56 protein-coding genes (1 of these 56 cut by a window edge) are annotated in these 56,407 nt (G+C 68.2%); 29 read left to right on the top strand and 27 right to left on the bottom strand.

The genetic code is table 11. The annotated features are described in order from the left end of the window. Nucleotides 1–909: glycerate kinase type-2 family protein (locus C475_RS20915; protein ID WP_006885907.1), on the top strand; the 909-nt coding region annotated here is incomplete at its 5' end. A 57-nt stretch (nt 910–966) separates the two neighbouring features. On the opposite strand, the gene C475_RS20920 is transcribed toward C475_RS20915, so the two are convergent. Together C475_RS20920 and C475_RS20925 are read right to left on the bottom strand one after the other, a co-directional pair. Further along, nucleotides 967–2,019: a mannonate dehydratase gene (locus C475_RS20920; RefSeq protein ID WP_049931126.1), complete on the bottom strand. Its 1,053-nt coding sequence runs from the start codon at nt 2,017–2,019 to the stop codon at nt 967–969. A gap of 121 nt (nt 2,020–2,140) precedes the next feature. Continuing rightward, complete coding sequence (locus C475_RS20925) at nt 2,141–2,986, bottom strand: fumarylacetoacetate hydrolase family protein (protein ID WP_006885910.1); 846 nt, start codon at nt 2,984–2,986, stop codon at nt 2,141–2,143. A gap of 123 nt (nt 2,987–3,109) precedes the next feature. Between C475_RS20925 and C475_RS20930 the strand changes: the two genes are divergently transcribed. Then, nucleotides 3,110–4,468, top strand: a complete 1,359-nt coding sequence (locus C475_RS20930) for a hypothetical protein (protein WP_006885911.1) — start codon at nt 3,110–3,112, stop codon at nt 4,466–4,468. Between the two features lie 27 nt (nt 4,469–4,495). Here the strand turns inward: C475_RS20930 and C475_RS20935 are convergent, their stop codons facing one another. Beyond that, entirely contained in the window at nt 4,496–5,644 is a 1,149-nt protein-coding gene (locus C475_RS20935) for a Gfo/Idh/MocA family protein (protein ID WP_006885912.1), read from the bottom strand. A 159-nt stretch (nt 5,645–5,803) separates the two neighbouring features. Here C475_RS20935 and C475_RS20940 point away from each other — a divergent pair, with 159 nt between their 5' ends. The 5 genes from C475_RS20940 (at nt 5,804) to C475_RS20960 (ending at nt 11,918) form a co-directional block, all read left to right on the top strand. Then, nucleotides 5,804–6,910 (top strand): Gfo/Idh/MocA family protein, encoded by a 1,107-nt coding sequence (locus C475_RS20940; protein WP_006885913.1) that lies wholly within the window; start codon nt 5,804–5,806, stop codon nt 6,908–6,910. Nucleotides 6,911–7,753: 843 nt separating this feature from the next. Beyond that, nucleotides 7,754–8,134: a universal stress protein gene (locus C475_RS20945; protein ID WP_338034242.1), complete on the top strand. Its 381-nt coding sequence runs from the start codon at nt 7,754–7,756 to the stop codon at nt 8,132–8,134. Between the two features lie 209 nt (nt 8,135–8,343). Beyond that, complete coding sequence (locus C475_RS20950) at nt 8,344–9,825, top strand: alpha-N-arabinofuranosidase (protein ID WP_006885915.1); 1,482 nt, start codon at nt 8,344–8,346, stop codon at nt 9,823–9,825. Nucleotides 9,826–10,012: 187 nt separating this feature from the next. Next, complete coding sequence (locus tag C475_RS20955; RefSeq protein WP_006885916.1) at nt 10,013–11,539, top strand: aldehyde dehydrogenase family protein; 1,527 nt, start codon at nt 10,013–10,015, stop codon at nt 11,537–11,539. 1 nt (nt 11,540) lies between these two features. Then, nucleotides 11,541–11,918, top strand: a complete 378-nt coding sequence (locus tag C475_RS20960) for a hypothetical protein (RefSeq protein WP_006885917.1) — start codon at nt 11,541–11,543, stop codon at nt 11,916–11,918. A gap of 159 nt (nt 11,919–12,077) precedes the next feature. On the opposite strand, the gene C475_RS24115 is transcribed toward C475_RS20960, so the two are convergent. Both C475_RS24115 and C475_RS20965 read right to left on the bottom strand, forming a co-directional pair. Then, nucleotides 12,078–12,215 carry a hypothetical protein gene (locus tag C475_RS24115; protein ID WP_161625236.1) on the bottom strand — a complete coding sequence of 46 codons (138 nt, stop codon included), beginning with the start codon at nt 12,213–12,215 and terminating at the stop codon, nt 12,078–12,080. Nucleotides 12,216–12,630: 415 nt separating this feature from the next. Next, the gene (locus C475_RS20965; RefSeq protein ID WP_006885918.1) at nt 12,631–12,993 is read right to left on the bottom strand and encodes an ArsR/SmtB family transcription factor; all 363 of its coding nucleotides are present in this window, start codon (nt 12,991–12,993) and stop codon (nt 12,631–12,633) included. A gap of 100 nt (nt 12,994–13,093) precedes the next feature. Here C475_RS20965 and C475_RS20970 point away from each other — a divergent pair, with 100 nt between their 5' ends. Further along, nucleotides 13,094–13,783, top strand: a complete 690-nt coding sequence (locus tag C475_RS20970; RefSeq protein ID WP_006885919.1) for a DUF7509 family protein — start codon at nt 13,094–13,096, stop codon at nt 13,781–13,783. A 184-nt stretch (nt 13,784–13,967) separates the two neighbouring features. Here the strand turns inward: C475_RS20970 and C475_RS20975 are convergent, their stop codons facing one another. Continuing rightward, nucleotides 13,968–17,312, bottom strand: a complete 3,345-nt coding sequence (locus C475_RS20975) for a family 78 glycoside hydrolase catalytic domain (RefSeq protein ID WP_006885920.1) — start codon at nt 17,310–17,312, stop codon at nt 13,968–13,970. A gap of 139 nt (nt 17,313–17,451) precedes the next feature. Here C475_RS20975 and C475_RS20980 point away from each other — a divergent pair, with 139 nt between their 5' ends. Then, complete coding sequence (locus C475_RS20980; protein WP_006885921.1) at nt 17,452–17,724, top strand: hypothetical protein; 273 nt, start codon at nt 17,452–17,454, stop codon at nt 17,722–17,724. Between the two features lie 463 nt (nt 17,725–18,187). On the opposite strand, the gene C475_RS20985 is transcribed toward C475_RS20980, so the two are convergent. Continuing rightward, on the bottom strand, nt 18,188–19,435 hold the full coding sequence (locus C475_RS20985) for a saccharopine dehydrogenase family protein (protein ID WP_082223391.1): 1,248 nt from the start codon (nt 19,433–19,435) through the stop codon (nt 18,188–18,190). A gap of 124 nt (nt 19,436–19,559) precedes the next feature. Between C475_RS20985 and C475_RS20990 the strand changes: the two genes are divergently transcribed. Continuing rightward, a complete protein-coding gene (locus C475_RS20990) occupies nt 19,560–19,970 on the top strand; it encodes an EamA family transporter (protein WP_082223392.1) in 411 nt (136 codons plus the stop codon). Nucleotides 19,971–20,018: 48 nt separating this feature from the next. Beyond that, nucleotides 20,019–20,447 carry a universal stress protein gene (locus C475_RS20995; protein WP_006885924.1) on the top strand — a complete coding sequence of 143 codons (429 nt, stop codon included), beginning with the start codon at nt 20,019–20,021 and terminating at the stop codon, nt 20,445–20,447. Between the two features lie 241 nt (nt 20,448–20,688). Here the strand turns inward: C475_RS20995 and C475_RS21000 are convergent, their stop codons facing one another. From C475_RS21000 to C475_RS21010, 3 genes are read right to left on the bottom strand one after another with little or no spacing between them, the layout of a single operon-like run. Next, entirely contained in the window at nt 20,689–22,329 is a 1,641-nt protein-coding gene (locus C475_RS21000; RefSeq protein WP_006885925.1) for a BCCT family transporter, read from the bottom strand. Further along, nucleotides 22,326–22,853 carry a Rieske (2Fe-2S) protein gene (locus C475_RS21005; RefSeq protein WP_006885926.1) on the bottom strand — a complete coding sequence of 176 codons (528 nt, stop codon included), beginning with the start codon at nt 22,851–22,853 and terminating at the stop codon, nt 22,326–22,328. The genes C475_RS21000 and C475_RS21005 overlap by 4 nt, the downstream gene beginning before the upstream one ends. Nucleotides 22,854–22,858: 5 nt before the next feature. After that, on the bottom strand, nt 22,859–23,971 hold the full coding sequence (locus tag C475_RS21010) for an amidohydrolase family protein (protein ID WP_006885927.1): 1,113 nt from the start codon (nt 23,969–23,971) through the stop codon (nt 22,859–22,861). A gap of 279 nt (nt 23,972–24,250) precedes the next feature. Between C475_RS21010 and C475_RS21015 the strand changes: the two genes are divergently transcribed. The 3 genes from C475_RS21015 to C475_RS21025 all read left to right on the top strand — a co-directional run bounded on the left by C475_RS21015 (nt 24,251) and on the right by C475_RS21025 (nt 27,296). Then, entirely contained in the window at nt 24,251–25,021 is a 771-nt protein-coding gene (locus tag C475_RS21015; protein ID WP_006885928.1) for an IclR family transcriptional regulator, read from the top strand. 381 nt (nt 25,022–25,402) lie between these two features. Next, the gene (locus C475_RS21020; RefSeq protein ID WP_006885929.1) at nt 25,403–26,164 is read left to right on the top strand and encodes an IclR family transcriptional regulator; all 762 of its coding nucleotides are present in this window, start codon (nt 25,403–25,405) and stop codon (nt 26,162–26,164) included. A gap of 628 nt (nt 26,165–26,792) precedes the next feature. Next, a complete protein-coding gene (locus C475_RS21025) occupies nt 26,793–27,296 on the top strand; it encodes a CinA family protein (RefSeq protein ID WP_006885930.1) in 504 nt (167 codons plus the stop codon). Here the strand turns inward: C475_RS21025 and C475_RS21030 are convergent, their stop codons facing one another. The 4 genes from C475_RS21030 to C475_RS21040 all read right to left on the bottom strand — a co-directional run bounded on the left by C475_RS21030 (nt 27,297) and on the right by C475_RS21040 (nt 30,881). After that, entirely contained in the window at nt 27,297–28,457 is a 1,161-nt protein-coding gene (locus tag C475_RS21030; RefSeq protein ID WP_049931129.1) for an oligopeptide/dipeptide ABC transporter ATP-binding protein, read from the bottom strand. Further along, entirely contained in the window at nt 28,382–28,666 is a 285-nt protein-coding gene (locus C475_RS25385) for an ATP-binding cassette domain-containing protein (protein ID WP_394295284.1), read from the bottom strand. The genes C475_RS21030 and C475_RS25385 overlap by 76 nt, the downstream gene beginning before the upstream one ends. Continuing rightward, nucleotides 28,659–29,669 carry an ABC transporter ATP-binding protein gene (locus tag C475_RS21035; protein ID WP_006885931.1) on the bottom strand — a complete coding sequence of 337 codons (1,011 nt, stop codon included), beginning with the start codon at nt 29,667–29,669 and terminating at the stop codon, nt 28,659–28,661. Before C475_RS21035 ends, C475_RS25385 begins: the two co-directional genes overlap by 8 nt. Further along, the gene (locus tag C475_RS21040) at nt 29,670–30,881 is read right to left on the bottom strand and encodes an ABC transporter permease (protein WP_006885932.1); all 1,212 of its coding nucleotides are present in this window, start codon (nt 30,879–30,881) and stop codon (nt 29,670–29,672) included. Nucleotides 30,882–31,121: 240 nt separating this feature from the next. Between C475_RS21040 and C475_RS21045 the strand changes: the two genes are divergently transcribed. After that, on the top strand, nt 31,122–32,066 hold the full coding sequence (locus C475_RS21045; protein WP_006885933.1) for an ABC transporter permease: 945 nt from the start codon (nt 31,122–31,124) through the stop codon (nt 32,064–32,066). 57 nt (nt 32,067–32,123) lie between these two features. On the opposite strand, the gene C475_RS21050 is transcribed toward C475_RS21045, so the two are convergent. From C475_RS21050 to C475_RS21065, 3 genes are all read right to left on the bottom strand, one after another. Continuing rightward, the gene (locus C475_RS21050; protein WP_006885934.1) at nt 32,124–32,474 is read right to left on the bottom strand and encodes a TRAM domain-containing protein; all 351 of its coding nucleotides are present in this window, start codon (nt 32,472–32,474) and stop codon (nt 32,124–32,126) included. Between the two features lie 1,377 nt (nt 32,475–33,851). Then, a complete protein-coding gene (locus C475_RS21060; protein WP_006885936.1) occupies nt 33,852–35,054 on the bottom strand; it encodes a Cdc6/Cdc18 family protein in 1,203 nt (400 codons plus the stop codon). A gap of 1,043 nt (nt 35,055–36,097) precedes the next feature. Beyond that, nucleotides 36,098–36,433, bottom strand: coding sequence for a DUF6788 family protein (locus C475_RS21065; protein WP_006885937.1), 336 nt, complete (start codon nt 36,431–36,433; stop codon nt 36,098–36,100). Between the two features lie 349 nt (nt 36,434–36,782). Here C475_RS21065 and C475_RS21070 point away from each other — a divergent pair, with 349 nt between their 5' ends. Further along, complete coding sequence (locus C475_RS21070; protein WP_152436569.1) at nt 36,783–37,352, top strand: hypothetical protein; 570 nt, start codon at nt 36,783–36,785, stop codon at nt 37,350–37,352. Nucleotides 37,353–37,377: 25 nt separating this feature from the next. Here C475_RS21070 and C475_RS21075 read toward each other — a convergent pair whose 3' ends face one another. Continuing rightward, nucleotides 37,378–37,950, bottom strand: a complete 573-nt coding sequence (locus tag C475_RS21075) for a hypothetical protein (protein WP_006885939.1) — start codon at nt 37,948–37,950, stop codon at nt 37,378–37,380. 302 nt (nt 37,951–38,252) lie between these two features. Here C475_RS21075 and C475_RS21080 point away from each other — a divergent pair, with 302 nt between their 5' ends. Continuing rightward, the gene (locus C475_RS21080; protein ID WP_006885940.1) at nt 38,253–38,720 is read left to right on the top strand and encodes an SPW repeat protein; all 468 of its coding nucleotides are present in this window, start codon (nt 38,253–38,255) and stop codon (nt 38,718–38,720) included. Nucleotides 38,721–38,840: 120 nt separating this feature from the next. On the opposite strand, the gene C475_RS21085 is transcribed toward C475_RS21080, so the two are convergent. Continuing rightward, nucleotides 38,841–40,508, bottom strand: a complete 1,668-nt coding sequence (locus C475_RS21085) for an FAD-dependent oxidoreductase (protein ID WP_006885941.1) — start codon at nt 40,506–40,508, stop codon at nt 38,841–38,843. A gap of 190 nt (nt 40,509–40,698) precedes the next feature. Between C475_RS21085 and C475_RS21090 the strand changes: the two genes are divergently transcribed. The 4 genes from C475_RS21090 (at nt 40,699) to C475_RS21105 (ending at nt 44,998) form a co-directional block, all read left to right on the top strand. Then, nucleotides 40,699–41,244 (top strand): iron transporter, encoded by a 546-nt coding sequence (locus tag C475_RS21090; RefSeq protein ID WP_006885942.1) that lies wholly within the window; start codon nt 40,699–40,701, stop codon nt 41,242–41,244. A 179-nt stretch (nt 41,245–41,423) separates the two neighbouring features. Continuing rightward, nucleotides 41,424–42,248: a YihY/virulence factor BrkB family protein gene (locus C475_RS21095; protein WP_161625237.1), complete on the top strand. Its 825-nt coding sequence runs from the start codon at nt 41,424–41,426 to the stop codon at nt 42,246–42,248. A 71-nt stretch (nt 42,249–42,319) separates the two neighbouring features. Next, complete coding sequence (locus C475_RS21100) at nt 42,320–43,570, top strand: hypothetical protein (protein ID WP_006885944.1); 1,251 nt, start codon at nt 42,320–42,322, stop codon at nt 43,568–43,570. Between the two features lie 75 nt (nt 43,571–43,645). After that, nucleotides 43,646–44,998, top strand: a complete 1,353-nt coding sequence (locus tag C475_RS21105) for a cation:proton antiporter (protein WP_006885945.1) — start codon at nt 43,646–43,648, stop codon at nt 44,996–44,998. 184 nt (nt 44,999–45,182) lie between these two features. On the opposite strand, the gene C475_RS21110 is transcribed toward C475_RS21105, so the two are convergent. Beyond that, nucleotides 45,183–45,422, bottom strand: coding sequence for a hypothetical protein (locus C475_RS21110; RefSeq protein ID WP_006885946.1), 240 nt, complete (start codon nt 45,420–45,422; stop codon nt 45,183–45,185). Between the two features lie 107 nt (nt 45,423–45,529). On the opposite strand from C475_RS21110, the gene C475_RS21115 reads away from it, so the two are divergent. Then, the gene (locus C475_RS21115; protein ID WP_006885947.1) at nt 45,530–46,282 is read left to right on the top strand and encodes a hypothetical protein; all 753 of its coding nucleotides are present in this window, start codon (nt 45,530–45,532) and stop codon (nt 46,280–46,282) included. 70 nt (nt 46,283–46,352) lie between these two features. On the opposite strand, the gene C475_RS21120 is transcribed toward C475_RS21115, so the two are convergent. Beyond that, nucleotides 46,353–46,685, bottom strand: coding sequence for a DUF7344 domain-containing protein (locus tag C475_RS21120; protein WP_006885948.1), 333 nt, complete (start codon nt 46,683–46,685; stop codon nt 46,353–46,355). A gap of 143 nt (nt 46,686–46,828) precedes the next feature. On the opposite strand from C475_RS21120, the gene C475_RS21125 reads away from it, so the two are divergent. Continuing rightward, on the top strand, nt 46,829–47,170 hold the full coding sequence (locus C475_RS21125; RefSeq protein WP_006885949.1) for a DUF7553 family protein: 342 nt from the start codon (nt 46,829–46,831) through the stop codon (nt 47,168–47,170). A 46-nt stretch (nt 47,171–47,216) separates the two neighbouring features. Here the strand turns inward: C475_RS21125 and C475_RS21130 are convergent, their stop codons facing one another. After that, nucleotides 47,217–47,951 carry a hypothetical protein gene (locus tag C475_RS21130; protein ID WP_006885950.1) on the bottom strand — a complete coding sequence of 245 codons (735 nt, stop codon included), beginning with the start codon at nt 47,949–47,951 and terminating at the stop codon, nt 47,217–47,219. A gap of 82 nt (nt 47,952–48,033) precedes the next feature. Beyond that, on the bottom strand, nt 48,034–48,852 hold the full coding sequence (locus C475_RS21135) for a mechanosensitive ion channel family protein (protein ID WP_049931133.1): 819 nt from the start codon (nt 48,850–48,852) through the stop codon (nt 48,034–48,036). 158 nt (nt 48,853–49,010) lie between these two features. On the opposite strand from C475_RS21135, the gene C475_RS25060 reads away from it, so the two are divergent. Next, nucleotides 49,011–50,363 carry a hypothetical protein gene (locus C475_RS25060; protein ID WP_006885953.1) on the top strand — a complete coding sequence of 451 codons (1,353 nt, stop codon included), beginning with the start codon at nt 49,011–49,013 and terminating at the stop codon, nt 50,361–50,363. Between the two features lie 46 nt (nt 50,364–50,409). Here the strand turns inward: C475_RS25060 and C475_RS21145 are convergent, their stop codons facing one another. The 3 genes from C475_RS21145 to C475_RS21155 all read right to left on the bottom strand — a co-directional run bounded on the left by C475_RS21145 (nt 50,410) and on the right by C475_RS21155 (nt 52,065). Next, nucleotides 50,410–50,868 carry a hypothetical protein gene (locus C475_RS21145; RefSeq protein WP_006885954.1) on the bottom strand — a complete coding sequence of 153 codons (459 nt, stop codon included), beginning with the start codon at nt 50,866–50,868 and terminating at the stop codon, nt 50,410–50,412. Further along, nucleotides 50,865–51,686 carry a DUF2391 family protein gene (locus C475_RS21150; RefSeq protein ID WP_006885955.1) on the bottom strand — a complete coding sequence of 274 codons (822 nt, stop codon included), beginning with the start codon at nt 51,684–51,686 and terminating at the stop codon, nt 50,865–50,867. The genes C475_RS21145 and C475_RS21150 overlap by 4 nt, the downstream gene beginning before the upstream one ends. A gap of 106 nt (nt 51,687–51,792) precedes the next feature. After that, on the bottom strand, nt 51,793–52,065 hold the full coding sequence (locus C475_RS21155) for a hypothetical protein (protein ID WP_006885956.1): 273 nt from the start codon (nt 52,063–52,065) through the stop codon (nt 51,793–51,795). Between the two features lie 80 nt (nt 52,066–52,145). Between C475_RS21155 and C475_RS21160 the strand changes: the two genes are divergently transcribed. The 3 genes from C475_RS21160 to C475_RS21170 all read left to right on the top strand — a co-directional run bounded on the left by C475_RS21160 (nt 52,146) and on the right by C475_RS21170 (nt 54,657). Next, a complete protein-coding gene (locus C475_RS21160) occupies nt 52,146–52,895 on the top strand; it encodes a GNAT family N-acetyltransferase (RefSeq protein ID WP_006885957.1) in 750 nt (249 codons plus the stop codon). 247 nt (nt 52,896–53,142) lie between these two features. Further along, nucleotides 53,143–53,790: a hypothetical protein gene (locus tag C475_RS21165; RefSeq protein ID WP_006885958.1), complete on the top strand. Its 648-nt coding sequence runs from the start codon at nt 53,143–53,145 to the stop codon at nt 53,788–53,790. Nucleotides 53,791–54,012: 222 nt separating this feature from the next. Continuing rightward, a complete protein-coding gene (locus tag C475_RS21170; protein WP_006885959.1) occupies nt 54,013–54,657 on the top strand; it encodes a helix-turn-helix domain-containing protein in 645 nt (214 codons plus the stop codon). A gap of 36 nt (nt 54,658–54,693) precedes the next feature. On the opposite strand, the gene C475_RS21175 is transcribed toward C475_RS21170, so the two are convergent. Beyond that, on the bottom strand, nt 54,694–55,110 hold the full coding sequence (locus C475_RS21175; protein WP_006885960.1) for a hypothetical protein: 417 nt from the start codon (nt 55,108–55,110) through the stop codon (nt 54,694–54,696). A 384-nt stretch (nt 55,111–55,494) separates the two neighbouring features. On the opposite strand from C475_RS21175, the gene C475_RS21180 reads away from it, so the two are divergent. After that, on the top strand, nt 55,495–55,863 hold the full coding sequence (locus C475_RS21180) for a HalOD1 output domain-containing protein (RefSeq protein ID WP_006885961.1): 369 nt from the start codon (nt 55,495–55,497) through the stop codon (nt 55,861–55,863). A gap of 289 nt (nt 55,864–56,152) precedes the next feature. Next, on the top strand, nt 56,153–56,407 hold the 5' end (the start) of the coding sequence (locus C475_RS21185) for a hypothetical protein (protein WP_006885962.1). 783 nt of this gene lie beyond the right edge of the window; the window shows 255 of its 1,038 coding nt (coding positions 1–255); its start codon is at nt 56,153–56,155; its stop codon lies beyond the right edge, outside the window.

Consider the following 56,407-nt stretch of genomic DNA (forward strand, 5'->3'; position numbering starts at 1 on the left):
GGCGCGAGCGCGCTGCTGGCCGCGCCGGCGGGGTCGCTGACGGTCACGGACTTGCAGGAGACGACGGATGCGCTCCTTTCCAGCGGCGTCCCGATCGGCGGGATCAACGCCGTCCGCAAGCATCTCTCGGCGGTCAAGGGCGGCCGGCTGGCCCGCGAGGCGGCGCCGGCGACCGTCTGCGGGCTCGTCCTCTCGGACGTGGTCGGAAACGATCTGTCGACGATCGGCAGCGGTCCGACCGTGCCCGACGAGACGACGTTCGCCGACGCGCTCGGCGTCCTCGACCGGTACGACGTGGCCGTCCCCGAAGCCGTCCGCGAGCATCTGGACGCCGAGACCGGCGGTGAGACGCCCGACGCCTCCGACCCGGCGTTCGACCGGGTCGACCACCACCTGATCGCCGACAACATGACCGCGCTGGAGGGGGCGGCCGACGCGGCCGAAGCGGCGGGGTACGAACCCCTCGTCCTCACCTCGCGGCTGCGCGGCGAGGCGAGCGAGGTCGGGACGACACTCGTCTCGATGGGCGCGGAGGCCGCGGCGACTGGGACTCCCGTCGAGCCGCCGGCGGTGTTGCTGGCCGGCGGGGAGTGTACGGTCTCGATCGACGGCGCGGGCGGCAGCGGCGGGCCGAACCAGGAACTGGCGCTCTCGGCGGCCCTGGAGGGAGAACCGATCGTCCTCGCGGCGGTCGACACCGACGGCGAGGACGGGAGTTCCGACGCCGCCGGCGCCATCGTCGACGGCTCGACGGTGAGCGACGGCGACCGCGAGCGGGCCGCGGACCGTCTGAGCGCCAACGACACCGGGACCTACCTCGCCGAGGTCGGCGCGACGGTCGAGACGGGACCGACGGGGACGAACGTCAACGACGTGGTCGTCATGGTCGTCGGCGAGCGGTCGTCGTGAGCGGCGTCCGCGACGCTCGTAGTTCGCGACGCCCGAGATCGGACGGGACCGGACCGGTCAGCGGTTCTCGGTCGCGACCGTGTCGACGACGCCCCGCAGGTAGCCGACGGTGAACCCGCGGGCGCGGTGGCGCCAGTCCGTGTCGTCGACCATCTCGGGGACGTGGTCGGGGATGACCACGCCGTCGAACCCCACGTCGACGAGCGCGCGGACCGCGTCGGCCGTGACGAAGTTGCCCTCGTCGACGAACGTCTCGTGGAACCGCGGCATCGAGCCGACCACGTCCCGAAAGTGGACGAACACGATGTCGTCGCGCTCGCCGAAGCGACGGATCACCGCGGGAACGTCCTCGCCCATCTGCGAGAAACAGCCCAGACAGAGCTTCAGTCCGTGGTTGTCGCTGGGGACGAGATCCATCGCCTGCTCGAAGTTCTCGACGTTGCGGAACAGCCGGGGGATGCCGCCGAGCGACTCCAGCACGGGCGGGTCGACCGGGTGCAGCGCCAGGTCGACGCCGGCCTCTTCGGCGACCGGGAGGACCCGTTCGAGAAAGCGCTCGTAGTTGTCCCAGAACTCCGCCTCGGTGTACTCGCGGTCGATGCCGGGGGCCAATCCGTCGGGGTCGTCGATCTCCGAGAGGTCGAACGCCGTCCCCGTCGCGCCGCCGCGCAGTTCGACCGGCTCGGTGCGCATCGGCACGACGCCGCGGGGGTTCCACTGGTAGCCCAGGATCGGGATGTCTGCCTCGCCCAGGTTGCGGACCAGCGTCGTGATCGAATCGAGCGCCTCGTCGGCCCCCTCGCGGTCGAACATGATGTCACCGTACAGCGAGTACGGCAGCGACTGGATACCGGCCAGGCGCAGACCCGCGTCCTCGACGCGTTCGCGGGCCGCTTCGAGTTCGGCGACCGACGGGATCTGCCCGGGTCCGACCGCGATGGTCTCGGTCTCGGCGGCCTCGCGGTCGTTGAACTCGTCGGGCTCCTCCTCGGTGTCGGCGTGGTCGACGAACACGTCCGTCGCACCCAGCTGACGGAGATATCGCAGTCGCTTCTCGGAGAGATTCCGGGTCCGCACCCCGACTCGCGGCATCGCAGGACCGTCGTTCATACCGATGAGGTCGCGCTACTGGCTCAAAAGCCCACTCACTGCGGTTCGTTCGTCCGCAACTGGATGAGTGGTCGCCCGGAACCGTCAGCGGCGAGCAGAGCGCAGTGGCCCGAGAGTGCTCTTACTCCCCGACGACGGGGTTTTCGAGCGTTCCGATGCCCTCGATCTCGGCCTCGCAGGTGTCGCCGGGCTTCAGGAGTTCGGGCGGCTCGCGGAAAATGCCGACGCCGCCGGGCGTCCCCGTCGTGACCACGTCGCCGGGTTCGAGCGTCACGTCCGCGCTGATGTAGGCGATCAGTTCGTGCATGTCGAAGATGAACTGCTCGGTGTTCGAGGACTGCTTGGTCTCGCCGTTGACACGCAGTTCGACATCGACGGCGTTGGGGTCGAAGTCCTCGCCGGCGACGAGCGTCGGGCCGAGCGGGGCGAAGGTGTCGTAGCTCTTCCCGCGGAAGAACTGCCCGTCGGACATCTGCGCGTCGCGGCCGCTCACGTCGTTGAGGACCGTGTAACCGGCGACGTAGTCGTCGACCTCGTCCTCGTCGACGTCGGTCGCGCGGCGACCGATCACGGCGGCGAGCTCGACCTCGTAGTCGACCTGCTCGTCGCCGCCGGGGTGGACGATGGGGCTGCCGGGGTTCGTGACGGCGGTCGACGCCTTCGAGAACAGCATGGGGACCTCGGGGACCTCCTCGTCCTGCTCCTCGGCGTGGTCGTGGTAGTTGAGGCCCGCACAGACGATCTTGCCGGGCCTGGCCACCGGAGCCAGGCGGTCGACCGCGTCGGCGTCGACGACCGGGAGCGCCCCCTCGTCGACAGCGCGTTCCAAGCGGTCGAGGTATCGCTGGTTCGTCAGGTCCTGATACGACGGCTCGCCGGCCGGATCCGCGGCGAGCGCGTGGATACCTGTGTCCGTCTGGACGCCCCAGGCGGGACCGCTACCGTCGCTGTATCGAACGAATTGCATCGATCGGGAGAGGGACGCACTCTCACTTAAATTGGCCGGTCGGAGCGGCGGGGGCCGCGATGCGAGCGCCGGGCGAGGGATCGCAAGGACATCTTTAAGATCCGAGCCGCACACGGTGATAGTATGGATTCGGACTTATCGAGAGACTCGCTCGCGGTCCCGGAAGCGGCGATCCGCGAGGCCTGCGGTGAGACGCCCCTGCCGGAGTTGGGCGTTATCGAGCAGGCCTGGGAGACCGACCCGATACCGACCGACGAGGTCGCCGAGCGCGCCGGCGAGGCGTTCGCGTCGCTGCCGCTGGAGGAGGTGCCCGACGGCGGCGAGATCGCCGTCGGCGCCGGCAGCCGCGGCATCGCGAACCTCGCCGAGATCGTCGGCGGCGTCGTCGCCGAGGCACAGGATCAGGGGTACGAGCCGTTCGTCTTCCCGGCAATGGGCAGCCACGGCGGGGCGAGCGCCGAGGGCCAGCGGGAGATGCTGGCCGAGTTGGGCGTCGACGAGGCGACTGTCGGCTGCGAGATCCGCTCCAGCATGGAGACCGTCGAAGTCGGTCGGACGGAAGACCGTGACGTGCCCGTCGTCGCCGACGCCAACGCGGTCGAAGCGGACGCCATCGTGCCGATCAACCGCGTCAAGCCCCACACCGACTTCGACGGGACCGTCGAGAGCGGGCTGTCGAAGATGCTCGTCATCGGGATGGGCAAACAGCGCGGCGCCAAGACCGCCCACGACTGGGCCGTCGACTGGTCGCTGCGCAACATGATCCCCGAGATCACCGAGCGCCTGCTCGACGAACTCCCCGTCGTCGGCGGCGTCGCGATCCTCGAAGACCAGCGCGACGACACCGCGCTGCTGGAGGGCGTCCCCCCGGCGGGCTTCCTCGACCGCGAGGCCGAATTGCTGGAGCGGGCCTACGACGAGATGCCGACGCTGCCGTTCGACGACATCGACGTGCTCGTCCTCGACCGCCAGGGCAAGGACGTCAGCGGCCAGGGGATGGACACCAACGTCATCGGCCGCCGCCCGTTCGCCATCCAGGAGCCCGAGCCCGACAGGCCGGATATCAAGCGGATCTACACCCGGGGGCTGACGGAGACGACCCACGGTAACGCGATGGGGATGGGGTCGGCCGACTTCGTCCACGCCGACCTGCTCGCGGAGATCGAGATGCCGACGACGCTGATCAACGCGCTGACCGCGAGTACGACCCGGGGCGTTCGGCTGCCGCCCGCGGTCGAGACGGACCGGGCGGGCATGACCGCGGCGCTGTCGACCATCGGTATCGTCGACCCCGAGACCGTGCGGGTCGTCCGCGCGCCAGACACGATGCACCTCCAGCACCTCTACGTCTCGCCGGCGCTGGTCGACGAGGCCCGCGAGCGCGAGGACCTCCGCGTCGTCGAAGAGCCGACGCCCATCGAGTTCGCGGACGGCGAGTTCGCCGCGCCGCCGGCGCACGAGGCGCTCGCCGACGGTGAGTGAAAGCGGAAAAAGCGGTTCTCCGTCGACTCAGTCGTCGAGTTCGGCCATCTCGACGCGGCGGCCTTCCTCGTGCGAGAGATGGGCGGCTTCGGTGAGCTGGACGCCGCGGGCGCCGGCGGTGAAGTCCCACGGGAACGGCTCGTCGGCGACGACGTGGCGGACGAACGCCTCCCACTGGGTCTTGAACGCGTTCTCGAACTCGCGGTTGTTCGGCACGTCCGCCCAGTCCTCGGTGAAGTCGTGTTCCTTCGGCGTGTCGGGGTTCCACTCGGGCTTGGGCGTGTTGGCGTGACCCTGAGTCTTGCAGTCGCGCAGGCCGGCGACGGCGCTGCCGTCGGTCCCGTCGACCTGGATCTCCAGCAAGTCGTCGCGATTGACCCGGACGGTCCACGAGGAGTTGAGTTGTGCGACGATGTCGTCTTCCAGTTCCATGATGGCGTAGGCCGCGTCGTCGGCGGTCGCCTCGTAGGGCTCGCCGTCTTCGTCGACGCGCTCGTGGACGTGTGTCGTCTCGTGGCTGCGGACGGTCTGGACCTCCCCGAAGAGATTTTCGAGGACGTAGCTCCAGTGGGAGTACATGTCGTCGACGATGCCGCCGCCGTCCTCGGCGCGGTAGTTCCAGGAGGGGCGCTGGGCGGGCTGGCCGTGGCCGGTGAACACCCAGTAGCCGAACTCGACGCGCACGGAGAGGATGTCGCCGAAAAAGCCCTGGTCGATGAGCCGCTGGAGCTTCATGACGCCCGGCAGCCAGAGCTTGTCCTGGACGATGCCGTGTTTCGAATCGCTGGCTTCGGCCGTCGCCGCGACTTCCCGGGCCGTCTCCAGGTCGCCGGCGAGAGGCTTCTCGCAGTAGACGTCCTTGCCGGCCTCGATAGCCTTCGTGACGGCGTCCGCTCGACGGGAAGTGATCTGCGAGTCGAAGTAGAGCTCGTCGTCGCCGTCCAGCACCGTCTCCAGGTCGGGGTCCGCGGCGTAGCGGTCAACGTCGTGTTCCTCGCTCAGTCGCTCTAGCTTGCGTTCGTTGCGGCCGACCAGGATCGGGTCGGGCAGCACCCGCTCGCCGCTGGGGAGTTCGACGCCGCCCTCGTCGCGGATCGCACAGATCGACCGGATGAGGTGTTGGTTCGTCCCCATGCGACCGGTCACGCCGTTCATGATGATACCGATCTCTTGCATCGTTGTATCGTCACACACTGCTAAGTAGAATCATAATAGCGTTTCGATCACACCGGGTGATCCGGACGCTCGGTCGGCGGGTGGCGCTGACCGCCTCCCAAGTCCCGGACGGTCTCCGGTACCGGTACTTTGATGTATCGTCTTAGAGCAATTCCGACCATGTCCACGAAGATCGGTTACGTGGGTGTAGACCACCACCACCGAGACCCGTACTTCACGGTCGCCAGCGGCCTCGGTCTGGACGTGACGGCCGTCTGCGAGCCCGGCCGCGAGGTCGACCTCGACAGTCTCACCGCGATGGGCGACCGTCCAGACGAGATCACCACCGAAGGCGGCGACGTGGCGGACCTCGTCGCCGACGCGACGGTGTACGAGGACCCCCATCGACTGGCCGCCGAGGCCGATATCGACGTGGTCTGGATCACCTACCGGAGCGACGAGACGCCCGCGATCATCGACACCGCCGTCGAGAACGGCGTCCACGCCGTCAGCGAGAAACCCATCGCCCGCACCGCCGCCGACCTCGAAGGGGTCGCCCAGAAGGCCAACGACGCGGGCGTTACGGTGTCGCCGACGCTGTACTACCGGACGAACCCCGTCGCGATGGACATCCGGGACCGGGTCGAAGCGGGGTTCTTCGGCGACGTCTGGACCGTCCAGGGCCGGTTCAACGCGAGCCAGCTCTCCTTCCGGGACACCGACCACTACATCTACGACGAGGCGGTGAGCCGCGGCGGCGCGCTCCAGTGGATCGGCCCCCACTGGCTCGACGCGATGCCGTGGATGCTCGACGACCCGATCGCCCGAGTGAACGCGAGCTTCCACGACGCCGAGGAGGCAGACGTCGACGCCGGTGCCGTCCTGCAGTTCGAGACCGAGAGCGGCACGCTGGGAACGTACCACACGGGCTACTACCTGAGCGACCGCGGCAAGGACACCCACTTCGGGCTCTACGGCACCGACGCCCAGGCCCAGACGCCGCTGCACCACGACTCGCTGCAACACGAGCCGACGATCCCCCTCGAGATCACCTCCGAGGACCCGGAGTGGTCGGCCGCGCCCAAGCGGACCGTGCAGTACGAGTGTACCTACGACCGATTCCCCGCCTGGGGCGACTTCGTCTACGACTACTTCGAGGCGTTCTTCGACGGCTACGAGACCGGCGACGTGCCCGCCAGCGTCGACGACGCCGTCCAGCTGCTGCGAGTCCTCGACGCCGCCTACGACTCGGCCGACCGGGACGGCTGGGTCAGCGTCAGCGACTGAGGCCACGAGGCGAGTCGTCCTTTCTCGACTCGCGGGCGAGTGTGGAACCGGCGCGAACCGAACAGCCCCAGCGACTGCTCGGAACGGGACGGCTCCGATCGGCGACCGGCTCTCCCGACTCGGCACTGACCGTCAGTGTAACTACCCATCAAATTATTGGTCCCACCGATGATAAAATATCTTAAATTATCGTCGTGAGTTATATCGAGGGATCGGCGGAGCGCGGACGAGCCCGTGACACCGGCGTAGATATCGACACTGGGACTTCCCCGGACGACCTTCGGGGAAGCACGCGATCTCGAGCGGTAGTTTCGAACTGACAGCGAGTGGCGGAACCGAGGAACGACTGTCCGAGGAATGCACCGTCTGTCCGACCAGAGAGACGGATCCGGCTCGACAGACCGGGACCAGCGACGGGCGGGAGACCGGTGAGCCAAGCGGACGCTACAGTGTGTCGTATCGGCAGTATAGCGCGATTCACGGCCCTAACTGGCCCTCGGAACCTACTCCACAACGCACGGTCGAGTCGCGACTCCGCGCGACGCGGTCGGAGATGGCTCCTCGCTGAGGCCACCGACACCGCCGAGCGGGCAGACCGAGTCAGATCGGAGACGCCACCGAGAGCGCCCGATATACTCAAATATATGTAATACATGTAGAAATGTAATGATTGCGCGCAGTTGTCGTCGCAATGCCACCGCTCGGATCGGCCGGGGGTGCGCCAGCGAAGAGTGATGACCGAGCGTGCCGTAATGAACGGTAGAGGGGATACAATGTACGACCGGATCCTGTTTCCGACAGACGGGAGCGGAACCGGACGACGTACTCGACCACGCGCTCGAACTGGCCGAGGCGACCGACGCCACACTCCACGCGCTCTCCGTCGTCGGTTCCGGGGGCGTCTACAGAGATATCGACCGGGCAGGCGTCGAGTGGGGGCCGCTGTTACAGGCGGTTCGAACGGGGGGCGAAGCCGCGATTCGCGATATCGAGCGGCGCGCCGACGACGCGGGGGTCGAGTTCGTCGGCGAAATCCGCGACGGCGACGCCGTCTACCGCGAAATCGACGACTACGCGGCGGAGAACGACGTCGACCTGATCGTGATGGGGACCCACGGCCGCCGGGGCCTCGACAAGTGGCTGCTCGGGAGCGTCACCGAACGCGTCGTCCGAACGGCCGAGATCCCGGTCCTCACGGTTCGAACAGATGGGTTTCCGGAGTGAGACCGACCGAACCACAGCAGCCGACGCCGTTCACGTTCGCCGGTCCGGGACCGGTGCAGACTCGGCTCCGGAGACTCAGCGGCTGAGCTAAGCCGCGTAGCTTAGCCGATGTGCGTAGCTGAGCGCAGTGGACCCGTAGCCGGGAGAGCCGATTCCCGCCGCTTCACGAACCTATTTATCGCTCACGGAGGTCACGACGGATATCGTCCATGACGCCCGATACTGTTCGCGTCCGACGGAACGAGGAGATCGATCGAGTCAATCCCGAGATCCACGGCCACTTCGCGGAACACCTCGGGCGGTGCGTCTACGGCGGGATCTGGGTCGGCGACGACGACCGGGTCCCGACCACCGACGGGATCCGCGAGGACACCGTGGAACTGCTCTCGGATCTGGGGGTCCACCAACTTCGGTGGCCCGGCGGCTGTTTCGCGGACGCGTACCACTGGCGCGACGGCGTCGGTCCGCGCGAGGAGCGGCCGCGTCGCACGAACGACTTCTGGGCGCAGGGCCGCGAAGAGGCGTTCGTCGAGTCCAACGCCTTCGGGACCGAGGAGTTCGTGCGCCTCTGCGAGCTGGTGGACGCCGAGCCGTTCCTGGCCGCGAACGTCGGCTCGGGCGACCCCCGAGAGGCCAGCGACTGGGTCGAGTACTGCAACCGCGACGACGACACGACGCTGGCCCGGGAGCGGGCCGAGAACGGCTCGGAGGAGCCCCACGACGTGACCTACTGGGGCGTCGGCAACGAGAACTGGGGCTGTGGCGGGCAGTTCGACCCCGAGACGTACGCCGACGAGTTCCGCCGGTTCGCCCACTTCATGCGCCTGCGCGGCGCCGAGGAGACGATCGCCTGCGGCCACATCGACGAGGACTGGAACCGGCGCTTTCTCGCCGAACTCACCGAGCCGGACCTGATGGACCACCTCTCGATCCACCGTTACTTCGGCCGCTGGGACGGCGACTGCGGGAGCGCGACGGAGTTCGACGAGGAGCAGTACTACCTGCTGTTCGCCGAGTCGCTGAAGGTCGGCCGCCAGATCGACAGCGCCGCGGCCGCGATCGACACCTACGCCTCAACCGACGACGTGGGCATCGCGGTCGACGAGTGGGGCGCCTGGCACCCGGAGGCGGCGAGCGAGAACGGCCTCGAACAGGAGAACAGCGTGCGTGACGCCGTGGCCGCCGCCGGCGTCCTCGACGACTTCACTCACCGCGCGGACCTCGTGTCGATGGCCAACCTCGCCCAGACCGTGAACGTCCTGCAGTGTGTCGTCCAGACCGACGAGGAGGCCGCGTGGCCGACTCCGACCTACCGGGTGCTGGACCTCTACAGCCCCCACGTCGGCGCTACGGCGGTCCGGACGGCGGTCGAGACCGACGAGATCGAGACCGACCTGTGGGACGTTCCGCTCGTCAGCGCGTCGGCCACCCACGACGAGGAGGGCACGTACGTCACTCTCAGCAACCGCTCGCTCGACGAGGAACGGTCGGTCGCCGTCGCCGTCGAGGGGGAAGTCGGCGGCGCGACCGGCGAGGTCCTCTTCGCCGACAGCGACCCCGCGGACTACTCCACCCGTGAGAACGCCGCCGAGTTCGCATCGACCGACCTCGACGTATCGACCGAGGACGGGACCCCGGTCGTCGACCTCCCGGCCAACAGCGTCGCGGGCCTGTCCGTCGAATCGGCCTGACACGGCCGGCGGCGACGGCGAGTTGTCCGCACCGGCGGGTCCGTATTCCCCGAGAGGACGTTCGCCCCGCGCGAGCGAGTCGCCCGTCTCGGGCCGGATGGGTCAGCAGTGGATCGTTCCTGGATAAAGACTGTGAAGTATTCGACACGAACTCACTAATCCAGGGTAGTTCATAATAGATGATGCGATGTCTACAGAGACCGAACCGCAGGATCCGGCGGAGCGAAAGTCAGCGATCAGGACGCGCCACGAGCAGGCGGCGAGCGAGGTACTCCCGGACCACCGGGAGCTGTTCATCGGCGGCGAGTGGGTGTCGAGCGCCTCCGGGGAGACCTTCGAGACGACCGACCCGACGACCGGGGAGACGCTCGCCGAGGTAGCGGCCGGTAACGCCGAGGACATCGACCGGGCCGTCGCGGCCGCGTGGGAGGCCTACGACGAGACGTACGCCGGGATGTCGACGGCCGAGCGCCAGGCGATGCTCGAATCCATCGCCGACGCCGTCGAGGAACACAGCGAGGAGTTCGCGCGCCTCGAGAGCCTGGACAACGGCAAACCGATCACCGAGGCCCGCATCGACATGGGCCTCGTCGTCGACCACTTCCGATACTTCGCCGGCATCGCCCGCGCCCACGAGGGGACGACCGTCGAGACCGACGACAGCAGGCACGTCCAGACGCTCCGCGAACCGTACGGCGTCGTCGGCCAGATCATCCCGTGGAACTTCCCGCTGCTGATGGCGGCTTGGAAGCTCGGCCCCGCGCTGGCGGCCGGCAACGCGGTCGTCCTCAAACCCGCCGAGGAGACCCCGATGACGATCCTGAAACTGATGGAGCTCACCGAGGACGTGATCCCGGACGGCGTCGTGAACGTCGTCACCGGATTCGGCACGGAGGCGGGCGCACCCCTCGCCGAACACCCGGACATCCGCAAACTCGCGTTCACCGGGTCGACCGAGATCGGCCGGGAGGTGATGGAAAGCGCCGCCGACAGCATCACCGACCTCACGCTGGAGCTGGGCGGGAAGAGCCCGCTGGTCGTCTTCCCCGACGCGGACCTCGAACGGGCCGTCGAAACGGCGATCACGGCCATCTTTTTCAACACCGGGGAGTGTTGCTGCGCCGGGTCGCGACTGTTCGTCCACGAGGACACGAAAGACGAGTTCCTCGACGAGCTGGCGGCCAGGGCGGAGGAACTGACCGTCGACGACCCGCTGCTGGAGTCGACGGATCTGGGCCCGAAGGTGACCGCCGAGCAGGTCGAGCGGACCATGGGCTACATCCAGGAGGCCGAACAGGCGGGCGCGGCGTTCGTCACCGGCGGGAGCCAGCCCGACGACGAGGCCCTCTCGGACGGCTGTTTCGTCGCGCCGACGCTCATCGACGACATCGACCACGACAACAGGGCCGTCCAGGAGGAGATCTTCGGGCCGGTCCAGGAGGTGTTCACCTGGAGCGACTACGACGAGATGATCGATCTGGCCAACGACGTGGACTACGGGCTCGCGGCGGGCGTCATCACCGAGGACCTGACGAAGGCCCACCGCGCCGTCAGGGACATCGAGGCCGGCAACATCTGGGTCAACACCTACAACGACTTCCCGGCCGGCCAGCCCTTCGGCGGCTACAAGCAGTCCGGGATGGGCCGAGAGACCGCCCAGGAGGCCGTCGAACACTACACGCAGACGAAGACTGCCAACATCTCGCTACGGTAGCGTGACCGTCCCCTTCCCGGAGCTGTCCGCGGGTCGGATCCGGGCCGGGAACGTCTCGGTGGCGCCCGACGGGACGGCCTACGTCGTCCCGTCAGGGATGCACGAGCGACTGCGGGGCGCAGTCCTGTCGGAGGACGACCAGCGAGCGCCGGACCCGAAGGTCGACCTCGCGCTGGCCGGCTGGGCCTCGCTGCAGACCGACGGGATGACCGACCGAGTGAACGTCGACGCCCCCGACGGCTTCGCGAACGCGACCGTCGTCAGGCGGTTCGCTCGCTCGCACGACGCCGGGTCGGTCGTCGTGGCGCACCATCCCAGCGGCGAGGTGAGCCGGTGGACCGACCCCGCCGCCGTCACGCTGCCCGAGCCGTCGGAGTAACTCTCTCAGAGTCCCGGATCCGGGTTCGGCTGACGCACCGATACCCGTCGGAGTCCCTTCGAGCGATACCGCCGAGCGGACAGTACGCTCGGACGTCCCACCGACCTACGCAGTGGCACGGACGGGAGCGGGGATCCGCGACTGGCCCCAGTCTCGGCGTTACGCCGTCGGCGACCCGAACGACTCGTAGCCGGCGGTGGCGGTCAGCGACCGGGAACCGCACTCGCGACACTCCGGGGCTTCGAGGTCGGTGACCTGCTGTACGTGCTGACAGTCCTCGCAGACGACTTCTTGCATGGCTACATCACTGTCTCAGGCCCCCTTGAAGGGGGAGCGACGTTGTTCGGATTTCGGATATTTCGGACGTTCCCGGCGCCGAGTGGGGGGCGCATAATCGAAGGGGAGACGGGTCCAGACGTTCGATCCGCGACCCTCTCGAGATCGTGTTTTACAGCGTCTCTGCACGGTGTTGACGATGGGTAAGTGGCGATTTCCGAGAGTAGCACCCGGTTTCGGCGCGTCCGGTCGGACCCGTGATACGTCGCTCGCCGACTCGTGGTATCAGTCCAACGATTCCCCGGGCGAGCGGGAGTAAGGACCGATTGCGCCGCGGGAAAGGGTGACGGTTCACCGGAAACGAGGTGTCGGCGGAGGGGCGGCGCGGCCGACAGGGCAGCGATGGGGGGCGCGTCGTCGAGCGCTGGGTCCGGGGTTAGCCGTCGGCACGTGCGCCGATGGCGTCGAAAAGCGCCGTGACCGTCCCCTCGCCGAGCGGGGACAGCTCGTAGATCCGACTGCCGCCGTCGCGGAACTTCCCGACCAGCCCGGCCTCCTCGAGCACGTTGAGGTGGTGATAGAGGTCGTTCTGGCGCCGGTCGAGGGCGTCGGCGAGGTCGCCGCTCGCGACGGTCCCCTCCTGAGCGAGGAGATAGAGGATCGCGAACCGGGTCTCGTCGCCCATCGCGTCGATCCGCTCGACCTCCCGCTCGAAGTCGAGCGAGTCGCCCAGCAACTCCCGCTCGACGCGGTCGTACGCGGCCGGGCTTGTCTCGTCGCCGATCTCTCGTTCGCTCATGCCCGCACCTACCGGCCGCGCCCACTTAGGCTTAACGAGAATTAAGACAGATAGGATATATTGCGGTATAAGTAGTCGCCGCGTGGCGATACCGATAGGAATGGACACGCTCGACGTGTATCGAGGGGACCCGATCCGGGAACGGATCCACGAGTCGCTCCCGTACGGCGATCCGTCGGACCCGCTCGTGTTTCTGATGGGGCCGTATCGGCTGCTCGACCCGGACTACCTCTACGACGAGGGCGGCTACTCGCTCCCGCCGGACCCGCTCGCTCCGGACGGTGGTGACGTCGAACCGGACCTGATCGAGTCCACGCTCCGAACCGTCGCGGAGCGGGTCTCGGCGGAGACGGGAGCGACCGCGTTCATCGCGAGCGACGTGGACATCCCGACCCGGACGGAGGTGGAACGGGACGGACTGTCCGATCCGGGACTGTCCGTGATCGATCAGTCGGTCGCGTTCGCGAAGGCGAGTGCCGGGAACGCGTTCGTGTTCACGAAGGCCGGGCTCACGACCGGCGTCGGCGCCGAGACGGGCGCAATCCCGGAGTACTTCCGGTTGCGCGACGAAACCGGGCGGAGTCGCGACCCTCGAACGTTCAAGATTTTCTCCGAAGCGGAGCCGTCCGAGGACGACAGCCGGACCTACGATCCGACGTTCAGCAGCGCGTCGATCAACGAGATGGACGACGCCTACGACATCCGGTTCGGCTACTTCACCTCCCGGGAACACCTCGTCGAGACGTTGATCGCCTTCGTCGAGTCGTACGTCGAGCCGCTGGCCGACTGACGCGCCCCGCCGAGCTGACAGTCAGCCGTTCTTATGTAACAGGACGGCCGCATTCCGGCTATTCTGTTACATAAGAGTGGGACACGAACAGCGTATCGGCGACGAACAGGAACGACGGATAGCGAGGACGCGAGGATCGGGACCGGTAGCGATCAGGGGCGTCCGGAACCCCCGTCGACGGCGGTCAGGCCACGGTGAACTCGTAGGTCCCGGCGCCGACCTCGACGACGAGGTCGCCGCCCTCGTCGTCGACGGACGCGACGCCGTCGACCGCCGACTCGCTCGGATCGGTTCCGGACTCACGGACGGTCGCTTCGGCGGCGTCGGGGAGGCGGACGGTCGCCGTCGCGTTCCAGGGAACGGTCACGGACAGCTCGTAGCCCTCGTCGGCGCGCTCCCAGGCGCTCGCGAGTTCGCCGTTGGGCGTCTCGACGGTCGCCTCGGCCCAGTCGAGGTCGTCGACGAGCGCCGGCGCGACCTCGACGTGGTCGGTCACCGGGTCGTCGCCGATGCGGAGCCCCGCGAGCACCTCGTAGAAGAACTCCGAGACGTGGGTAAAGGGGGAGTGGTTCAGCGAGTTCATCCCGGAGCCGACGCTGTCGTCGGAGTCCCAGCGCTCCCACATCGTCGTCGCGCCCTGCTGGGCCATGTACACCCAGCCGGGCCGCTCGGGCTGGCTGACGACCTCGTAGGCCAGTTCCGGGTAGCCGTGCGCGGCGAGGGTGTGGATCAGCGGCCGCGTTCCGAGAAAGCCCGTCTTCAGTTTCGCCCCATCGGAGCGCACCTTCTCGACGAGGTTCGCGACGACGCGGTCGACCTCGCCGTCGGGGACGAGACCGAGGAACAGTGGGACGGCAAAGGAGGACTGCGTGCCGGGGCCGAACTCGCCGGCGTCGGCGTCGAAGAAGGCCTCCCGGAAGGCCTCGGCCACGTCCTCGGCGCGGCCGCGATAGCGCTCGGCGTCGGCGCCGTTGTCGAGGGCGGCCGCGACCTTCGCGAACGTCTCGGTCACCTGGAAGAGGAAGGCGGTGTTGTACAGGTCGTGTGGCAGGCCGCGCCGGGGCTCCTCGGGGTCGGTGTTCTCGAAGGCGAGCCAGTCGCCGTACTTGCCGTACTCGCCGGGAAGGATCCCGTCGTCGGCGACAGAGAGCCAGTAGTCGACGTAGTCGCGCATGCCCTCGTAGTGCTCGCGCAGGATCCCGAGATCGCCGTCGTGGCGGTAGCAGTGCCACGGGAGCAGCACGCGGGTCACCGACCACGTCGGGTCGGCGGGGTTCTCCGGCGACTTATCGGGGATCACGTCGGGGACGTACCCCATCTCGGAGGCGGCGTCGGCGTGGTCCCGTTGCCACTTCTCCTCGAAGCGGACGGCGTCGAAGTTAAACAGGAGCGCGCGGGTCGAGATCTGGGCGTCGCCCGTCCAGCCGAACCGCTCGTCGCGCTGGGGGCAGTCCTCGGGGATCCCGTGAGTGTTGCCCCGTAGCCCCCAGACGGCGTTGTGCTGGACCCGCGAGAGGTCGTCGTTCGAGCAGTCGAAGCTCCCCCGGCGGTCCATGGCCGTGTGGACGACCTTCGCGGTCACGTCCGCCGGATCGAGCCCGGCCGTCCCGTCCTCGCCCTCGCCGGGATACCCCGACACCTGCGCGTAGCGGAAGCCGTGGTAGGTGAACCGGGGTTCGTAGGTCTCGTGGTCGTCGCCGCGGGCGACGTAGGTGTCGGTGGCGTCGGCGCTCCGGAGGTCCGTCGTCGAGAGGTCACCCGCGTCGGTCAGCGCCTCGGCGTGGCGGAGGGTGATCTCGTCGCCCGCCGCGGCGCCCTCGACGGCGAGTTCGACGTGGCCGGTGAGGTTCTGACCGAAGTCGAGGATCGGTCCGTCGGGGTGATCGCGGACGCTCTCGGGTTCGAACGTCTCGACGACCGCCATGGGTTCGACCCGCTGGGGGCGGAGTGCCCCGCCGGGCGCGTCGACGACGCTGGCGGGGTCCCAGTCGGCGTCGTCGAACCCCGGGGCAGCCGTCTCCGACGCGGGCGCGGCCCAGCCCGGCCGTTCCCGTCGAGCGTCGTAGGTCTCCCCGTCGTAGATGTCGTTCGCGGTGATGGGGCTCGCGCTCGCCTGCCAGTCCGGACCGGTGGCGATCCGGCGAGTGCGGCCGTCTTCGAACTCGACGGTGAGGACGGCGCGGGCGCGGGGCGACCCGTCGGCGAGCCAGTGGGCGCTGCGCTTGCCGAACCAGCCCCGGCCGAGCCAGATCCCGAGGGCGTTCTCGCCCGTCGTCAGGCGGTCGGTCACGTCGTGCGTCGCGTAGGGGACTCGGGACTCGTAGTCGGTCCAGACGGGGTCGAGCCGTCGGTCCCCGACGCGCTCGCCGTTGCAGTACAGCTCGCCGTAGCCGACGGCGGCGACGTGGACCCGCGCCGACGCGACCACGCCCTCGAGCGCGAACTCGTGGCGAAGCAGCGGCGCGGTGGCGGCCATCCGCGACTCAGTGACGCCGTCGACGAGGTGGGCGCGGCCCCAGGCCTCGGTCTCGACGGTCGAGGATGCCGTCACGTCGCCGCCGCGGGCGAAGTCGATCCCGTCGCCGTCTTCGACGGTGAGCCCGGCGAGGGCGAAACACGCCCACTCGTCGTGGGATTCGACGAGCCGGTCGGCTTCGCCGGCCGGCGAGGGGTCGCCCGACGCGGGCGTCACCGAGGGGAGGTCGGTCGCTGTGACGCGGACGTATCGACCCCGAGCGTCGCCGGCGTCGTGTGTGCGAGCGGTCGCCACCGTCTCTGACTGGCCGGCCAACTCGTCGTCGTCGGTCGGCGCGACCACGTCGGATCCCGAGTCGTCGACCACATCGGCGACCGTCGTCGCCGTCTCGAACTCGGGGTCGTCGGAGAGTTCGACGCGGTACGCGTCGGGAAAGCCGAACTCCACGAGCGGGTCGTCGCGCCAGGAGGTCGCGACCGCGTAGTCGTCGGGCGTCCGCACGACGGTGACCGGGTCAGCGGGATGCAGTTCGATCGCCGCGAGCTCGCGTTCGGCGCCGAGGTCGACCTGCACCCAGGGCCCCTCGCCGTCGCCTACCGCGTCCGGGTCGCGCCACCGACTCCGCCAGCCGTTCGTGTCGCCCGCACCCGGCTGGTGGGCGATCCACTCGCCGCGCCAGTCCTCGGGCGAAAGCGCCGTCGCGAACTCGGCCGGGTCGGCCCACGGGGTAGCCCCGCCGTCGGTCCACAGTTTCACCGACCAGTAGTACGTCGCGTCGGCGGCGAGACCGGGTCCCTCGTAGACGACGCTCGTCGCCCGGTCGGACTCGACGCGCCCGGAGTCCCACAGGTCGCCCCGACCGCCGGCCACTCGCTCGCGGTCGCGCCCGACGACGACCCGGTAGGCGGTCTGGCGCGCGCCGCGGCGGCCGGTCGGGGCTCGCCAGCCGAACCGCGGTGGGTCGGTCGGGTCGACGTTACCCGGCGCGCGCTCGTACTCGACGGTCAGGTCCGTCGGCGCCGACGAGGTCCGTTCGTCCGGTGACGTGTTCATGGCCGTATCGCGGAGAGCAGCCACCTAAAGCGTCGGGACGCGGCACCTGTCTCCGGGTGCTCCCCGCGGCGGTCGCGAAGCGGCCCGTCGCCGTTGGACCATCGAGGGATTGAACCGCTGTGGGTCCGTAGGCGGGGCAATGGTAGAGCGCACGTACCGGTGTTCGAACTGCCTCGACAACACCGTCAGCCGGGGCTTCGACGTGTCGCACCTCTCGGTGACCTGCGGGGACTGCGGCGAGTTCGCCCGGTTCGTCAACGACGACGTGTTCGAGCAGTACCGCGCATTCGAGGAGGCACCGCCGGACCACCTCGAGTGGGACCGACTCGACCGCGCCGAGAAGTTCATGATCAGCGATCAGGTCGTCCGCGAGGGGCGGTCGATCGAGGACTTCGAGATCACGGAAGCCTAGCCCCCTCGCCGGCGACCCCTACGCTTCGTATCCGTTCGAGAATTTGTTTTCAGATAGTAACAATATCTTATATATTTGGTGCGGTCGAACAACCTCAGACGGTCGAAGCGACGACACAGCGGGCGTCGTCGCTCTCCCCCGCCTTCGAGACGGTCTATCGGCCGGAAAAGGCAGTTCGATAGGTCCATCCGACGGTCCTCGGATCCGGGTGCCGTCCGAACCGATCCGCCCCGGCCCGTGCCTCGCGACGCTCGTGGGATCGGGGCGACCGTTCGGTGTCCGGGACGCTCCCGACTCTTCTGGCGGAATCGCGTCTTCTGCCCACACTGGCGAGCGTCGGCGCTACCGATACCGTCTCCCCCGTCGATGGTACGAGACGGCGAACGTGTCGTCTCTCAATACATGATCGCCGACCGATGGTTGTCCGAATCGAGCGGGGGCACCGGTGCCGCGGGGCGCGCGGTCAGTCCTGCGCGGGTACGGTCTGGTCGGGCGTCTGTTCGGCGACGAGGTCGAAGCCGCGGGCCTCCATCTCCTCGAAGTAGCGGTCGGCGTCGAGGCCGCTGGTCTCGGTGATGAAGATGCCGTCCTCGTCGACGGCTCCCTCGGCCATCAGCTGGAGCGTCACGGACAGCGGGACGCCGACGTAGCAGCCGTACTCCCGCATCATCGTGATGTCGTTGCCGTCGAAGAAGGGGAACGGCTGCTCGAAGTGGAAGACGGCGCGGTCGTCGCTGCCGGCCGCGCTGCCCGTCACCTCCGCCGAGAGGATCGTCTGGGGCGTCCACTCCGTCTCGGGCGACAGCTCCTCGGGCGGCTTCCACTCGGACTCGCGGGCCAGCCCCTCGGCCTTGATCTGGTCCTGCATCACCTCGACCGGGTCGACCTCCTGACCGTCGACCTCGACGCCGTCGGTCTCGAAGGCGTTGGCGGCGTGGAGCGTCCGCTCGTAGTCCTTCCACTCGTCGTGCCAGGCGCCGCGCGTGATGATGCGGTCGACGTTCTTCTCCTGTGCGACCGGCGCCTCCGGGAACGTGATCGGTTCGGGGTGAGAGATGACGTACGTGTTCTCCCGCCCGATGGGCTCGGGGAACTCGAACTCGCGTGCCTCGCTGAACGCCGGCAGGTCGTCGATCACGTCGCCGTTTTCCCACTTGGCCCGCTCGTCGACGTTCGGGTCGTGCTCGTAGGTGACCGTGTCGGTCAGTCCCGGCGTCGTCTGGGTGAGCAGTCGCCACATGCCCCAGTAGAAGTTCACGTCCGCCACGTCGTCGAACTCCTCGCAGGCGACCATCCCGAGCGCGATCGTACTCACGAGCCCGCCGTTGGCGAACCACAGCGAGTTGCCCGCCTCTGCGAACGCCTCCGAGCGGCCGAGCACCTCGTCGAAGTCGAAGGCGTTCAGGTCGACGCCCGTGAGGTCGCCGACCCGTTCCATCGCGTCGAGGACGTTCTCCTCGAACTGGTAGGGCAGCCCGTTGACCACGTAGTCGGCGCCCTCGAGGACGCGTTCGATGTCGTCCGCGTCCGTCGCGTCGACCGGTTCGAACCGGAACCGGTCGTCGTCGAGCGTGTCGACGAGTCGGCGCGCGTTCTCCTCGTCCGCGTCGGCCACGACGACCTCGTCGAAATCGCTGGTCTGGGAGAGGTCGTAGACGCAGCCCGACGTCATCGCTCCGGAACCACCTAGTACGACAGTCTTGCTGCTCATGAATCGTTTTATGCGTGTTCGTCAATCGTACTTAAAATTAATGAAGTTGGTCGAGGTTCGGACGGTCGTGAGGGGAGGCGCTGCGCAAAGGCTATCACGGAGGACCGAGCACGACGAGACGCCGATGGAAAAGACAGTCACCTTTGCGGTCGGAGCCATGGCGCTGTACACCGGCTGGGCGTTCCTGGCGAAGCTGGCGACCAACGGGATTCCCGCCGAACAGGCCGTCGTCTACACCTACGCCGCGGGGATCGGCGTCGCCCTGACCTACGTGATCGCGAGCGGCGACGCAGTCGTCCGGGCACCGGGGAGTATCGGTATCGCGCTCGCGGCCGGCCTCTTTCTCGGTGCGGGAACGATCTCCTACTACCTCGCACTCGGGTCCGGCTCGGCCGCCATCGGGACGGCGATAAGCGGCATGTACATCCTCGGGACGGCGGTGCTGGCGGTCGTCTTCCTCGACGAGTCGCTGACCGCGAGCCAGCTGGCCGGCCTGGGGTTCGCGGTCGTCGCCGTCGTCCTCCTGTCGCGGTGACGGGGCGCCCGCCGGAACTTCTTTGAGCCCCGATCGTGTGTTCGACGTATGGCGATCGTAGCAGCGGTCGACGACTCGGACAGAGCCCCAGCCGTCCTCGCCGAAGCCGAGACGCTCGCGAGCGAGTTCGACGAGGAGCTACACGCGCTGCACGTCCTCGAACGCGCGGAGCTGGTCGAGCTCCTCGAGAAAGAGATCGAGGGGCAGGACCCGACGGACAACTACGAGGTCCGGCGACACGCGGAGGGCATCGTCTCACGGGCGCTCCCCGACACGGCGCGGGCCGAGCCGACCGTCGAGGTCCGGGTCGGCGATCCGGGCGCGGAGATCGTCGGCTACGCCGCCGAGCAGGACGCCCGCTACGTCGTCGTCGGCGGCCGACAGCGCACGCCGACGGGGAAGGCGCTGTTCGGGAGCGTCACCCAGGCCGTGATGCTGGAGTCGCCCGTCTCCGTCGTCAACGTCGTCCTGGAGTAGCGACCGGTCGCGTCCGTCCCGACGCGGTCGAAGGCGGACGTGACGGGAGTCGCGGCTCGTTCTGACGGTCGAAAGGGAGCCGAACAGCGACGCCGACGGTCGACACCGAAACGCGAACCGGTCGATTCACGGCCGGGAGCGGTCGGAACCGCGTGAGAACGGGTACGGAACCGCGTGAGAACGGGTACGGAACTGCGCGACAGCGTTCGACCGGCGCGGCACGGCGGGCGAGGACAGACGGTCAGTCGTCGGCGCTACCCATCCAGCCCGGGCGACGGTCCGAGAGGTAGCCGGCGACCGTCTGCCGGTCGGCGTCGTCGTCCCGACCCTCGTAGCGCTCGGTCAGCAGGACGGGGTCGAGCTGTTCGAACTCGGTGACGAGGCCGACGACGCACAGCCCGAGCACGAACGCGATCGGGAACCCGAGCAGAACGACGAGGTCCTTGAGCGCGGGCAAGCCGCCGCTGACGAGCAGCAGCGAGGTGAGCAGGCCGACGAGCGCGCCCCAGGTGACGCGGTTGATCGTCGAGGGGTTCTCGCTCCCGTCGGTGGTGAACATCGCGAGGCTCAGCGTCGTCGAGTCGACCGTGGTGATGAGGAAGGTCAGTACCAGCAGCAGGTAGGCCGCCGAGAAGACGCCGCCGAAGGGAATGAGCGTCTGGAACAGCGGGAACCCGGCGACGGCCCGACCCTGCTCGAAGACGATCGAGAGGATGTCGAGCGTGCCGCTGGTCTGGACCCACAGCGACGAGCCGCCCATGACGACGAACCAGGGGAACGTCGCGGCGGTCGTGCCGACGAGACCCGCGAAGACGACCTGGCGGATGGTGCGCCCGCGGCAGATCCGCGTGATGAAGATGCCGATCATCGGGGCGAACGAGAACCACCATGCCCAGTAGAAGACGGTCCAACCGCCGACCCACTCGACGCCGCCGGCGGCGTTCATGTAGAGGCTCATGCCGACGAACTCGTCGACGTAGCCGCCGAGCGCCTCGGTCCCGGTCGTGAGCAGGTACGACGTGGGCCCGAAGACGAACGCGACGGCCAGCAGCCCCAGGAACAGGACCATGTTGAACGTCGAGACGCGGCGGATCCCGCGTTTGACGCCCAGCGCCGCCGAGACGGTGAACCCGACCGTCAGTCCGACGGTCACCAGTATCGTGCCCAGGTCGCCGACCTCGACGCCGTAGTTGTAGGACATGCCGGCGAGGAACTGCGTCACGACGAACCCGAGCGAGACGGCGACGCCGCCGACGGAGATGACGACCATCAGCAGATCGAGCGGTTTGACCCACTTCTTGTCGAGGTTCTCGACGCCGATGAACGGCGCGAAAACGGTCGAGGGCTTGATCGGCGCGCCCTTGCGGTGGACGTAGTAGGCGATGGTCACGCCGACCAGCAGGTACGCCGCCCACGGGGAGATGCCCCAGTGCAGCATCGTGTACTGCACGGCGTCCGGCGCGATGGCGGCGGACTCCGGTGCCGAGTCGAAGAAGGGCATGCCCGAGGAGAAGTGATACAGCGCCTCGGCCGGCCCGTAGAAGACCAGCCCGGTGGACAGGCCCGCGGAGAACAGCATCGCGAGGAACGAGAAATACGAGAACTCCGGGTCCTCGTCGGGGCCACCGAGCTTGATCGATCCCCAGGGACCGACCAGCAGCCACAGGCAGAAGACGACCGCGAGGAACATCGCCCAGAGGAAGACCCAGCCGAATTCGCTCCAGAGGAAGTTGTTCGCGTTCGTCAGGGCCGTCGCCGCCTGGTCCGGGCGAGCGGCGATCAGGGCGATGGCGATCACCGTGATGATCGCACCGCCGACGAAGACGAACGGGTCGATCTTCTCCCGGAAGGACGCGCCGGTGCCGCTCGACTCCGTACTCACAGGTACACCACCACCGTTCCCTCCTCGACGTCGACCTCGTACGTCTCGACGGGGGGCTCGTCCCCGTCGAGGTCGACGCTACAGCCCTCACAGCCGCCGTCAGTGGCGGGCCGCTCGGCGTCGGTGGCTCGCTGGTCGCGCTCGATGACATCCACCTCGCCGTCGGGCGTCCGCGAGTCGTCCTCGCCGGGCTCGACGCCCGCCTCGAAGGTCTTCGCTTTCACTTTGTGAGGATTGAACACCGACTCGCCCGAGGTGACGTCGAACTCCCAGCCGTGCCACGGGCAGCGGACGACCTGGCCCGGCTTGACCCAGTCGTACTCGCCGGGCGTGTCCGACTCGGTCGTCCCGCCGAGCTTGCCCTCACAGAGCGGCGCGCGCTGGTGCGGACAGTCGTTTTTCATCGCGTGGTACTCCCCGTCGACGTTGAAGATCCCGACCGAAAACCCGTCGAGGTCGGCGATCCGACGCTCGCCGGGTTCGAACTCCGCGGCCGGACAGATCTCGAATCGTTTCGTTGTCATCGGAATCACTCGAGGTCGCTTCCGTCCGTGGGCAGGTCCCACAGCTCCGCCGCGTTCTCGTGTCTGACCGCCCGTTCCATCTCCTCGTCCATCTGGGGGAGCCCCCAGGTCGGGTCGTCGCCGTCCCAGTGGGGGTAGTCCGACGCGTAGATCAGGGTCTCGTCGGCGTGCATCATCTCGAGGATCTGGTCGTGGTGCTCCGGACGCTCCGGTTCCTCGACCGGCTGGCTCGCGAACCAGACGTTCTCCCTGATGTAGTGGCTCGGCTTCTCCTCCAGCCACGGCACCTGCGACCGGAGGCCTTTCCAGTTCTTGTCGAGGCGCCACATGAAGTGGGGGAGCCAGCCGTAGCCGCCCTCGATGAACGCCCAGCGGAGGTCCGGGTACTCCACGAGGACGCCCTCGGTGACGATAGAGGCGAGCTGGCCCATGTAGTAGGCGCCCAGCAGCGTGTGCCACTCGATGTAGTTGTTCGGGTGCCCCGCGCCGGTCGGCGGGTTGCTCGTCCCGTGGCCCTCCGAGAACGGGTGGACGGCCATCGCGAGGTTCTGCTCCTCGGCGGCCTCGTACATCGGCCAGTACTGGGGCCGGCCGTAGGGCACTTCGGCGCCGCCGGGCAACAGCACCTGCCGAATTTGCGGGTGATCGCCGTACTCGCGGATGAGGTCGGCCGCTTTCTCGGGGGCCTTCGGCGCGACGTACAGCGACCCGATGAAGCGGTCGTCCATGGGGAGCACGTCGTTGACCAGCCACTCGTTGTACGCGCGAGCCAGTTCGTTGGCGTAGTCGCGGTTCGGGAGCGCGGCGAGGTTGAACCACGAGTTGCCGGTCAACATCGCGTAGTCGATGTCGTGCTCGTCCAGGTGCTCGTCGGCGATCTTCCCGATATCCGAGCCCGGCTTGTTGCCGTCCTCGGTCCGTTCGTCCTGGCGGAGGAACTCACCGGGGTTCCGATACAGGAGCTCCGGGAGCACCAGCCCGTCGTCCCTGTACCGCTCGGGGAGATACTGTACGATCGCTTCGTCGTCCGCCCACCGCTGGTGGATGTCTGCGTCGACTAGCGTGAGCTCCGACTCGGAGCGACTGTCGGGTGTCGCCCCCTGGGCATCCTGTGACATGAGTCCGTATACTCATACGCACACAACCCCAGTTAAAGATTATTATACTCATTTGACTATATAGGCGACAGAGCGTTTGAATCCGGGAAATTCGGGCGAATTGGTGATTCGGTCGAACTTAAACGAAGGGTAAAACATTCGCGATAGTCGAACTCGTTGTCGTGGTTTCGACACAGAGATGGGTGGCTGACCGGGGCCGGGCGGGTGTGATCTCGTCACAAGGGGCAGATTATTCGACAGTTCCGAACGACTATGTGAGGCCGGCGCCTGAGGCACGTCATGGACGGAGATGCGAATCGGCCGATCAAGGCGTTGCTGACGATGGACGACATCGTGTCCGCGCTCGAACGCGAGGGGGCGACGAGCGTCACGGACCTGAGCGACACCATCGACAGGCCCCAGAGCGTCGTGCACGACTACCTGAGCACGCTCCAGCAGTTGGGATACGTGATCCAGACCGACGGGGGAGCCTACGCCCTCAGCCTCAGATATCTGGAGCTGGGCGGACGTGTCCGAGACGACGTGTCGCTGTACGGGGTTGCGAAACCGGAGGTCAATCGCCTGGCCGAGAGTTCGAGCAGCGAGCTCGTCACGCTATCGGTCGAACAGAACGGGCTGTGCGTCGCTCTCGATGTCGTCCAGAGCGAGCGAAACGTCGCCTACGACTTCTCCGAGGGAACGCACTTCCACATGCACTCCTCGGGCGTCGGCAAGGCGATGCTCGCCCAGTACGACGACGAACGGGTGACGGCGATCCTCGATCGGCACGGCATGCCCGCACGCACGGAAAACTCGATCACCGACCGCGACCGGCTCGACGCCGAACTCGAACGGATCCGCGAGGCGGGCGTCGCCTTCGACCGCGAGGAGTACAGGACGGGCATGACGACCATCTCGACGACCATCGAGGACGCCGCGGGCGTCGTGCTTGGCGGCCTGAGCGTCACCGGCCCGGCACACCGACTCGCCGAGTCCGACGTGCAGGAGGAACTCCGAAGCGAACTCCTCTCGACGGTCAACATCATCGAACTCAACTACAGCGCGCGGTGAACGCGCGCCGAACTCCGTCCGACCCCGCGCGGCGTAGCAGCGACCCGCGATCGAACCCGGTCGCAGCCCCTCCCACGAGAGCGAGACTGTTCTGTCGGACAGAACAGGCGATATTCGACCGATTCTCCAGAATCGAGCGACAAGCAGCCATCTCGCGTACGGTACGAGAGTATATCTACCAGAACAGGACTCGCCCCCTCCGACCGCTCCAGCCGATTTCGATTACATCCATACGATTGTAATAAGCGAGTGAACAGCTCCCTCGACCGGCGCCGAGCGGTGGTACGGTGGGAAACCCGGAGCATATCGACCCTGCTTGTTCTTCCTGACAGAACGGGGCGTGGGAACAGCTACAAGTAACGGAGGCGTCTCACTGCGGGCATGGACCGAGAGAACACACCCGTCGCGTCGGTCCAGACAGTGCTCTCTATCGTGGAGTATCTCGAAGCGGCCGGGTCGGCCGGCGTGACCGAGATCGCCGACGGCGTCGGCAGTTCCAAGAGCACGGTTCACAACCACCTCACGACGCTTCGGGACGACGGATACGTCATCAACGAAGACGGGCAGTATCGACTCGGGCTCAGATTTCTCGGACTGGGCGAGTCGACGCGCCTGCAGACGGACCTCTACGAACTCGCGCGGCCACAGGTCGAACAACTGGTCGACGGGACCGACCTCGTCGGCAATCTCGCCGTCGAGGAACAGGGGAGTGGGTACTACCTGTATCGCTCGCGCGGGAGCGACGACGTTCGGTTCTCGACGCGCGCGGGGGAGACACACGACTTGCACTGTTCCGCCACCGGGAAGTCACTGCTCGCGCATCTCCCGCCCGAGCGCCTGGAGTCCGTCGTCGATTCGCTCGACCTGCAGCGATACACGGACCACACGATAACAGACAGCGCGGAGCTACTGACGGAACTCGAGCGCGTCCGTGACCGCGGTGTCGCCTTCGACGAGGAGGAGTACGGCCGCGGTCTCCGGTGCGTCGGCGTCCCGATATTCGGCGTCGACGACGAGGTCGTCGGTGCGATCAGTCTCTCCGGCCCCGCCGCCGAGATGACCGGCGAGTGGTACCGGGAGACGCTCCCGGAGCGACTGCGGACCGCGACGAACCGGATCGAGGTCAACCTCCGCGACTACTGATCGCCCGGTCGACAACCGTAGCGGTCCGTACTACGAACACAGATAGTTCGAGAGATATACCATATCCACTACCTGTTTGCACCGACCGTTCGGTCCCGATGCAACGGACTCGGATCGTGGCGAGATGAGTCGGGCACACTGACGCCAGATAACCGGTATCGACACGTTTTCCCGGGCTATTCGGCCGTTGCGCACAGAACTTCTCCGGTCCCCAGACCGCACCTCCGCGCGGAGACCCCTGTCGGGGTCGTCAATCGAACGCGAGCCGAGCCACCGGAGGCCAGATCGCCGTTTCGAGTTCGCAGGCCGGTTCTCGTCGCCTCGGCGACGGCGAGCGAGACTGTACCGCCTCCGTTCCGGAGTCGACGGGAGCGGACTCGCGACAGATCGATCGGCTCGATTCCGGATCCCACACTTGTAAGATACCGATTATAGTATCACATCTTGGAAGCCTGCGATCGGGTCGCGGGCTACCGCTCGGACGGTTCGGGAGAGAGTCGCTCCCGCGTCCGATTCTTAGGTAACATCAGATGGTGGTTCCCGTATCTGTTACATAAGACGGCGGCGACGGTGCAGACGGTCCGAGCGAGGGGGAGCGCTTTCGTCCCGGGAGGTCGTACCCGCGAGTATGAACGACGACCGACCGGCCGTCCGTCTCGGCGAAGCGCTGGGCGAGCCCGGCGAGACGCTGGCCGTCGCCGAGTCCTGTACCGGCGGGCTCCTCGGGTCGACGATCACTGGCGTCGCCGGGTCGAGCGGCTACTTCGTCGGCGGCGTCATCTCCTACACCGAGCGGACCAAGCGACAGTTGCTCGCGGTCTCCCGGGAGAGCCTGGAGCGCCACGGGGCGGTCAGCGAGACGGTCGCGAGCGCGATGGCGCGCCACATCCGCGACGAGACCGGCGCCGACTGGGGCGTCTCGACGACGGGCTACGCCGGCCCGACGAGCGGCGACCCCGACACCCCGGTCGGCACCGTCTACATCGGCATCGCCTACGCCGGTAGCGACGACCGCGACCCCTACGCCACCGTCGAACACCACCGCTTCGAGGGCGACCGCACGGCGGTCAAGGAGCGCATCGTCGAGCAGGCGCTCCGGTCGGCGCTGGGGGAGATCGAGTCCGTGGGGTAGTCACCGCTCGACCGACTTGCCGGTCCGCAGACACGCCGCCGGACGCTCCCCGTCGCCGTTCCCGCCACCGCTAGTCCCGCCTCCAGCACCGTCGGCGTCACCCTCGACCGGTTCGAGCGCGGGGTCGTCGCGCTCGCAGACGCTCTCGAAGGCAGCGAGTCGGTCGGCCGCGTCGTCGATCCGACCGGCCGCGACCGCCTCGACCGCCGCGGCGAATACGCGCTCGGCCTCGTCGTCACCGAGGCGGTCGGGCACGCCGAACTCGTCGCGGACGGCGGCGGGGTCGTCGTACTCGTCGACGGCCACGTCGCCGCGTTCGACTGCGATGCGAACGTCGAGCACCGATCGGAAGACCCCATCGGCGAAATCGAACGCTTCGGGTGCGATAACCCGGTGACAGCGAGGGTGGAACGAACAGCCGGTAGGCGGGTTCGACGGGTCAGGCACGTCACCGGTCAGTTCGACCGCGTCGTCGGGGGCGTCGGGGTCGGGCTCGGGGATGGCCGACAGGAGCGCCTCCGTGTAGGGGTGGCGCGGGTCGTCGAACAGCGCTTCGGCGGGCCCGCGCTCGACGACCTCGCCGAGGTACATGACGCAGACGCGGTCGCAGACCTGGCGGACGACGCCCAGGTCGTGGCTGACGAGCACCATCGCGAGACCCAGCTCGTCGCGCAGGTCGGAGAGCAGCGAGAGGATCTCCGCCTGGACGCTCACGTCGAGCGCCGAGACGGGTTCGTCGACGACCAGCAGGTCCGGGTCGAGCACGAGCGCGCGGGCCAGCGCGACCCGCTGTTTCTGCCCGCCGGAGAACTCCCGCGGGTAGCGCTCGGCGTCGGCCGCAGAGAGTCCGACGCGTTCGAGCGTGTCGACGACGATCTCTCGGCGGCGCTCGGCGTCGGCCAGCCCGTGGATCGCGAGCGGTTCGGCGACCGACTCGCCGACGGTCAGTCTGGGATCGAACGCGGAGTTGGGGTCCTGGAAGACGATCTGCGCCCTGCGGCGGAAGCGGTCGCGGTCGTCGCCGGCGAGGTTGGCGACCGGCTCGCCGTCGAAGCGCACCTCGCCGCCGGTCGGGTCTTCGAGGCCTAACAGCGTCGTCGCGGTCGTGGACTTGCCACAGCCGGACTCGCCGACGAGCCCGACCGTCTCCCCCTCGCGCACGTCGAAGGTCNGAGGCCTAACAGCGTCGTCGCGGTCGTGGACTTGCCACAGCCGGACTCGCCGACGAGCCCGACCGTCTCCCCCTCGCGCACGTCGAAGGTCACCCCGTCGACGGCCTCGACGTGGCCGGTCACCCGCCGGAGCAGCCCCGACCGGACGGGGTAGTGCTTCTCGAGGACACGAACTTCGAGGAGCGGCGCGTCAGTCATCGGCCACCTCCAGCTCCCGCGGGAGCGCGTGGTCGTCGTCGTAGAGCAGACAGGCGACCTCGTGGTCAGTTCCGGAAACCGAGCCGGCCGACCGGGGCATCGGGTGGTCGCCGGTCTCGCAGTCCTCGACCGCGTGCGGACAGCGCGGGTGGAACCGGCAGCCCTCGGGCGGGTCCGTGGGGTCCGGGAGCGATCCGCCGATCGTCTCGAAGGGGTCGCCGCGACCGGGGAGACAGGCCAGTAACGCCCGGGTGTAGGGGTGTGCGGGGTCGTCGAACAGCGCGCGGACGCCGGCCGTCTCCATCACTTCGCCGGCGTACATGACGACGACGCGGTCGGCGATCTCGGCGACGACGCCCAGGTCGTGGGTGACGAACAGCAGCGCCATCCCGCGCTCGGCACCCAGGTCCGCGAGGAGATCCAGCACCTGGCGCTGGATGGTCACGTCCAGCGCGGTCGTCGGTTCGTCGGCGATCAGCAGGTCGGGATCGGGCGCCAGCGCAATCGCGACGACGACCCGCTGTTTCATCCCACCGGAGAACTGGTGGGGATAGTCGTCGAAGCGCGCCTCGGCCTCCCCGATCCCGACGCGGTCGAGCAGGGCGACGGCCTCCTCGCGAGCGGTCGCCTTCGACACGTCGCGGTGGATGCGGATCGCCTCGACGACCTGCTCGCCCACGGTGTACACCGGGTCGAGGGCGTCCTGGGGGTTCTGGAAGACGTGGCCGATCCGCCCGCCGCGGTAGGATTCGAGGTCCGACGCGGAGCAGTCGGTGAGGTCGGTCCCGTCGAAGCGGATCTCGCCGTCGACCGCGGCGGAGTCGGGGAGCAGCCGCGTGATCGACTCGCAGGCGACGGTCTTGCCCGACCCCGACTCGCCGACGAGACAGACCGTCTCCCCTTCGGCCACGTCGAAGTCGACGCCGTCGACCGCGCGGACGACGCCGTCGTCGGTCTCGAAGCGGACGCGCAGGTCGCGGACCGACAGCAGCGGGTCGCTCATCTACCGCACCTCCTCCCGCGGGTCGAGCACGTCGCGGACCGTGTCGCCGAAGACGTTGCACGCGACGACGAGTCCCACGAGCAGGGCGACCGCGGGCAGCGAGGTCCACCACTGGGCGTACCACGGCATGTGTCGACCCGCCAGGCTGACCCCGAGGAGTTCGCCGAACGAGGCCGGCCGCGTCGAGTTGAGGGCGAGATACGCGAGGCCGACCTGCGCGAGCACCAGCAGCGGGACCCGGCGCGTGAGCGCGGTGACGATCGTGGCCGTCGAGTTCGGGACGACGTGGCGACGGATCACGCGCAGGTCGCTCGCGCCGGCGGCCTTCGCGGCGCGGACGTAGCCCGCGCTGCGCCGCTGGATCGCCTCGCCGCGAACCAGTCGCGCGATCCCGCCCCAGTCGAGCAGGCCGAACACGAGGACGAACGCCAGCGTCCCGCCGTCGGAGACGCCCTCGACGTCGCCGAGAAACAGCGTCGCGATGACGATGTAGACGACGATCGCTGGGATCGTCTGCTGGACGTCGACGTAGCGCATCAGCAGATCGTCGACCCGGCCGCCGTAGTAGCCGGCGACCGTCCCGACCGTCGTCGCGACGGCCGCCATCACGACCGCCGTCGCGACGCCGACCTTGACCGCGACGTGCATCCCGCCGATCAGCCCCTCGACGACGTTCTCGCCGATGTAGTTGGTCCCGAGCGGGTACTGCCAGGTCCCCCGGCAGACGCCGTCGACGACCGGGCCGACACAGGAGTAGCCGTCGCTGGCGCTCGCGTCCACACCTGCGAACACCGGGGGCTGGAGACGGGCGTCGAGCTTCGCGTACGTGAACTCGAACAGTTCCGGCCCGAACACGCCGAGCAGGCCGAACAGGACGAGATAGCCGAGCGCGAGGACGCCCGCGGGACGGTCGAGGAACGCCTCGACGTGGCGGGCGGTCCGGTCGCGGTCGGCGGCCAGCGGCACGATGACGTACCGCGCGAGGACGACCAGCGCGACGATCACCAGCCAGCCCGACCGGTTCACGTCCCAGTCGAGGACGGGGATCGTCTCCTCGGGCGCAACCACCAGATCGTACGCGAACAGGCCTGCAACCGCGAGCAACGCGACTGCGAACCCGGGCGTCCGCGCGGACGGCCGACGCCGACCGGACGACGCCTCGTCCCAGTCGACCCGTGCGAACTCGGGCGGATCGGAATCGCTGGAGGGCATGCCCACCCATGGTACAGCCGTCCAAATCAAATTTTATACCGTGCGATGACAAAACACGGCACGATCGATGGTCACGCCGACGCCCACCCGCGACGGTTCGCCCCCGTCAGCCCGCTCCACCGACCGCGACGGTTCGCCCCCGTTAACCCGCTCCACCGGCCGTGACGGTCCGTTCCCGTCTTCCCGTAGTACCGACTGCATCGCCCCTGCCGGGGCTCGCACGACGGAGATGCGGTCGCGATGAGCTACGTCCGATATCTCCTTCGGCGGGCCGCTTTCGCCGTGCTATCGGCGTATCTCGTGGTGACGCTCACGTTCTTCGTCATCGCGAGCACGGTCAGGCTACGGCTGCAACAGCGGCTCGCGCTCGCGTCGTGGGGCGGCGCGAGCGAGGAGCAACTCGAATCGATCCGGGAGGGGTTCGTCGCCGCGCGAAACCTCGACACGCCGATCCACGAGCGCTACGTCGGCTGGCTGGTCGACGTGACGACGCTCGACTGGGGCTACTCCTTCGCCTACCGCCGGCCGGTGATCGCCGTCCTCGACGGCCGCGTCCAGGCGACGCTCGGGTACGTCGTCCCGGGTGTCGTCGTGGCCGTGCTGGCGGGCGTGCTCCTGGGGCTGTTCGCCGCGCTCGCGAAGGACGGCGCCTTCGACTGGTCGGTCCGCCTGACCGCCTACGCGCTGTTCGGCGTCCCGGTGTTCGTGTTCGTGGTCTACCTCCGGTATCTCTCCGCGGAGGGCGTCGTGCCCCTCTCGTTGGGCCGCTGGGCACTCGCGACGACCGCCGTCGCCGCGAGTCTCCTGGCCGGCCAGGTCAGGTTCGCCCGCGCCTCGGCGCTCGAACAGACCGGCCGGTCGTTCGTCAAGATGCTCCGGGCGAAAGGCGCCGACCGCCTCCGGCTCGCGCGACACGTCCTCCGGAACGCCGCTATCCCGATCGTCTCGCTGTCGGTGACCGAGCTGCTGGCCGTCCTCGTGTTGAACATCTATATCGTCGAAGAAGTGGTCGGGATCCCCGGCTTAGCTGGCGCGAGCCTTCGGGCCATCCGCGAGAGCGACACCGCCCTGGTCATCTGGACGACGCTGGTCGTCGTCTTCATCGGGATCACCGGCAACTTCCTCCAGGACGTGCTCTACGGCTCGCTCGACCCGCGAGTCCGCTCTGAGAACGAACGTCGGTGAGGCGATAGCGCCCCGAGTTCCCCGGCCGGATCGACCGGTCGCGGCTCGGGCGGGTCTTCAGGCGCGCTCGGCGAAGACGGCGTCGGCCGAGGTGTGCTCTCGATTGAACGACACCACCTTGGCGCGGACGGCGTCGCCGACCGAGACCGACCCGGGGACGTCGTCGACGAACAGGACGAACCCCTCCACCTTGCCGACCGCGATCCGGTCGCCCGAGTGGTGGTCCGTGAACTCCGTTACGCCGACGGTGTACGACTCCCCGATCTCGACGGGCGGTTCACGCTCCTGTGCCGCCTCGTGGGCTCGCTCGGACGCTCGACGCTCCGAGGACCCGCGACGGCGAACCGCGACGGCCGCCAGCGTCAGCGCCACGACGGCGGCCCCGGCGGCGATCCAGACGTATTCCATGTCCGCCAGTGTTTGCGGACCGTCATGAACGCTGTGAAGTCGGGACCGACTCGGGAACCGAACCGTCGACCGCGCGACCCGGTCCCGGCTCCCGTCCCCAGTGCCGCACGGCTCGCCGTGCCGAGGGTCGAAATCCGCTTACACTCATATTGGTGTAATCCGGACATATCGGCCGAACGGGTGGAGAGGCGAGCCCGCGACTGGAAGTGGGTCGCGGTTACTGTGGAGTCGCGCCGGTCGGTCGTCGGCGTTCGTGGCCTCGCTTTGGCGTGTCGGAGGGCCTCCGAACGAGGGGACTCGCGGTTCGGTGGCGTCGAGTAACCGGAGCGTGTGTCTCGCTATGGCGAGTAACGGCGACTTTCCCGGGTGGGAGCGAGCGAACGGTATCACCGGTTTATCATGGACGACCTCGTATCGTGGATCGCGATTCCGGCGACGCACCTCAGCGAACCCACTATGAGTTTACACGAAACCACGGGCGGACGGAACCCGAACCGCGAATCTAACGATTCGCGCCGCGACGCGAACAGGAACAGCGGGAGCGACCGCGACGGCGGGTCGGAAGCGGACGGTCACCGCTCCCCGTCGAACGGCGGGCCGAACCGGGCGATCCCGGCCGACGCCGCGCCAGCGGACAGTGACACCGGGGAACAGGTGACTGCGATCGCGGTCGACGGCCGAAAGTCCGAACGAGCGGACACGGAACACCGCTCGGCGGGTGCGGTACTGACCGAAACCATCGTCTCCGCTTACACGCCCGCCACCGGGCAGTCGAGTCCGGAACCCGACCGTGCGGTCATCGGAATGCAGTCCCAGATGGGCCGCCAGTCCGCCGAGCGGCCGTCGTCCGGTTTTTGCGGCGCCGCCTCCGATCTCTTCCGTTTGCGGTCGTCGAGCGGCGACGGAACCCGGGACTCGGCAGGCCGCGATCCGGCGTGCGCCCAGCCGTCCGGATACCTGGCGCCTCGTCGGTGAGCGGTTCGTTGCGACCGGCACCCGCTGTCTCGGTCGAGCAAGCGTGAGTCGACAGCCCGCGCTTGCCGAGATATCGAGCCGTCTACCTTATGTAATAGATGGCGGGTCGAGAGGAATTGTTACATAAGAACCACCGGAGCGGAGACGATCGAGTTCGACCTGACGGACACACCGGGTTTCCGGTGAATCCGAGGCGACAGGGGTCGGACGAGCGCCGAAACACACCGGATTTCCGCTGAAATCAGAGTAACGGGTCGTTACTCGACCGATCCGACACACCGAGTTTCCGGTGAAGAGATCAGTAGTATGAGATTATCGAACGGTCGTTCGGGTGTGGGCGGTCGGGTATGGGTTGTGTCGGGACAGTCGTCGGACGTACCCGGCAGAGGGAGTGAGTGGCGGTCACTCGATCGTGTCGGCGAGAACGTCCCGAACGACCTCGGGGTCTTCGAGCAGTTTGTGGTTCGTGTAACTCCCTTCGGCGCTCCCGCCGCTGTGGCGGGACTGCTCGATGATGTCGAGGAACGCGTGTTCTTTGAGGAGGTCGCGGACCCGCCGTAACGAGAGCGTGTCCGAACTCTCCTGGCGGCAGATCTCCTCGTACACGTCGTACAGTTCGGTGGTTCGGAACCCGTCCTGATTGTCCTCGTTGAGCGAGCGGACGGTGAGCGCCTGGAGGACGTACCGGGAGTGGGGCGTCGAACCGCGGATGAGTTCCCGGAAGCGGTCGGTCTCGGCCCGTTCACGGGCGTCGACGACGAAATCCTCGGTGACGCGGTCGGCGCCGCGCGACTGGGCGATCTCGCCGGCGTAGCGGAGGATGTCGATGGCCTGGCGGGCGTCGCCGTGTTCGCGGGCGGCGAGGGCGGACGCCTTCGGGATGACGCCGTCTTCGAGGACGCCGTCGCGGAAGGCGTCCCGGCGCGCCTCCATGATGTGGTTGAGTTGCGTGCCGTCGTACGGCGGGAAGACGAACTCGCGCTCGCAGAGACTCGACTTGACGCGCTCGTTGAGCTGTTCCTCCTTGTACTTGATCTTGTTGCTGATGCCGATGACGCCGATCTTGCAGCCCTCGATCTTGCCGGCCTCGCCGGCGCGGGAGAGCTGCATCAGGATGTCGTCGTCTTCGAGCTTGTCGATCTCGTCGAGGATGACGAGAACCACGTCGTAGCACTCGTCGAGGATACGCCAGAGGCGCTTGTAGTACGTCGAGGTGGCGATGCCCTTGTCGGGGATCTTGATGTCGGTTTGTGACCGGTCGTTGAGCGTCGCTGCGATGGTCTGGACGGCCTGCGTCTCCGTGGAGTCCTGGGCGCAGTCGACGTAGGCGAACGTCGCGGCCACTCCCTCGTCGTTCGCCGTCGACGTGAGCCGCCGCGAGACGTGTTTGGCGCAGAGGGACTTCCCGGTCCCCGTCTTCCCGTAGATGAGGACGTTACTCGGGCTCTGCCCGAAGATCGCGGGGTTGACGGCGTTCGCGAGGTTCTGGATCTCCTCGTCGCGGCCGACGATCCGGCCCTCGTCCGGAAGGTGATTGATCTCGAGCAACTCCTTCTGGACGAATATCGGGTCTTCGCGAATGAACAGATCGTCGGAACCTGACATGTGATCGTGACACCGTGTTTCCGGTGAAATCACTTTATTCTTTCCTAGCGCGGCGAAATCCGGTGGGGGTGGGGGTGAGAAAGGGGTGAGACACACACACCGGGTTTCCGGTGAAACGGGGGATCGGGTGGGGAGGGGGTGCAGATGAAACGGGGGTTGTGGCTGGAACGCCTGAACGGATCAGGAACGCCCGAGGATGGGGAACGCTCGGACGGATCGAAATCGTCCGAGCGGATCGGGACCGTCCGAACGGGTCGGAGCCGCCCGAAGAGGGATACACTGCCCTCGAGTACGTCACGAGACCAGTGAAATCCCGTCAGACCGATAGTAGTCCGCCGGAAACGTAGTGTGCCAGGGTTGCCGGCGAAAGGAAGCGATCACGGGATGGTGAGTAGTACACGATGGACAGAAGAACCACGAAAATGGAACGGAGTTCAAGAGGGAGGAAGAGGTAACAACCGGAAACGGGAGTCTCTGGAGGGGAAGGTCACCGCAGACGAGAGTTACCGGAAACGAGAGCCGTGAGTGCCACGAGTCCACGAGGGATACGAGAGACCCGACGACCAGACGGGACTGGAGCGTCGAGAGCTGCTCGTGCCGCTGGATCTCGAGGCGTTTCCGTTGGAACGATATCTCGATCGGGTCCATTATTATATTATTATAAACGTTTCTATAGTAGTAGTTAGTGTAGTGTTTTAGAACTTCTAGATGCATTTTATAGGCGGCAAAATTGTGTCTTGCTCTTATTTATAAGAATGGTTCCCGGGCTGAGGCTAGCAGCCCTTCCTCAGTGCGGCTACGTGACCACACGTCACGTGGGGCGAACTCGACCACAGAGATCAGCCATTATAGCATCTCTATCGGTGATTATCTCGCTTCACGTTCTCGTTTCACCGCTTCGACCACCGCGATCCGTCCGAACCGCCCCCCACCACTTCCCCCCGTTTCACCGGAAACCCGGTGTGTGTGTGTCTCGACTCGCGTTCACTGTTCCCGATGTTCGTTCACCGACCTCACCTCTAATCCACCGTTTGCGCTCTCGCTTACCGATTGTCGACGTACTCCTTCCGGAGCGTCCCGTCGTCGTCGCGGTAGTATCTGTACTCGTAGGGGCCGTGCATGTCGCTCTCCGCCCCGGACGCACACCTGCAGCCGTCTTTCCCACACCTCACGAGTTCCTCGACGACGTATCCGTCCGCCTCGTCGTCTATCACCTCCGCGTCGTCGGGTATGTCTTCCGTCTCGACCGGTCGCTCCTTCTCCGCGATCAACGCGTCGACGAACTCGCTGGTGGCCTCCAGCGTCGATACGTCCTGCTTCGGGAGCCCCTCCGCGAGATACTTCGGCAACGCCGCAGGGGCCGAGACGTCGTCGGGCATGTCTTATGTAACAACTGTTCCGGGAGTACAAGAGTTTTGTTACATAAGAGACGCGACGAACTCACACACGACCGCGAGCTCCCGTCGCGTTTCCCGACCCGATGTGGCGTGATCCCGGAGGTCCGTCGGCGGGGACGCCAGGTCGTGAGCGACGACGAACGCTTCGTGAGAGAACAGGGTATGGGAAACGAAAGCGCCTGTAAGACCGCGTTTCAGGACCGAAAACGGGCGCTTCGCGGTCGAACACGTTCGAATCTCAGGGTAGGTCCCAGCTAGCTCGGGAAACTATCGGACCGCTATTTGTGGCCGATCGATGAACCGTCGGACGGGTAGCGACCCGGAGCGAATCATGACCCAGCAATACACACCCACAGAACAGGGACAGCACACCCAAACGACCCAGCAGATGCAGCCGACTCAGCAGATGCAACCGGCCCAGCAGACGCAACCGACACAGGGCGGGATGCAGTCAGCCCAGGGATCGGCGCAGTCGACAGGCATGCAGTCGAGCGGGATCCGGATGGGAGCGACTGGAGCGCAGATGGGGTCGTCGGGAATGCGATCCGGCGGGACGCTCCCCCAGCAGTACCGCGCGCCGCTCGCGAGCGTTGCGGAGGCGATCGAGGTCTGTGGCTGGTGTGCTGACCAGTGCATCCAGGAGGCAGACCCGATGATGATCGAGTGCATCCGCCTCTGCGAGGACGTCGTCGAACTCGGTGAGGCCGTCCTCGCGACGGTCCCGCGCACCTCGCGGTTCGCAGACGAGATCGTCGAGACGTTCCAGCGGGCGGCCCAGGCGTGCGCTCAGGAGTGCGGGCAGCACCAGCACGACCACTGCCAGGAGTGTGCGACGGTTCTGGGCGAGACGCTCGCCGCGACCGACCAGCTGATCGGCGCAGGATCCCAGCAGCGCTGGTAGAACCGCACGCGGGGCGATTCGACGCTCACTTCCCCTTTTCGCGGCGAGTTCGCGTTCCGACCCACGCGCCGAGCGTGATCCCGTAGAGGACGTGTCCGACGTGGAAGGCGAACCTGTCGTCTGGTTCCGTCCCGAGGAGACGACCGAGGACGAACCGCTCACCGACGGCCGAGAGAGCGACCCCGTAGAGCAGTCCGGCCATTGTCGCGGTGACCTCGTCGGAGCGGTCCGGCGGGCCGCTCACGCTGTCGTCCAGGAACGACCGCGTCCGCTCGCGGTCGAGCGACGCGCGGTCGGAGATCAGCGCGGCGAAGAGGCCGCCGGCGCCGAGTCCGTAGGCGAAGTGGAGCACGAGCGCCGCCAGCGGGTGGTCGCCGGGCCGTCCGCCCGCGACGAACGTCGTCCAGAACTCCGCCGACGGCGGGAGCGAGCGAGTCACCGGGAGCCGGTAGACCGTCATCACCAGCGTCGCGAGCGCACCGCCCTCGATGCCGCGCCGGACCCGACCGGCCACGGCGGAGCGTCGCGGCGCCGTCGCGCCGTCCGAAGCGGTTTCAGGCCGACTCTCCTCCGCGAACGCGGTGGACTCTCGATTCATACTGTCTCCGACTCGGCGCACGTGGGCGGCGGTGGTAAGCGCACGGCGTGCGATGTCCTGCACTCTCACGTGCGACGACGTGGGGACCCGTCCGCTGTCTCGTTCGTTTTCTCGACGGTGACCGGATCGGTCGAAGCGGCTCGAACGGGCCCTTCGGACGGAACGGACTCTACCGAACGGTCGGCGATCACGTCCGGTACTTAAACGGAGAACCGTCTAGGGCGGCCTTTCGACGGAGCGGTCGACTGAACGAATTTGAAATACTTATGCGTCGAGACCGAACGATCGCCCGGCGATCTCCAATGAGCGACAGCGAAGTATACGACCAGCAGGAGCATCGCGGAGACGAGCACGACCGGCGGGAAGTCGACACCAACCCGACCGAGGCCGGCAAGTGGGTGTCCGCTCTGGTGGCCCTGCTCGGGCTGTGGATGCTCGCCGAGGCGTTCATCCTGAACCCGATCGCGGGGAACTTCTGGAGCGACATCATCGTCGGGGCTGCGTTGCTCGTCCTCGGCGGGTACAACTACTACCGCCGCGCGAACGAGCAACTCGGCAGCGTCGGTGTCGGCGCGTTCGTCGCGCTGCTCGGTCTCTGGCTGATCGCGACACCGTTCATCCTCGGATCGACCGAGGGGTTCGCGGCCGTCGAGACCGACCTGGAGTTCTGGAACGACATCGTCGTCGGCCTCCTCGTGTTCGTCCTCGGCGCCTACAGCGCCTACGAGGCGCGCGACACGGACGTAGCGACGCCGGCAGCCCGGACCTAACGAATGGGACTCCCATCACGGCAGTCCCGTAGCCGAAACGCTCGATCCGACGACCGGTTCGCACTTTTTTCACCGCCTGGCGGAGCCCCGTAGTTTAGAGGAGTCACCGACCTAACGCAGTTACCGGTCGCTGACTCCGAGGTCGACGGAGTCGAGGCCGTCGACGGCCGGCGTGTCGAGGACGTTCCCATCGATGTCGAACCGCGAGCCGTGACAGGGGCAGTCCCAGGACCGCTCGCCGTCGTTCCAAGCGACGAGACAGCCCATGTGCGGACAGACGGCCGAGACCGCGTGGACGGCACCGTCGTCGTCGCGGTAGACGGCGACGGGGTCGTCGCGCTCGTCGGCGACGGTGGCCTCGCCGGGGGAAAGCCCCGAGAGGTCGAGGTCGGGTCTGCCGCGGACGTGCCCGTCGAAGAAGTGGCCCATCGCGTGTTTGTTGTGCGAGACCAGGTCGGACTTGGAGGCGCCGAACTCGAAGCGGGTCGGGTCGTACACGTCGGCCCAGGGGTTCGACCGTCCGGTGATCAAGTCGGCGAGGACGACCCCGGCGGCGACCCCGTTGGTCATGCCCCATCCGCCGAAGCCGGTCGCGACGTAGACAGCGTCGAGCTGCGGTGCCGCCGGTCCCACGAACGGCACGCTGTCGATCGACGTGTAGTCCTGGGTCGCCCAGCGGTACTCTATCGTCTCGATATCGAACCGCTCGCGGGCCCGCCGTTCGAGCTCGCGGTAGCGGTCGGTCGTGCTGTCGGCGTGGCCGGTGCGGTGGTTCTGGCCGCCGATCAGCACCAGTGACTCGGACTCGGCGTGGGGGCGGACGGAGAAGTACGGCTCGCTGGGGTCGTAGTACATCCCGTCGGGGGTCTCGCCCGACAGCCGGGCGGCGAGGACGTACGACCGCTTGGGCGAGAGTCGCGAGAAGTACAGGGCGTGGTCGGAGACGGGGAAATGCGTCGCCAGGACCACGTCGTCGGCGACGACCTCGCCGCGGTCGGTGCCGAGCCGGCAAGGGTCGCCGTCGTCGACCGCCGTGACGACCGTCTCCTCGTAGATTCCGCCCTCGCCCGACCCGTCGGCGTGCTTGTCGTGGTCCGCGACCCGCTCTGCGAGCGCGAGGAGGTACTTCCGCGGGTGGAAGTACGCCTGGTCGTCGAACCGGACGGCACCGGCCACCTCGTAGGGGAGCTCGGTCGATTCGACGAACGACGCCGGGAGTCCGAAGCGGCGCGCGGCGTCGACCTCGGCGCGCACGCCGCCCCGGTCGCTGGCGGATTCGACGTAGGTGTACGCCGGCGCGCGGCCGAACTGGCAGTCGATGTCGAGGCGGTCGACGGTGTCGGCGACGCGTTCGACGGCGGCCTGGTTCGCGTCGGCGTACTGGCGGGCGCGCTCGACGCCGAAGTGGTCGATCAGGTGGTCGTAGACGAGCCCGTGCAGCGAGGTCACCTTGGCGGTCGTGCGGCCGGTCGTCCAGTCGAGGATTCGGTCGCGTTCGACGACGGCGACGGTTCGTCCCCGCTCGACGAGTTCGAACGCGGTCGCGATACCGGCGATCCCGCCGCCCACGACCGCCGCGTCGACGCGGATATCGCCGTCGAGCGGGCCGTAGTCGGTCCGCTCGGACGTGGCCGTCCACAGCGATTCGTGGCGACCGGACGGCCGGCCGCCGTCTGTCATGACAGCGGCCCCGGCGGGACCGCCGCGGTCGTCGGGGCCGCTGCGGTTGCCGGGGTCGCCGCGGTCGCCGTCTGGGTGGGACCCGTCGCTCGGTGGGTCGAGTGTCATCGATGGGTGCCTCCGAATCGGGGAGAGACACGCTCGGACACGGCAAGAAGGTTCGCCCGGGACGTGCGCGGGTTGGCTTACCCGAGGGTGTGCAAGCGGTCCGAGCGGAGAGGACAACCCTCGACGGGGTGGACGCGCCTTCGATCGCCGGCCGAACGGCTTCCCGGCCGAAGTACCTACTCTCGGGTCCATGAGCCAGCACGGCAAGCAACCGAGCGAGGAGGTCGACGACCGACAGCTGCGACTCGCGGGGGAGGCGGGCGACGCCTACCGGGCGGCCGTCGAGTACATGATCGAGGAGGTGGCCCACACCGGCGAGACCCGTGAGGTCGGTGACTACGTGGTCGGGTTCGCCCAGGAGGAGGCCGAGGGGCTGTACGAACTCGTCGACGAAGGGGAGTTCGCGTGGCGCGAGCCCGACGACGAGAACGCCCACGTCGAGGTGGTCGTCGCCGACGCCGACGACGGACGCATGGTGCCGGGTGCGGAGGTGAGCGTCCGGATCAGCGACCGCGGCGGCGAAGCAGTCGAGGCGGCGACGCTCCCGCTGCTGTGGCACCCCGGGCTGTACCACTACGGCGCTAACCTCCGCTTGCCCGGCGACGGCACCTACTCCCTGGAGATCCGCGTCGAACCGCCGGAGTTCCACCGCCACGACGAGGAGAACGGCGACCGCTACGGCGAACCGGTCGAGGTCACCTTCGAGGACGTCGACGTGAAGACCGGACAGGGCTGAGCTGACCTCCGACTCCGGCGCCGTCGTTGACGGCGTTGGCAGGCCATACCGGCGGTAACGAGGGCGTACCGGCCACGGCGTTAAGTGCGTCGCGACCCAATCCGCGGCATGTCCCGGATGGGGACCGATCCGGCCGTCAGAGGTGTGGCTACCGGATGAGCCTCGGGACCAGACGGCCGGTGAGCCGAGCCGTCACGTTCCTCCGGAGTCTGCTGTCGGTGTATCGAACGCGGGACGTCCCGTTCATGGCGGGGAGCATCGCGTACGCGGCGTTCGTGTCGCTGGTCCCGCTGTTGCTGCTGGCGCTCGTCGCCGCGTCGGTGCTGGGCGGGGAGTCCCTCCAGGCGCAGGTGCTCACCATGACCGAGCAGTACCTCACGCCCAGCGCGCGGGACCTGGTCAGCCAGTCGCTCGACCAGGCCCAGAGCCGCGTCCAGTTCTCGATCATCAGCGGCGTAGCGCTGCTGTGGGCGACGCTCAAAGTGTTTCGATCGCTCGACACCGCGTTCTCGGACCTCTACGCGGTCGAGACCGACGTGAGCATCGTCGAACAGGTCACGGACGGGCTGCTCGTCCTCGGGGGGATGGCGGTCGCGTTCCTGGCGATGGTCGCGGTCGGCGCGGTCGTCGCGTACGCGCCGACGTTCTCGACCGGCGTCGAGACCGGCATCCCGGTCGTCCAGATCCTCGGGTTCGTCGGCCTGATAACCGGGCTCGTCCTCGGATTCCTCCCGATGTACTACTTCTTCCCGAACGTCGAGATGACGGTCACGCGGGCGCTGCCGGGCGCGACGGTCGCCGCCGTCGGCTGGACGATCTTGCAGGCGCTGTTCCAGGTGTACGTCTCCTTCAGTTCGACGAGCGAGCTGTACGGCGTTCTGGGCGGGATCGTCCTGCTGGTCACCTGGCTCTACTTCGGGTCCGTGGTCATCCTGCTCGGCGGGGCGACGAACGTGGTACTCGCCGGGCGACACCGGCTCCCGGACTACGAGGCGTCGACCTGACGTGGTCCGAGAGCGTCACCTCCCCTCGTTCCGGGAGCGCCATCCCGCGCCCTTCCGGGAGGTGGACCGACGTGGCTGACCTCCTCGGGCTGTCGCGTCGCTACACCGCGACCGCGGCAGACAGGCTCAACAGCGTCTACCGGCGGCTCAAGACGAACCGCTTCGTCTCGTGGATCCTGTTCACCGGCGCGCGGCCGGCGGTGACGTTAGTACTGCTTTGCGGCGTGTTCGCCCTCTTCGTCGCGCTGGCGCTGCTGCGACCGTTCGACATTCAGCGGCTGCTCTCGGACACGAACACGCTCCAGACGCTGTTCACGACGCTGCTGAGCGGCGCGATCCTCATCGTCTCCGTCGTCTCGTCGATCAGCTCGATCGTCCTCTCCCAGGAGATCACCGACATCGAGACCGAGCAGTCCCGCATCGACGCCTCCATCGATTTCCGCCGGCGAGCCGAGACCCTGGCAGAGGTCGAGGGCAGCCCGAGCCAGCCGGCGGCGTTCCTGGAGGTGATCCTCTACTCGATCTACCGGGAGGCGCGGGCGCTCCAGCGGACGGCCGACGACTGCGACGACGAGGAGTTCAGCGACCAGCTGCACGCGCTCGCCGAGGAGGTGGTCGACGAGGCCCGGGCCGCCGCGGAGACGCTCGACGGTGCCCGGTTCGGGACGTTCACCGTGCTCTCGGCGGGATTGAACTACGACTACTCCTGGCAACTCAACACGGCCCGGCGGCTCCGAAACCGCTACGAGGACGACCTCGACGACCACACGGCCGACGCGCTGCAGGAGCTCATCGACACGCTGAAATTCTTCGCCACCGGTCGGGAGTACTTCCAGTCGCTGTACTACAAACGGGAGGTCGCCCGGCTGTCGAGCAACCTCCTGTACGTCTCGCTGCCGGTCATCGTCTTCATCTCCTATCTCCTGCTCGCGCTCAACACGAACATCATCCCCATCTTCCGGATCGGGCCGCTCACGTCGCTGCCGGTGTTCGTCATGTTCGCGTACACGGTGTCGCTCGCGCCGTACGTGGTGTTGACCGCCTACGTCATCCGCGTCGCCGCGATCACGCTGAAGACGCTGGCGGCCGGACCGTTCCTCGTCCGCCAGCCCCAGCACGACGACATCGTCGAACTGCAGGTCGAGATCGAACCGGAGTCGTGGGACGACAGGCCCGACGACCGAGAGGGCGACGAATTCGAAGACGGTGACGAGGACACTACAGGCGCCGATGGCTCAACCGACGACAGCACCGCCGACGACGGTCGTCCAGCCGTCGACGGGGGAGCGACCGAGTCCGGAACCGACGCGTCGAACGACTGAGACGCGATGCGGGGATGCGCCCCGCCATGCCAAAGCCGGCACAAATCCCTTTCGGCGACAGCCCGTACATGCCGCATGGCTGTCTACGATATCGCTCTCCTCGTGGTGAGCATCGCGATTCTCGGTGCCGTCGTCCTGCCACGCATCCTCGCGGACAAGCCGATGTCGTTCCCGCTCATTTACGTCCTTGCCGGAGCGGCGATCTTCTCGCTCCCGCTGGGCGCCCCGACGCCGGACCCGGTCGAGTCGCCGGCGCTGACCGAACACCTGACGGAACTGGTGGTCATCATCGCGCTGATGGGCGCGGGGCTGAAACTCGACAGACCGTTCGACTGGCGGGCGTGGGGGCCGGCCTGGCGGCTGCTGGGGGTCACGATGCCGCTGACGATCCTCGCGGTCGCCGGGCTGGGCTGGGCAGTCCTCGATCTCCACCCCGCGGCGGCGCTGTTGATGGGCGCGGTCGTCGCGCCGACGGACCCGGTACTCGCCTCGACCGTCGAGGCGACGCCGCCGACCGCCGAGACCGACGCCGAGATCGACCCCGACGACCAGGAGGGGGAGATCCGGTTCGCGCTCACTTCGGAGGCGGGGCTCAACGACGGGCTCGCCTTCCCGTTCACGTACCTGGCGATCGTCATGGCGGGCGCGAGCCTCGAGGCGACGGGAGCGGCCGGCTCGGCGGGGGCCGCGCTCGGGTCGGTGTGGCCGTGGCTCTCGGAGTGGCTCGGCTTCTACGTGGTCTACAAGATCGCCGTCGGGATCGTCGGCGGGGTCGTCGTCGGCTACGTCATCGCGAGGTTCATCTTCGGCAGGCCGTCGAGCACCGATCTGGCTCGGGTCATGGAGGGCGCGGAGGCGCTGGCGGCGACGCTTTTGGCCTACGCGGCCACCGAACTCGTCTCGGGGTACGGGTTCATCGCCGTGTTCGTCGCGGCGCTCGTGTTGCGCCACTACGAGTGGGAACACGAGTACTACGAGAAGCTCCACGACTTCGCCGTGCTGGTCGAGCGCCTGCTGATGGCCGCCGTCCTCGTCCTGTTCGGGGGGACGCTGGTCGGCGGGCTCCTCCAGCCGCTGACGATCGAACACGTCCTGATCGGGCTGGCGCTGCTGCTCGTGATCAGACCCCTGGCGGGGCTCGTCGGGATGCTCGGCGCCGACTCGCTGTGGCAGGAACAGCTCGTCATCTCCGCCTACGGCGTCCGGGGGATCGGTTCGTTCTTCTACCTCGCCTACGCCCTGAACTCCGCGTCGTTCGCCGAGACCGAGATCATCGTCGCGGCAGAGGAACTGTGGGCGTTCCTCGGGTTCGTCGTCGTCGCGTCGCTGACGCTCCACGGGATCTCCGCCGCGCCGGTGATGAACTCTATCGACGAGTGGCGCACCGAACACAAAGAGGGGTTCACGACGCCGGAAGAGGCCGACTGAACCGTCGGTGCCGGCCGTCCCGCCGTGTCCTCCACGGGACGCACTCCGCGAACTCGCGCGAGCGGTCGCCTGCGACGCGAAACGGCCGACTCGCGCCGCTCGAGGCGGACGACCGACCGCGGGTGGACCGAGGAAAATCGGGTGATACCGTTCTACGGAGCGACGGGGGCGGCGTGTCGGACGGCTACGAGAGGCGGATCTCGTCGTCGGTGATCGTCGCGATCTCGTCGCCGGCCAGCGGGTAGTCGTCGTCGTCGGCGTCGCTCCAGCCCATTCGGGATCTCACCTTGTCCGTCACGCCGGGATCGGGGTCGACGTAGGCCGTGTCGCCACGTACGTCCGAGACGACGCCGACTTTCTCGCCGTTGTCGTCGACGACCGGCTTGCCCTGGTCGTCGTCGGAGACGGTGTCCGCCATCGTCATCGCCCCCCGGAACTGTAGTGGTCGCTCTGGCGCTCGTGGCGGTCGTCGCCCTCGCGGCGCTGCTGGTACAGGCCCTGCTGTGACTGCTGGTTCATTCCGCTCTGCTGGTGCTGTTGCCGCTGCTGCTGTCGGCGGCCCTGCTGGTGGTGCGGGTTCTGCTCCCCTTGCTGGCCCTGCTGGCGGAACTGGCTCCCGTGGTTCCGCTGACGGAACTGATTCTGTTGCTGACCGCGGTGCTGCTGGGACTGCTGACCGCCGTAGTCCTGCTGGACCCCGTAGGGCCCCTGGTCGTAGTCCTGCTGGCCGTACTGATCCCGCTGGCCGCCCTGCATGCCGCGCTGGCGACGCTGGCCCCTCTCCTGGCTCTGCTGGCTCTGCTGGTGGCGCTGATTCTGCTGGTGGCTGCCCTGCTGATGCTGCTGGCGATGCTGTTGCCCCTGCTGGGCTTGCTGTCCCTGTTGGTGGTGGCTCTGCTGGTGCTGCTGGGCTTGCTGTCCCTGTTGCTGGTGCTGTTGCTGCTGGCCTTGCTGGTGCTGTTGCTGCTGGTCCTGACGGTTCACCTGGTTGAACTGCTGCTGGCCGCGGCGGTGGTGCTGGAACTCATGCTGTTGCTGCTGGTGGCCTTGCTGCTGACCGCGTGTCCCTCGCTGTTGGTGGCCCTGCTGCTGGTGGCGCTGATTCTGCTGGTGGCCCTGCTGCTGGTGGCCTCCTTGCTGGGCCTGCTGGTGCCGCGATCGGTTCGATCGTCGGTCGTACTGGTCACTGCGGTTCGAACTGTGTCGGTTCATGGTAAGATGACGGGCGAGTACCGTCGGTCGGTACGCCGAGCCCGGATCGGTGGTGTGGTCGGACGCGGTTAGTTAGGCGGCGCTTAGCGTCCGGCCCTCGCTCGTCGCGCTCGACCGCCTCCCGTCGGCAGCGACGGTGGGGTCAGGCGGGCGAGTCGTCGGCCAGGCGGACGGTCCCGGAGTCGGGGTCGAACTCGAGTACGCCGTAGTCGTCGAGCATCGGCAACTGCCCGTGGTAGAACCAGGTCTGGACGCGCTTGGCCACGTCGGGCGAGATGTCGTCCGGGTCCGTGTCGGTGATCTGGGCGACGACGTACGTCGCCACCTCCGACACGCTGGCCGGTTCGTCGGCGTCCCGGAGGTACTTCAGCAGGTAGCGGCAGTGCGGGTCCTCTAGCGCGTCCGCGAGGCGCTCGTCCCTGGTCTCAGTCTCGCGTCTGTCGACGACTGCGGTTTCGTCAGCCCCGTGGGTCATGCATGACACGTTTCTCCCCTATCGGCATGAGCCACGTGCCTAAAGGAATAGACGTGCACCACCGCACCTGCCGTGATTCGTCGGTAGCGTACCGCTCGCTGTCAGACCGGGGGTCTTTCCGGCGCGAGCGCCTACGTTCGGGCATGCACGACCGGTTAGCCAAGGCCAGAGACGCCATCGACGAGGCCAGGACACTCGCCGACGACGCGGCCGTCGTGGAGCAACTCGCCTCCGTCCGGCAGGGGGTCGAACGCCTCGACGACGCCCTCGGCGATGGCACGGCAGCGACCGGCAATCTCGACGCGCCGGAGGCGGGCGAGCGACTCGGCTCGATCGAACGGCAGATCGTGTCCCTGGCGGACGAGGTCGACGGGCTCGTCGCCTCGCACCTCTCGACGGCGAGGGACGAGATCGACGCCTTCCGCCGGGAGTCGGCGCCCGACTGGGAGGCGCCGACCGGTACCGAACGCGAGGGCGGCGAGTGAACACGACCGCCGGGCGAACGCGCTCGGCGCGGCGACGACCGGCGACTCACGTCGCCAGGAGGACGACGGTGTAGAACGCGGCGCCGGCGACGAACGGGAGGAACCTGCTGCTGCGGTCGCTGGGGAGTTCCTCTCGGACGACGTTGAGGACGATCCCGCCGGCGAGGAAGGCGAAGAGGAGGCCGAGCGTCGAACGCGCGAGTTCGGTGAGGAACCCCACGGCCGTGCCGGCCAGGACGGCCGCGGCGAGCACCCAGCGACCCCGCCGGTGGTACGCCGTCTCGTGCTGGGACTCCAGCGTCACGTCGTTGAGCAGGAAGTGGGTTCCCAGCGCGACCGCGAACAACAGCAGGTTCTCGACGGCGGGCGTCTCCTGGTGGACGAGCAGGTAGCCGGCGATGGCGTTGTAGGCCCCGTACGAGGCGACGTGGATGCGGAAGACCCAGGGGGTCGGGCGGTCGTCGTCCGACTCCGCGGCCGACTGCCGAGCCAGCCGTTCGAGGCCGTAGAAGGTGACGAACCCGATCAGCACGACGAGGTACACGTCTCGATCGCTCGGCACCGGGAGCATCGGGTGGCGCTCGACCGGTCCGTGGAACTCGTCGATCTCCGGAAGGACGTGGACGAAGACGTACGCGATCGAAACGCCGCCGCCGAACGAGAGGAGTCCTCCCTCGGAGAGGCGGTCGAGGAGCGGGGCGCTCCGCGTCAGGACGTGGACGCTCGCGAGCGCGAGCGACAGCACCGCCGGCAGCAGCGCGACCGGCCCGAGCTGGGTCATCGCCGCGGCTCACCCTGTCGCGCCCGGGGCGCGTCGGCTCGCGCCTGCCTTGGACGGGCGGGAGGGAACTCACGCCGCCGTCTCAGGCGTCGTCGCAATCCCTGAGTGCGGACAGGTCGGTCGGTGCGGGGGTTTCGGCCCCGCCGTCGGTCACCGTTCCGCCGTCGGTGGCGGCCGAGCCGCTGGGTTCGGGCGTCGCCGAGCGAGCCGTACCCATCCAGCGGTCGATGTTCTCGGCGACGTAGGAGTGGCCGCCCCAGCCCAGCGCGACGCCGGCGCCGATAGCGACGGCGGCCGCCAGGCCCCAGGCGAACGCCTCGGCGAACGTGTAGAGGATGCCCACGTCGATCCCCATCGTGTCGAGGCCGATGACGATGGCGGTGAAATACAGGAACATCCGGGTTCCCGTCGCGAACCACGACGTGTAGGCGGTCTGGGTGGCGGCGCGGGTCCGCATGATCGCGTCGCCGATGAAGTCGGCGACCACGAAGCCGAGCACGATCACGGCCAACCCGGCGACGAACGCGGGCAGGTACGAGACGGCCGTCGTCACCCACTCGGAGAGCACCTGGATCGCCAGGACGTTGGCCGCCGCCAGGATGGCCAGCGCGTAGACGAACCACTTCGCGAGTTCGCCGAACGTCGACGACACCGCCCGGCGTGACCCGCCCATGATCCGCCCCAGAGGCGTGTCCATGGCCATCGTGTCGAGGCCGATCCGGTCGGTCAGCGACCGGACCGCCGACCCGACCGCGGTGCCGACCGCCCAGCCAACCAGGAGGACGACGAGCGCGCCGACCAGCCGCGGCAGGAAGGCGACGACCCCGGCGACGGTCTCTTCGAGGAACGGGGGGATCTCGACCTGTGCGACGGTGTGGAACTGGTCTATCCTGGGTGACATCGTCGGCTCGTTCGGGCGCACGACCGGAAAGTCGGCAGGTTGCGCTCGCAACCACGAGCCGGAACTCACGGCCAAACGGCCGGTATGCCGCCGATACCGGGCGGGCGGTCGGTGAACTGACTGTGGCCTTTTCCGGCGTCCGCGCGAACCCCTCACCGATGTCCGGAAACCGAGACACATCGCGAGAGAGCCAGATCACGACCGACACGGACACGATCCGCGGCTGGGGGGACACGCACGAGCTGACCCCCGTCCGATACGAGGAGGACGGGGAGACCCGTCTGGCGCTGGTCCGCGAGTCCGAGATGGGTGAGCACCACGACCGGATGGACTGGGGCGACTTCGAGGGAGAACTGCGCGACCGCGAGATGGTCGTCGTCCGCCACGACGAGTCGGCGGGCGACGTGGACGTGGTCGAGCGCACCGAGGCGGTCGGCACCGCCGCGCTCACGACCGAGGAGGTCGAGGAGGAGCTGATCGAGGGGGAGACGATCGAGTCGGAGTTCACCGAGCGGGCGGTCGTCGAACACACCGTCGTCGAGGAGGTGACCGTCGAGAGCGAGGTCACCGACCGCGAGATGGTCGAGTCCGACACCGTCGACGCCGAGCTGATCACCCGTGACGTGGAGCACTGCGAGGTCACGAGCGTCGACACGACCGACGCGGGCATCGAGGCGCTCGGCACGTTCGGGACCGGCACGCGCTCGGACCTCGCCTGCGACGTGGCGGTCACGATCGACGAGGCCTGGACGGTCACGAAGGAGAACGTCGAGCGGATCACCATCGAGAGCCGGATCGTCGAGGCCGACGTCGAGGAGACCGAGACGGTCGAGTCCGACACCGTCCGGGAGACCGTCGACATCGAGGGCGTCGAACGCACCGTTCTGGAGGGCGAACTCGTCGACTCGCCGGAGACCGCCCGGGTCGCTGTCGAGGAGGGCAACGTCGAGAGCCGCTTCCGCGAGGACGACGCCATCGAGACCCACCTGCTGCGCAGCCAGACGATCGAGGAGGAGGTGTCGATTCGCCGCGAGGTGACGGGCGAGATCGCCGACGCCGAGACGCTCGCGTCGGAGACGATCTCGCACGCGGCCGTCGAGAGCGAGATCGTCGACGCCGCCGACTACGACAGAGAACTCGCAGTGGGGCCGTCGACGACGGCCGACGAACGGACCGCCGGCGTCGACGATACCGAGACTCTGGAGGCCGACGAACCGGCGACGGAGGAGCCGGCGACCGCCGAGCGGTCGGCCGGCGAGACGGCCCGGATCGAGCCGACCGACGACGACGTCGGTAAGACGGTCGTCAACGCCAGCGGCGACGAGGTCGGGATGGTCTCGGCCGTCGAGAACGACCGGATGTACGTCGACCCCCACCCCTCGATCACCGACCGCATCCGCACGGCGCTGGGGTGGGGGAGCGACGACGACGACACCTACCCCGTCGACGAGGAGCACGTCTCCCGCATCGAGGACGACGAGGTCGTCCTCGGCGTCGACCGCCAGGGGTAGTCGACCGGCTCGCCGACGCCGGGCGCTCCGAGCGGTCGCGGCCGGCTCAGACGGGGACCCAGGAGACGACCTCCGCCGACGGTGACGATCCGTCGGGGCAGCGGACGGTCGCGTTGCGACGGGCGTTCGCCGGCACGTTCTCGACGGTCACCCGTCGCGTCGGCGACGGGCAGGCGACGCCGACGGTCGCCGAGACGAGCCCGGCGTCACCGTCGTTGCGCAGCGTCACGCCGTAGTACGTCCCGTTCCCGTCGATATCGAGTTCGCCGGTCACGCTGGCCGAGGGGTCGGCCGCCGACCCAGCGGCGTACGCCTGCCAGGCGGCGAACCCGAACAGGCCGACGGTGACCGCGAGCGCGAGAACCATCACCACCCGCTCGGCCGTCGAGACCTGCGCCGCCTCGGGGGTCTCGGCTTCCCCGCTGTCGTCGGTGTCGGGGTGGCGCGGGCTGTCGCTGCGGCCGTCGCTCACGTCTCGGGCGTCGTCCTGGTCGTCGTCGGTCACAGGACCACCTCGCCGGCGCTGGCGCCGGTCGCCGCGGGGAACCCGAGGACGACCGTCAACTGGACGGCCTCCCCGAGGCCGCGGCCGTCGAACTGTCCGAACCCGAGCAGCAGGACGACCGAGACGACGAGCGCGACGGCGTAGGCGGTCGCCGCGGTCCCCAGCTGGAGGAGGTGGGTCCGGCCTTCGATGCGGTCGCGGTGGCCGCGGAACTCCAGCTCGTGGAGGACGAGGTGGACGACGACGACCGAGAGGACGACAACCGCCGCCAGGCGCGCCCAGCCGGCGTTGCGAGCGATGACGACCACCTCCTCGGTCGGCGCCACGGGGAGCGAGAGGAAGACGGCGCCGAGCGTGAAGACGGTCAGGTTGTGCGGGAACGCCTCCTCCTCGATGGGCGCGTCGGTCTCGCCGAGCAGGCGGTTGGCCAGCGCGGCGCCGAAGCCGAACGGGACCGACTGGACCAGCGCGAGGCGGACCACCGAGGAGGGGGAGTCACCCAGCTCGACGACGCCGAACGCGAACAGCACCACCAGCGCGGCGACGATGCTCTGGGTCACCAGCTCGGCGAAGTCGGCGACGACCCGGAGCGTGGATTCGGTCGGGTCGCCGTCGAGCTGGCGGAAACCGACGCTCCGCACGAGGACGAACACGGCCGCGAGCCCGACGGCCGCGAAGATCAGCAGGTGGAGGATGGGCAGCCGCCAGCTGAGCCACCACGTCTCCATCGTCACCAGCATCGAGACGCCGACGACCAGCAGGGCGCCGGCGACGCCGCGGCCCTGTGTGCGCAACTCCGCGAGGACAGCGTTCGCCATATCCCCCGGCTTGGACGGCCATCGGTAAATGAAATCCGTCGTTTCCCCGCGAATGTCCGGTGTAGCGGCCGCTTACCGTCGGTGCGACCGCGTTCGAAGCGGGTGATCAGTCCTCCCAGAGGAGTTCGAGCGAGAGCTCGGCGGTACACTCCGGTCCCTGGACCTGCCCGGCGTTCTCGTCGACCTCGACGTCGTCCTCGTCGAGGTAGTTCGGGCAGTGCCCGTCCTCGATAACCTGCATGACCGTGACGGTCGTCCCGCAGGCCGGGCAGTCGAGGGCGTTACCGTCCTCGGTTTCGAGGATCGCGTCGGGCCCGAGCGTCATCCGGGCGCCACTGGTCGCGTCGCTGTCGCCGTCGGCGCTTTCGCTGTCGGTCATCGGTGGTCTCGCTTGGAGTCCCCGGCGGAAAAGCCCCGGGCCGCCCCGACGTTTACGGGGTCGGCGATCCAACTCCGTCTATGGAGATCAGAGACGCCAGAGCGAGCGATGCAGCGGGGATCGCCGACACGGCGCGCGCATCGCTGCGCGACTCGTACGACTTCCTCGACGAGGGGATCGTCGACGAGGTGGTCGACGAGTGGTACGACGGCGAGCGCGTCGCCGACGGCGTGAACGAGGAGGCGAGCGCCTGGATGGTCGCCGAGGACGGCGACGAGGTCGTCGGGTTCGTTCAGGGGGCGCTCGTCGACGCCGAGCCGCCGGTGGGCGAGATCCACTGGCTCCACGTCGCGCCCGACGCCCGCGAGGAGGGACTCGCGCGGCAACTCCTCGGCGGGATCCAGGAGACCTTCGAGAAGCGCGGCGCCGGCCGGCTCCGCGGGACCGTCCTCGCCGAACACGACGAGGGCTGGTCGTTCTACGAAGCCGACGGTTTCGACCGCGCCGACGAACGCGAGGTGACCGTCGCCGGCGACGACCACGCCGAGTACGTCTACGAGCGGGCGATCGACGCGACGGCCGAGGAACTGGTCGTCGAACCGGTCGAGACGCCGGCCGGTGAGCTGTTCGTGAACTTCAGCGAGGGCGAACGCGGGTCGGAGGCGCCGTTCTACGCCGCCTACCGGACGGACGACCTGCAGGAGAAGTACGGCTGGTACTGCAGCAACTGCGAGTCGGTCAGCACGGCGATGGACTCGATGGGCCGCGTCGAGTGCAATGACTGCGGGAACAGCCGGAAGGCGACCCGGTGGGACGCCTCGTACCTGTAGCCGCGGCGGTCCTGCGTGGCGCTTCGGGCGTTTGCCGGTCGCTCACGGCCGGGATCGACCGGTAAGACCGGCTTACCCCCGAAGGATTTAGGCGACCGGCGCTCGTACGGAGCGAGGACGGAACCGCCCGATGACGGTCGACTCACGGGGTCGAGCGCGGTCGAGCCGACCCCCGGCGACCGCGGGCGACCGCACACCTATGACGCGTTCGAGAAACACACAAGCGTCACTGTCCGAATCGCCGCTGGTGCCGGCCGAGCGGGCCGACGGCGCGCGACTGGACGAGGCCTCGCGCCGGGCGTGGTCGGAGGCGATGACCGTCCGGCCGTTCGGCGACGCCTACCTGGTCGACTGCGACGACGGCACCCGCTACGTCTCGCTGGCACCGAGCAACTGCTCCTGCGGCGACTCGCCGGCCGAGGACCGCTGTGAGCACGTCCGCCGCGTGGCGATCGAGATCAACCTCGGCAGGGTCCCGCCGCCCTCCGAACGGGCGGTCCCCTGCGCGGGGTGTGACCGTCGAGTCGCCGTCTCCGCGGCGGATTCGCCGCCGCCGCTGTGCGCGGAGTGCCACCTGGCCCCGGGCGACCTCGTGGTCGACGAGGCGGGCGACGGCGAGACGCCGCTCCTCGTGGTGTCCGAACCGGGCCGACCCGCGGACGTGGTCGCGCTGGCCGACGGCGACCGGTCCGTCGCCGACTACCCGGGAAACGACGGATACGCCGCCGACGAGCCCGTCGTCGAGGTGGTCTATCCGCGGTCGGTCTCCACCGACCGACCGCCGCGGCGGTACCGCTTCCCGCTCGCCCGGCTGCAGCGGCCCGACCGCGGCGACCGCCCGCCCGAACGCGACGACGGTCGCGGCTCCGGAACCACCGTCGTCGACGACGAGTGACGGCGCGCTCGCGGCTTCTCGACGGCGAGCGACGGGGGAGTCGCGGTCGGCCCGCTCGCGGTCGATGCTGGCACGGTTCGCGGTCGTTCGCTTGCGAGCGCCGGGCGAAGATTTAGATACGTTACTCGGCAGTAGCCCGACCCTTGCGCGGCCGTAACCCGGCACTTGCAACGGTGGGCTGTGTATACTATTGGGGGCCGGCGGGGTACGCGGAGACATCGAATGAGCACTATCGTGAAAGCCACGCTGCCGGCCGAGGAGTTCGCGCTCGCGGAGACCTTCGAGGCGGTTCCGGAGGTGGAGTTCGACGCGGTGCGGCTGGTCACGCACGGCACCGACCGGGTGGTCCCGCTGTTGTGGGCGACCGACGCCGACTCGACGGCAGTCGCGGAGGCCCTCGAAGCCGACGAGTCGGCGGACGAGGTGGCGCTGGTCTCCCGGCGCAACCACGACTCGCTGTTCCGGATGCGCTGGACGGCCCAGGTCCGGTTCGTCACCCACGTCCTCGTCGAGGAGGACGGGGCCATCGTCAGCGCGCGCGGGACGAGCGACGGCTGGACGTTCCGCGTCCTCTTCCCGGAGCACGACGCCGTCTCCTCGACCTACGCCGCCTGCGAGGACCAGGACATCGCCATCGACGTGACCCAGATCTACCACCTCGACGATGCGCCCTCACTCGGCGGCTTCCACCTCACTGACGAGCAGTTCAAGACCGTCCGGACGGCGCTCGAACGGGGGTACTACAAGGTGCCCCGCGAGACGACGCTGGAGGGGCTGGCCGACGAACTGGACGTGTCCCACCAGGCGCTCTCCGAGCGGCTCCGCCGGGGCCACCTCGCCCTCATCGAGAACGTCGTCGGCCCGTAGCCGCGGGCGCCTGACCCGAAAGCGCCGGGTGCGGACTCACTCGTCCGAGGCAGGGGACGCGGTCGACTCGTCGGCCGCCGCGGCGCCGGCGTTGGGCTCTCCGGGCACGTGTTCGGTCCGCCCGTGGTCCGTTCGACCGTGGTCGTCCCCCTCGTTTTCGAACTCCGACCAGGTGGACTGCTCGGTGTCCGAGCGGCGCTTCCGGAGGAGGTACGCGGCGCCGGCCACTGCCGCGACGCCCGCGAGGACCGGGCCGATCTTCGACCCGCCGGAATCGTCGCCGTCGCGGTCGTCGGGCTCCGAGTTCTCGGTCGCGCGGTCGAGTGAGGGCGCCGACGCGTCGCCCTCGTCGGACCGAACGGCCACCGCCTCCGCTTCGAGGGCTTCCCTGACGGCGTCTTTGACCGGTTCGCGCACCAGTTCGGCGACGACGTAGCGCGCCCCGTCGGTCATCGCTTCTCGCTTCGAGCTCGCGGCTGACTGCTCTGTCGCCATGCGTTCCCGCCGAGTACCGCGGCGCCCGATACCGTTCGGCTTGCAGATACAGGGGGCGAAACCGACCCCGGTCTCGCCGCGGTCCCGGCCCGGGGACTCGACGGGTCGCCGCCGCGCCGGGCGAGGTCGCGGACGCGACGACGGACCCGACTGCGGCCCGCCGTCGGTAACGCGGTCGTACCGCCGGTAACAGTCTCTTATCCGCGGTCAGACCGGCGGCGCGAACCCGGCCGAAAGAGCCCCTCGACGCCTCCCCGTCCCCGATTTGGCACCGTATACCGGGAACTCCCGGAGGAGAAAGGCTTTTAGTAATCGATGGGTAATGTGAGTCCGTCACAACCAATGTATCGCAACCAATCGTACGTCGAACCGACCGCCCAGCGCGGGCAGCAGGTCGGTGACACGGGGACGTACTACGTCAAACACGACTTCGGGGGGACCGCGGAGCTGACGACGACGCTTGCACACGCAATCTCGGACGTGACCGGCGTCGACGTGACCGACACGGGCTTCACCCTCAACGACCACGTCGACCCTGAGGCGCTCGACGAGCTGTTCAAACCCAGGGACGACGGAACGCCTCGAATCGACGGGCATCTCTCTTTCGCGATCTGGGGGTATCAGGTGACCGTCTACAGCGACGGGCAGATCGCCATCGCCCCGCCGAACCAGCCGCCCCGGGCCCAGCAGGGTCCCGGCCACCAGCGGTAGCGGCGGGCTTGTCCGGCGGTTTCGGGTCTCAGGTGTCACTTACCCCGCGGCTCCGGCCGATCGCGTCTGCTCGGGCTCCCGTTCGTTTCGTCGGTCGCGTCGCTCGGAACGATCCCGTTTCCGGCGCGTAGCCGCGCCGAAACCCGGCGCGTTCGCTGAACGGTGCGGCCGATTTATGGGCGGCCCGCGGGTCGGCCCGAGTGCGACGACGGCACTCGCGGGTCCCGTTGCGGCTTCGAGTCCCCGAGCGCGCCGTCGGCACCACTCGCGGACGACAGTACGTTCATCCATGAGCCAGACAGACCAACTCGTCAGTAAAGCGATCGAACTCCAGCGAAACACACTCGAAAACAGCCAGCGGGCGATGGAACAGGCGGTCGAGCTCCCGCTCCAGCAGTCGGTCGCGCTCCAGCGCAACGCCGCTCAGCTCGTCCTCGACGGGCTGGAGATGGGCAACTGGCTGGGCACACAGAGCGTCGAGTTCACCCGGGACGCGATGGACTCGTACCTCGACGCCGTCGAGAGCGCCGCTCGCGACACCTCG

The sequence above is a fragment of the Halosimplex carlsbadense 2-9-1 genome (genome assembly GCF_000337455.1).
GTDB classification, from domain to species: domain Archaea; phylum Halobacteriota; class Halobacteria; order Halobacteriales; family Haloarculaceae; genus Halosimplex; species Halosimplex carlsbadense.

Bases quoted from the DNA above. Each gene is read 5' to 3' on its own strand.
- C475_RS21050 (WP_006885934.1), bottom strand. From the start codon at position 32,474: ATGGAATACGTCTGGATCGCCGCCGGGGCCGCCGTCGTGGCGCTGACG.
- C475_RS20985 (WP_082223391.1), bottom strand. From the start codon at position 19,435: ATGAGCAGCAAGACTGTCGTACTAGGTGGTTCCGGAGCGATGACGTCG.
- C475_RS21070 (WP_152436569.1), top strand. From the start codon at position 36,783: ATGACCCAGCAATACACACCCACAGAACAGGGACAGCACACCCAAACG.
- C475_RS20970 (WP_006885919.1), top strand. From the start codon at position 13,094: ATGGACACGCTCGACGTGTATCGAGGGGACCCGATCCGGGAACGGATC.
- C475_RS24115 (WP_161625236.1), bottom strand. From the start codon at position 12,215: ATGCAAGAAGTCGTCTGCGAGGACTGTCAGCACGTACAGCAGGTCACC.
- C475_RS20995 (WP_006885924.1), top strand. From the start codon at position 20,019: ATGGCGATCGTAGCAGCGGTCGACGACTCGGACAGAGCCCCAGCCGTC.
- C475_RS21010 (WP_006885927.1), bottom strand. From the start codon at position 23,971: ATGTCACAGGATGCCCAGGGGGCGACACCCGACAGTCGCTCCGAGTCG.
- C475_RS20920 (WP_049931126.1), bottom strand. From the start codon at position 2,019: ATGAACGACGGTCCTGCGATGCCGCGAGTCGGGGTGCGGACCCGGAAT.
- C475_RS21005 (WP_006885926.1), bottom strand. From the start codon at position 22,853: ATGACAACGAAACGATTCGAGATCTGTCCGGCCGCGGAGTTCGAACCC.
- C475_RS21020 (WP_006885929.1), top strand. From the start codon at position 25,403: ATGGACCGAGAGAACACACCCGTCGCGTCGGTCCAGACAGTGCTCTCT.
- C475_RS21015 (WP_006885928.1), top strand. From the start codon at position 24,251: ATGGACGGAGATGCGAATCGGCCGATCAAGGCGTTGCTGACGATGGAC.
- C475_RS21110 (WP_006885946.1), bottom strand. From the start codon at position 45,422: ATGACGATGGCGGACACCGTCTCCGACGACGACCAGGGCAAGCCGGTC.
- C475_RS20930 (WP_006885911.1), top strand. From the start codon at position 3,110: ATGGATTCGGACTTATCGAGAGACTCGCTCGCGGTCCCGGAAGCGGCG.
- C475_RS21040 (WP_006885932.1), bottom strand. From the start codon at position 30,881: ATGCCCTCCAGCGATTCCGATCCGCCCGAGTTCGCACGGGTCGACTGG.
- C475_RS21035 (WP_006885931.1), bottom strand. From the start codon at position 29,669: ATGAGCGACCCGCTGCTGTCGGTCCGCGACCTGCGCGTCCGCTTCGAG.
- C475_RS21120 (WP_006885948.1), bottom strand. From the start codon at position 46,685: ATGACCCACGGGGCTGACGAAACCGCAGTCGTCGACAGACGCGAGACT.
- C475_RS20950 (WP_006885915.1), top strand. From the start codon at position 8,344: ATGACGCCCGATACTGTTCGCGTCCGACGGAACGAGGAGATCGATCGA.
- C475_RS21155 (WP_006885956.1), bottom strand. From the start codon at position 52,065: ATGACCGACAGCGAAAGCGCCGACGGCGACAGCGACGCGACCAGTGGC.
- C475_RS21105 (WP_006885945.1), top strand. From the start codon at position 43,646: ATGGCTGTCTACGATATCGCTCTCCTCGTGGTGAGCATCGCGATTCTC.
- C475_RS21025 (WP_006885930.1), top strand. From the start codon at position 26,793: ATGAACGACGACCGACCGGCCGTCCGTCTCGGCGAAGCGCTGGGCGAG.
- C475_RS20940 (WP_006885913.1), top strand. From the start codon at position 5,804: ATGTCCACGAAGATCGGTTACGTGGGTGTAGACCACCACCACCGAGAC.
- C475_RS21150 (WP_006885955.1), bottom strand. From the start codon at position 51,686: ATGGCGAACGCTGTCCTCGCGGAGTTGCGCACACAGGGCCGCGGCGTC.
- C475_RS21130 (WP_006885950.1), bottom strand. From the start codon at position 47,951: ATGACCCAGCTCGGGCCGGTCGCGCTGCTGCCGGCGGTGCTGTCGCTC.
- C475_RS21125 (WP_006885949.1), top strand. From the start codon at position 46,829: ATGCACGACCGGTTAGCCAAGGCCAGAGACGCCATCGACGAGGCCAGG.
- C475_RS20975 (WP_006885920.1), bottom strand. From the start codon at position 17,312: ATGAACACGTCACCGGACGAACGGACCTCGTCGGCGCCGACGGACCTG.
- C475_RS21065 (WP_006885937.1), bottom strand. From the start codon at position 36,433: ATGCCCGACGACGTCTCGGCCCCTGCGGCGTTGCCGAAGTATCTCGCG.
- C475_RS21170 (WP_006885959.1), top strand. From the start codon at position 54,013: ATGAGCACTATCGTGAAAGCCACGCTGCCGGCCGAGGAGTTCGCGCTC.
- C475_RS21080 (WP_006885940.1), top strand. From the start codon at position 38,253: ATGAGCGACAGCGAAGTATACGACCAGCAGGAGCATCGCGGAGACGAG.
- C475_RS21060 (WP_006885936.1), bottom strand. From the start codon at position 35,054: ATGTCAGGTTCCGACGATCTGTTCATTCGCGAAGACCCGATATTCGTC.
- C475_RS20980 (WP_006885921.1), top strand. From the start codon at position 17,452: ATGGTAGAGCGCACGTACCGGTGTTCGAACTGCCTCGACAACACCGTC.
- C475_RS25060 (WP_006885953.1), top strand. From the start codon at position 49,011: ATGTCCGGAAACCGAGACACATCGCGAGAGAGCCAGATCACGACCGAC.
- C475_RS21135 (WP_049931133.1), bottom strand. From the start codon at position 48,852: ATGTCACCCAGGATAGACCAGTTCCACACCGTCGCACAGGTCGAGATC.
- C475_RS20955 (WP_006885916.1), top strand. From the start codon at position 10,013: ATGTCTACAGAGACCGAACCGCAGGATCCGGCGGAGCGAAAGTCAGCG.
- C475_RS21075 (WP_006885939.1), bottom strand. From the start codon at position 37,950: ATGAATCGAGAGTCCACCGCGTTCGCGGAGGAGAGTCGGCCTGAAACC.
- C475_RS21085 (WP_006885941.1), bottom strand. From the start codon at position 40,508: ATGACACTCGACCCACCGAGCGACGGGTCCCACCCAGACGGCGACCGC.
- C475_RS21160 (WP_006885957.1), top strand. From the start codon at position 52,146: ATGGAGATCAGAGACGCCAGAGCGAGCGATGCAGCGGGGATCGCCGAC.
- C475_RS20965 (WP_006885918.1), bottom strand. From the start codon at position 12,993: ATGAGCGAACGAGAGATCGGCGACGAGACAAGCCCGGCCGCGTACGAC.
- C475_RS20925 (WP_006885910.1), bottom strand. From the start codon at position 2,986: ATGCAATTCGTTCGATACAGCGACGGTAGCGGTCCCGCCTGGGGCGTC.
- C475_RS21180 (WP_006885961.1), top strand. From the start codon at position 55,495: ATGTATCGCAACCAATCGTACGTCGAACCGACCGCCCAGCGCGGGCAG.
- C475_RS20990 (WP_082223392.1), top strand. From the start codon at position 19,560: ATGGAAAAGACAGTCACCTTTGCGGTCGGAGCCATGGCGCTGTACACC.
- C475_RS20935 (WP_006885912.1), bottom strand. From the start codon at position 5,644: ATGCAAGAGATCGGTATCATCATGAACGGCGTGACCGGTCGCATGGGG.
- C475_RS21175 (WP_006885960.1), bottom strand. From the start codon at position 55,110: ATGACCGACGGGGCGCGCTACGTCGTCGCCGAACTGGTGCGCGAACCG.
- C475_RS21045 (WP_006885933.1), top strand. From the start codon at position 31,122: ATGAGCTACGTCCGATATCTCCTTCGGCGGGCCGCTTTCGCCGTGCTA.
- C475_RS21090 (WP_006885942.1), top strand. From the start codon at position 40,699: ATGAGCCAGCACGGCAAGCAACCGAGCGAGGAGGTCGACGACCGACAG.